Genomic DNA, 55,916 nt, shown 5'->3' with positions numbered 1-55,916 from the left:
TACCTTGGCACGCCGATCGGCAGATTCGAGCTGGTGCGCCTGTTCTCCTCGATCCTGCGCAAGGACGGAGATGATTATTTTCTGGTCACCCCGGTCGAGAAAGTGGGGATCACCGTCGATGACGCGCCTTTTGTGGCCGTCGATTTCGAATCCGAGGGCGAGGGCGAGTCGCAGGTTCTGACCTTCGAGACACATGTGGGCGACTTTGCCGCGGCAGGGCCGGACCACCCGATCCGGGTAGAGCGCGACCCCGAAACGGGCGAACCCTCACCCTATGTCCTGATCCGTGCCAACCTGGAGGCGTTGATCGACCGCAAAAGCTTTTACCGGCTGGTGGACTTGGGCGCGCATCACGACGGCTGGTTCGGGGTCTGGTCCTCTGGCCAGTTCTTTCCGATCATCCCCTCGTCCGAGCTGGGCTGAAGGCGGCCTCAGCTTTCGGGGGGACAGCGGACGGGCAGCGTGCTAGAGGCTGCCGCGAACCTCAGAGATCCCCGGAAACGGAACACAGCCGCCATGACCGACACCAAACGTATCGTCCTTTCCAGCGACCACGCCGCCATCGACCTGCGGCAGGCCATCGCCAAGCATATCGAGGCCAAGGGCTGGCAGGCGGTGGACATCGGGCCCGTCACGCCCGAAAGCACCCATTACCCTGAACACGGCGCCGCCGCGGCGCGCAAGGTCGCCTCGGGCGAGTGCGCCTTTGGCATCATTCTGTGCGGCACCGGGCAGGGCATCATGATGGCGGCGAACAAGGTGCCCGGCATCCGCTGCGGCGTCTGCGCCGACCCGTTTTCGGCCCGCATGATCCGTGCCCACAATGACGCGCAGATCCTGTCACTGGGCGCGCGTATCGTGGGTGAGGGGCTGGCGCTGGAGATCGTCGATGCCTTCCTTGAAACGGAGTTCGAAGGCGGGCGCCACGGCACCCGCGTGGACATGATCAAGGCATTGGAAACCTGAACCGCTCTGCCGGGCCGGGCGCTCAGTCGCCCAGCTTGGCGTGCACCTCGTCCAGGTCGATCTCGCCGATGGGCATCTTGTTGCCCGGGTTGTCGAAATCGTATTTGAACAGGTCGAAGTCCCGGCCATAGATCTCCTTGACCAGGTGCATCGACAGATCGTCGAAATAATCCTCGACCGGATGTGCACGTTTCGGGCCGTGGCCTTCGGATTCGTTGAACCGGGGGATGGTTGCCAGGTCGACCGGGTGGAGCGTCCGGATATGGTCCAGAACGTCCTGCATCCCCTCGTTGAACTTTTCCGTCCAGATGATGCGGTCATAGCGCCCGCCGTTCACGATGAAGGTGCCGACATGGCCTGACATGGCCGACCAGTGAATGTCGGGTTCCATCGGGCGGCGCCAGCGGATCGTGTCGCGCGCGAACAGCAGGAAACGGCGGAAGCTGCGCACCTGGTCGAATTCAAAGCCGTTTTCGGGATCGCCCACCTCGACCCCGTATTTCTGCATCAACAACGGCACCATGTTGCCGCGATAGCGTTTGCCGTTGCGCTGGATGCCGCAGATCTTGTCGAAAAAGCTGGACAGGACGCGGGTATAGGGGTTCCGCACACAGGTGAAGGCATAGGAGTTTCGCGTCTTCACGTTGGCGCTGATGATCGGCTGGCTGTGGTCCAGCGCCCATTTGTGCAGGCCCTCCTTGGCGTCGTGGATGTCGCCATCGAAGAACGCGCCGTGATCGGAATAGTAGAGGATCTGCCCGATCGTCGAGCAGGCGCATTTGGGCACGACGCGATACAGGACGCTCTCGCTCTCGGTCATCCAGGTGCCGGGAAACCCCATCAGTCTTGTCCCTTTGTCGCCTGCCGTGGCGGTTCCCAGCCGAAAATCCGCGCAAAGCAGGTTTATTCAACAGAAATTCATCTCTATCAACATAAACAATCGGGCGAAATTGGGGCGATTGGTTCTCTGGATGGCGAAAATTGCCTTCATCCTTTTGTGTCACAAGGATCCTGACGCCATCATCAAGCAGGCGCAGAGCCTGACTGCCGTGGGTGATTACATTTCCATCCATTTCGATGCCCGCGCCGGGGCGGATGCCTTTGCCCGCATCAAGACCGCGCTCAAGGACAATCCCAATGTGACCTTCGCCCGGAGGATCAAGTGCGGCTGGGGCGAATGGAGCCTGGTGCGCGCCACGCTGAACGCGGTCGAGGCGGCGGTGGATGCCTTTCCGCGCGCCACGCATTTCTACATGGTCTCGGGCGATTGCATGGCGATCAAGTCCGCCGAATACGCCCATGCCTTTCTGGACCGCCGCGAATGCGACTACATCGAGAGCTTTGACTATTTCCAGTCGGACTGGATCAAGACCGGCTGGAAGGAAGAGCGGCTGATCTACCGCCACTGGTTCAACGAACGCACCCAGAAGCGCCTGTTTTACGCGATGTTCGAGGCGCAGAAACGCCTTGGCCTGAAACGTCGCATCCCGGACGACATCGAGGTGATGATCGGCAGCCAGTGGTGGTGCCTGCGCCGCCGCACCATCGAATGGATCCTGGATTTCACGAAGAAACGCCGCGACGTGATGCGCTTTTTCGCCAGCACCTGGATTCCGGACGAGACCTTTTTTCAGACCCTCGTGCGCCATCTCGTGCCCGAGCACGAGATCGAAAGCCGCACGCTGACCTTCCTGCTGTTCACCGACTACGGGATGCCGGTGAATTTCTACAACGATCACTACGACCTGTTGCTGAGCCAGGATTATCTGTTCGCGCGCAAGATCAGCCCCGAGGCGACCGACCTGCGCCGCCGCCTGGGCGTGCTTTATGCCGCCGAAACGGCGCGGTTCCAGGTCTCGAACGAGGGGCGGTCGCTGTATCGCTTCCTGACCGAACGGGGGCGGACGGGCCGCCGGTTCGCGCCACGCTTTTGGGAAACCGAAAGCAGCCTGGGGCGCGAACGCGAACTGCTGATCGTGATCTGCAAGAAGTGGCATGTCGCCAAGCGGCTGACCGACCGCATCCGCCAGATGACAAACATTCCCTGCATCGAGTATCTGTTCAACGAGGACAGCTGTCCCCTGCCGGACCTCGGCGGCATCCAGTCCACCATGTCCAAGCGCCACCGCCACCGCCGGGCGCTGATGCGGATGCTCTACGATTATTACGAGACCGACCGGCTGGTGATCTGCATGGACCCGGCCAATCTCGACCTGCTGGAGGACTTTGGCCGCGACCGGGCGCAGACCCGGATGCTGGAGATCGAGTGTCAATTCTCGGACGACTACCTGACCGGCCACGCCATGCGCTCGGGCCTGGCCGGTGAGCGGACCCCGCCCGAGACTCTGGCGCGGCTGCTGCCGACGGTGCGCAACGATCTGCTGCACGAAAGCGACCGCATCCGCGACGCCAAGTTCGATTCCCACCTGCGCCTGCGCGAAACCGACCCGCGTGAGGCCCATGCCCGGGCGGTGGCGGGCTTTCTTTCAGTCCCCTTGAGTGTCGCGCAGGAGATCGTGGCGCAGGATCAACTCTTCGCGGATTGAGCCGCGCGCCTCAAGAAAGCGGTGGCGTTCCCCGCCGCAGGGGCTATGCCAAGGGCAAGATCCGCCCCCGATCCGGGGCAGGACATCCACCAGACACAGCCCCAGCAGCAACAGGACGCGCGGCATGGCCTATACCTACGATCCGAAAAACATCTTCGCCAAGATCCTGACCGGCGAGATCCCCAACAAGACGGTGCTGGAGACCGAGCATACGCTGGCCTTTCGCGACATCTATCCGCAGGCGCCGGTGCACGTGCTGGTGATCCCCAAGGGCGCCTACGTCTGCTACGACCATTTCGCGCAAGAGGCGTCGGACGCCGAGATCCTGGATTTCAACCGGGTGATCGGAGAAGTCTGCCGGATGGAAGGGCTGGAAGCTGGCGGCTACCGGCTGATTTCCAATGCGGGCCGCGACGGCGTGCAGGAAGTGCCGCATCTGCATGTTCACATCCTGGCCGGCCGCCCGCTGGGCCGGATGCTGGAAAAGGCATAAGCCAAAGGCGCGCCCTGCGGGCGCACAGGATGTCTCGCCCTGCGGCCTCCGGCCTCCGGGCTCGGGGCATGTGGGGAGCCGCCGCCTCTGGCACTTGTTTCGCAGACGGATGACGCTTGGCCGGAGTATTTTCCGGAGAGAAGAAGCGGCAGGGTTTCTTCTCTCTGAAAATACTCAAAAAAGATCCGGCGCGTTCAGGCCGCGTTGCTGCTGGTCAGGGCGAGGAAGACGTCCTCGAGGTCCGGCTCCTCGGTGCGGAGTTCGCGGATGCGGATGCCGGCTGATTGCACCGCGGCCAGCACCTCTTCGGCGCTGGTCTGGGTCGAGCGATAGGTGAGCGCGAGGCTGCCATCGGGGCGGGTCTCGGACTCGATCCCGGGGGCCTGGGGCAGCTGTGCCGGGGCCTCTTCCGGCTGGATCACCATCGTGCGCGCGTCGAGCCGGCCCAGCAGGTTGGACGTGCTGTCCTGCGCCACCAGCTGGCCGTGGTTGATGATGGCGATCTCATCACACATCTCTTCGGCCTCTTCGAGGTAGTGGGTTGTGAGGATGATGGTCATGCCACGCTCGCGGTTGAGCTTGCGGACGTTGTTCCAGAGCATCTGGCGCAACTCGATGTCGACCCCTGCCGTGGGTTCGTCCAGCACCAGCACCTGCGGCGAATGTACCAATGCCTTGGCCAGCAGCAGGCGGCGGCTCATGCCGCCGCTCAGCGTCCGGGCGTAGGCCTCGGCCTTGTCCGTGAGGCCGACCATTTCCAGGATCTCGTCGGTGCGGCGTTGCGATTTCGGCACGCCGTAAAGCCCCGCCTGCACGTCCAGTGCCCCGCGCGGGGTAAAGAACGGGTCGAGGTTGAGTTCCTGTGGCATGACACCGATGGCGGCGCGGCTTTGCCGCGGGTTTCGGTCCTGGTCCCAGCCCCAGATCTGCACCTTGCCCGCGGTCTTGATCACCAGACCGGCGAGGATGTTGATCAGCGTCGATTTGCCCGCGCCGTTCGGCCCCAGCAGGCCAAAGACCGAGCCTGCAGGCACCGCAAGATCGACGCCCTTCAGTGCCTGTTTGCCGCCCGCGTAGGTCTTGGTCAGGCCCTCGATGCGGATTGCGGCGTCATTCTGCCCCTTGTCCAACGGCTTGCTCCTATCTTCGGCTTTGGTCATAAGGCAAATAGGCCAGAGCATCGCGAAAGGGAACCAGATGACGACCCAAGCGCCCGAGACGAAGATTGTCGAGAGCTATCGCATCGCCTGTGACGGCGGCGAAGGGGCCCTGGGCCATCCCCGGGTCTGGTTGCAGATCCCGCTTGAGACCGGCTTTGTCGAATGCCCCTATTGCGACGCGAAATACGTGCACAAGGATTTCGAGGGCAAAGCCTGAACGCCACTGTGAGGCGCGTCACAGGCACTGTGCGCGGGTGATGATTGGGGCGGCGCGCGGCGCACCCTATGTTGTGGCAAACCCATGAGGAGTTTGCCATGACCTTCCGACCTGTCACCTCTCAATCCGCCGCGCAGCCCACGCTGGAGGGCGCCGGCGTGCACCTGCACCGCGTTTTCGGCTTTGGCGATACGTCAGAGAGCGATCCCTTCCTGTTGCTGGACGATTTCCGCAACGAAGACCCGGCGCATTATCTGAAAGGCTTTCCCTGGCATCCGCACCGGGGGATCGAGACCATCACCTATGTCCTTGAGGGCGAGGTGACGCATGGCGATTCGCTGGGCAACGAGGGCGTGCTTGGCGCCGGGTCGGTGCAGTGGATGACAGCCGGGTCCGGCATCCTGCATCAGGAAATGCCGCGCGGGAATGCCAGGGGCCAGATGCACGGCTTTCAGCTCTGGGCGAACCTGCCGTCGTCCTTGAAGATGACGGCGCCGCGTTACCAGGACATCCAGGGCGCGGACATCCCCGAGATCATCGAGGACGACGGGACGCGGGTGAAGGTTGTCACCGGGTCTTTCTGGGGCAAGCGCGGGCCCGTCGACGGGATCGCCGCCGATCCTCTGTACCTCGATGTGTCGGTGCCGCCGAACGTGACCAAGGTGCTGCCCATCGACACCCGGGCCAATGCCTTTGCCTATGTCTTTGCCGGGTCCGGACGCTTTGCCGAGGCGGCGGACCCTGTGGGCGTGCGCGTCGAAAAGGAATTCGGCGGGCAAGAGGTCAACATCCGCGACATGTCGGGCAACCGGACGCTGGTGCGCTTCGGGAATGGCGACGAGGTCAAGGTCAGCGCCGGTCCCGAGGGTGTCCGGTTCCTGCTGGTTGCGGGCAAGCCGATCCAGGAGCCTGTCGCCTGGCACGGGCCCATCGTGATGAACACCCAAGGAGAGCTGCGCAAGGCAATGCAGGATCTGCACAACGGCACCTTCATCAAGCCCGCCCATTGATCGAAACCCAGGGATGGCAGCCGCGCGGCTGTCATCCCTGGTCACGAGTTGCTTACCTGTCCATGTCAGGGTGTTTGCATTCAACCCTCGTGCGGATACCCTGACCTTATGACGGCACAACGGGACATCCCCATCGCCCTGCCGGACCGCGATGAGCGGGCCTATAGCCGGGCGGAACTGGCCAGCGACATGGCCGTGCACCTGGCCGCGCTGGTCATGGCCCTGGCGGCTGTGCCGGTGCTGATCACCCTGACAGCGATCTGGCGGGGGGATATGGCCGGGATCGTCGGCGTGTCGATCTATGGCGGCACGCTGATCGTGATGCTGACCGCCTCTTTGTTGTACAACCACGTCGGGCGTCCGCATCTGACGGAGCTGTTCCGGCGGCTGGACATGTCGGCCATCCACCTCAAGATCGCAGGCACCTATACGCCCTTCGCGCTGTTGTCGGGCACAGGATCGGGCCTGCTCGCCGCTGTCTGGAGCGCGGCGGCAGGGGCCGCGGCAGTGACGCTGTTCAAACGGCGTCTGCCCGCGGGGCTGGCGGTGCTGATGTGCCTGGCCACCGGCTGGGCCGTGGTGATCGGCGGTTGGGACCTGCTGGCGGCCCTGCCCCTGTCGGTCTGCGTGCTGATGGTGGTGGGGGGTGTGCTTTATTCCATCGGAACACCCTTCCTGATGGCCTCGCGCCTGCGGTTCCACAACACGATCTGGCATGGACTGGTGGTTGCGGCCTCCATCGTCTTTTTCGTGGCGGTCTTCCTGGCGGCCGCCGTACCGCATCCGGTGGTGGCGGCGCGCTAAAGCTGAAATCCGCCGCTGGCACCCCGCCGCGGTTCATGGCACATCATGCGTGACATGACCTGAGCGGGAGACGAGACATGGCCAGCACTTTCGGCAAGGGATGCCACCTGCATCTGATCGACGGTTCGGCCTATATCTTTCGGGCCTTCCACGCCTTGCCGCCCCTGACCCGCAAGAGCGACGGGTTGCCCATCGGCGCGGTCTCGGGCTTTTGCAACATGCTGCACCGCTACGTCGAAGGGAACACCGGCCCGGATGCGCCCACCCATGTGGCCGTCGTCTTTGACAAGGGCAGCCATACTTTCCGCAACGACCTCTACGACCAGTACAAGGCCAACCGCGAGGCCATGCCAGAGGACCTGCGCCCGCAGATCCCGCTGACCCGGCAGGCGACAGAGGCGTTCAACATCGCCTGCAAGGAAATCGAGGGGTTCGAGGCCGACGACATCATGGCAACCCTGGCCTGCCGCGCGCGCGAGGCGGGCGGGCGGGTCACGATCCTGTCGTCGGACAAGGACCTGATGCAGCTTGTCGGCGACGGCGTCGAAATGCTGGACCCGATGAAGAACAAGCTCATCGACCGTGAAGGCGTGATGGAGAAATTCGGCGTCCCGCCCGAACGGGTGGTGGACGTTCAGGCGCTGGCGGGGGATTCGGTCGACAACGTGCCCGGCGCGCCGGGCATCGGGATCAAGACGGCGGCCCTGCTGATCAACGAATACGGCTCGCTTGAGGAATTGCTCGACCGCGCCGAGGAGATCAAGCAGCCCAAGCGGCGCCAGACCCTGATCGAAAAGCGCGACCAGATCGAGCTTTCGAAAAAGCTGGTGCAGCTGGACGAGGGCATGGACCTGCCCTTTACGCTGGACGATCTCGAGGTGCGCGACCCGGAACCGGATGTGCTGCTGGGCTTCCTGACGGAAATGGAGTTTCGCACCCTGACCAAGCGCATCGCCGACGGCCTGGGGGTTGAGGCGCCGGTGATCCCCGATACCACGCCCGAGGGCGCCAATCCGCGTGACGAGGACCCGGACTGGCCCGCCATCGACCCGGAACGGTACGAAACCGTCGCGGACATGGAGGCACTGCAGAAATGGATCGACCGCGCGAATGAACGTGGCACCGTGGCCTTTGACACGGAAACCACGGGCCTGAACGAGATGACCTGCGATCTGGTCGGCATCTCGCTCTGCGTCGATCCCGGGCACGCCTGCTATATCCCGCTGACCCATCGCGGCGAAAGCGGAGAGGGGCTGTTCGAATCCAAGGAACTGACAGAGGGGCAGATCCCGCTGGATCAGGCCCTGGAGGCGCTGAAACCGCTGCTGGAGGACCCGGCGGTGATGAAGATCGGCCAGAACATGAAATACGACGCCAAGGTCATGGCGCGGTATGGCGTGCAGATCGCGCCGATCGACGACACGATGCTGATGTCCTACGCGATGAATGCCGGGCTGCACACGCACGGGATGGATGCGCTGGCCGAACGCTATCTCAGCCACACGCCGATCCCGATCAAGGAGATCATCGGCAGCGGCAAGAGCCAGATCACCTTTGACCATGTGCCCATCGACAAGGCCACGCGCTATGCCGCCGAGGACGCGGACATCACCCTGCGCCTCGCGAAGGTGTTCAAGCCGCAGCTGCACCGGGCCAAGGTCACGCGCGTTTACGAGGGGCTGGAACGCCCGATGGTGCCGGTGCTGGCGCAGATGGAGATGACCGGCATCAAGGTCGACCGCGAGGTGCTGCGCAACATGTCCAGCGCCTTTGCCCAGAAGATGGCCCAGCTCGAAGAGGAGATCCACGAGCTGGCGGGGGAAAAGTTCAACGTCGGCAGCCCTGCGCAATTGGGCGAAATCCTGTTCGACAAGATGAGCCTTGAGGGCGGCAAGCGCGGCAAGAACGGCAAATATTCCACCGGGGCGGATGTGCTGGAGGATCTGGCGACGGAATACGAACTGCCGCGCCGGGTGCTGGACTGGCGGCAGGTGTCCAAGCTGAAATCGACCTATACCGACGCTTTGCAGGAACACATCAACGCGGATACGGGGCGGGTGCACACCTCGTACAGCATCGCGGGTGCGAACACCGGGCGGCTGGCCTCGAACGATCCGAACCTGCAGAACATCCCCGTGAGGTCAGAGGAAGGGCGCCGCATCCGCACCGCCTTTATCGCGCCCGAGGGGCAGGTGCTGGTCAGCCTCGACTATTCCCAGATCGAACTGCGCATCCTCGCCCATATGGCCGACCTGCCGGCGCTGAAACAGGCCTTCCGCGACGGGCAGGACATTCACGCCATGACGGCCAGCGAGATGTTCAACGTGCCGCTGGACGAGATGACGCCGGATATCCGGCGGCAGGCAAAAGCGATCAACTTTGGCGTGATCTACGGGATCTCGGGCTTTGGTCTGGCGCGGAACCTGCGGATTCCGAGGTCCGAGGCGCAGGGGTTTATCGACCGCTACTTTGAACGGTTCCCCGGCATCAAGACCTACATGGACAACACGGTGGAATTCGCCAAGGAACACAAGCGGGTCGAGACGCTGTTCGGACGCCAGATCCACACGCCCGAGATCGGCGCCAAGGGGCCGCGCGCGGGCTTTGCCAAACGCGCCGCGATCAACGCGCCGATCCAGGGCACAGCCGCCGACATCATCCGGCGTGCGATGGTGCGGATGCCCGATGCCATCGCGGACCTGCCCGCGCGGATGCTGTTGCAGGTGCACGACGAACTGCTCTTCGAGGTCGAGAAGGGCGCTGTAGACGAGTTGATCGGCGTGGCGAAAGAGGTCATGGAAAGTGCCTGTGACCCGGTGGTGAAACTGGACGTGCCGCTGGTGGTGGACGCGGGGCAAGGCGCAAACTGGGCCGAGGCGCACTAAGGCCCACGCGCGTCGCGCGTTACTTCTGCGCGATCCAGCGCCCCTCGACGGCGCGCACGATCCCCTGCGCATCCACTGTCAGGTTGGACGTGCTCCCACTGTCTGTCTCGGCGGTCTGGTATTTGTCCTTTGCCGTCCGCCGGATGGTCAGGCGCAGAGGGGTCAGGCGCGGCTGGTCCAGGTCCAGGCTGGCAAGATCGACTTCGGCTTCGTCTCCGATACCAAGCGCGAGGCGCCGGATCGGCAGGGTCAGCGCGGCGGGGGTAAAGCCAAGATGGATATCCTTGGCTCCGGCGACCTCCGGGGCGGGTGCCCCGTTCAGCATCCAGTCGCCCTCTGCGTTGCGCTGAATGAAGATGCGGGACCGGGCACCGATGCGGACACGGCGCGTCGTCCCGTCGCCGCGGGCGCGAATGCGATACCGCAACGCGGTCCAGTCCGCATCGGTGGATGACCCGTCGATCAGAAAGCCGCCCTCGGCCTCTGCGAAACGGCATGCGTCATTTCCCGGCCCGTCCTGGCGGACCCACAAGACGGCATAGGCTCCTGCGATCATGGCTGTGCCTCCTCCTATCGACGCCAGTCTAGCACGTTGTCCCTGTCGTGGCGTCAGTCAGTCCAGCGATCCTTCGGGGGCCTGGATCAACCCTCTGCCGCAGTCGATGTAAGAGGCGCCGGGGCAAAGCGGGTCATAGGTGGCAGAGCGGATCAGGCGCGCCGCCAGCGTCTGCGCCGTCACGGTCTTGTTCTCGGCGCGCATCTTCTCGACCCAGAGCGCCGCGAGGCCCGCCGCATGCGCCAATGCCATCGACGTGCCGTTCAGCGGGCGCAACCCGCCGTCCGGCCCTGCCGAGATGATGCCCACACCCGGCGCCACCACGGCGGCGCCCGCGTTGGTGAAAGGCGCGGGGCAGAACCCATCTTCGCCCGGTCCGCAGGCGCCCACCGCCAGCACACCCGCCGCGGCAGCCGGGGCAACGGGGCCGGTCTCGAATTCATGCGCGATGGTGCGCAGCGAGTCGTTGCCCACGGCGCCCAGCATCAGCGGTACCTCTCCGCCGCCGATCATCTGCAACAGCATTTCGCAGATGCGCAGGTTGCCGCGATAGGCATGGACCGCCGCCGCCGTGGCCAGCGGCAGGGGGTAGCCTTCGTCGACCAGCGCCTCGATCTGGGCCGCGGTATCGAAGGCCAGCGCAAAGCCGACGATCTGTGCCTTTTCCCGCACGGCCCAGAGCAAGGCGTTCAGGAAATCCTCGGACTTGCCGCGCCCGTTGTCGGCCAGCACCTTGCCCACCAGCAAGTCGGCGATCCCCCGCGCCACGCCGATCCGCGTGCCGCCCAGGTCGCGGCCCAGCACGGTGCCGGCCATATGCGTGCCGTGTCCGTTGGCATCCGCGACACCGGTTCCGGCGAAGTCCCGTGCCGTCACCTCGACCCCGGCAAAGCAGGGGTGCCCGGCGTCGATCCCCGTGTCCAGCAGCGCCACCCGCACCCCGGCGCCGGTCATCGAGGTCCAGTCCGCGCCGGTGGCCCGCAGTCCCCAGCCCGGAACCATGTCGCAGGCGCGCAGCTCGTCCATCGGTTCGGGGGTCAGCAGGCGGGTCGGCATGGCGGGCTGGATGGTCAGCAGATCGCGGTCCCCGGCGGTCTTGCGCAGGTCGTCCGGCGTCAGCTCGGCCACCTCGATCTGCGGGTCGGCGGGGGCATCGGCATCCTCTGGCGCGATGTCGCGCACAAGGGGGACGCGCGGTCTGCGCCAGTTCCGGGTCTTGTCCCGCAAAAGGATGTATCGCGTCATGCACCGCGTCCCGGACAACTGACCCCTTGTGGATAAGGCTAACGGTCCGGGATGCGGGGAGGAACGGCACTTGCGTGAATGCCGCGTGAAATCGCCATGAAATAGACGGGCGCCCGCGGCAGATGGCCAGACAGGCGCCCGAATGGTCAGGCCGTGGTCAGATCAGGCCCTGTTGGCGGAACAGGTCCAGCAGGCTGGTTTCCGGGCGCGGACCCATGTGGCTGATGACCTCGCGCGCGGCGACACCGCCCATGCGGGCCGCCTTTTCCATATCCGCGCCGGTGGCCAGGCCATAGAGGAACCCGGCGGCAAACTGGTCGCCCGCGCCGGTGGCGTCCACGGGCACGATCTTTTCGACGCTCACGTCGATGCGGGTGCCTTCGTGCAGGACGGACACCCCGTCGCCCGACCGGGTGCAGACCACCAGCGGGCAGATCGCGCCCACGGCGCGCAGGTCCGCGTCCAGGTCGTCATTCTGGAACAGCGAGCGGATTTCGTCCTCGTTTCCGATGACAAAATCCATGTCGTGTTCGATCAGTTTCAGAAAGTCCGCGCGGTGACGCTCGACGCAGAAAGGATCGGAGATCGCGATGCCCGGCTTGCCACCCGCCGCCTTGCAGGCGCGCGCGGCCTTCAGGAAGGCCTCCTTCCCCTTGTCCTTGTCAAAGAGATAGCCTTCGAGGAACAGGATCTCGGCCTCGCCCGCCACGTCCTCGGACACGTCGTCCGGCCCCAGTTCAGCGGAGATGCCAAGGTAGGTGTTCATCGAGCGTTCGCCATCGGGCGAGACAAAGATCATCGACCGCGAACTGGGCAGTTCGCCGCCCTTGACTGGATCGTTGACGAAAGCGATGCCCTCGTTTTTCATCGCCGAGGCATAGAATTCGCCCAGGTCGTCATCCGCGACGCGCCCGATAAAGGCAGAGCGCGCGTCCAGGTTGCCCAGTCCGGCGATGGTATTGGCGACCGACCCGCCCGGGGTCTGCACGCGGTTGCCCATCGCACCATACAGTTGTTCGGCGCGCTCGCGCTCGATCAATTGCATGATGCCTTTCTCGATCCCCATATCGGCCAGAAAGGCATCGTCAGAGCGGGTGATCACGTCGACGACGGCATTGCCGATGCCGACGACCTGGTATTTCTTCATGTCGTCTTTTCCTCGAATGGACAGAGGTCGTTGATGAGGCAGGCCTTGCACTTGGGTTTGCGGGCGACACAGATGTACCGCCCGTGCAGGATCAGCCAGTGATGGGCGTGCTGCTGGAAGTCGACCGGGATGTTGTCCTCGATCGCGCGTTCCACGGCGACCACGTCCTTGCCGGGGCAGATGCCGGTCCGGTTTCCGACACGAAAGATATGCGTGTCCACCGCCTGCGCCGGGTACTGCCACCACATGTTCAGCACCACGTTGGCGGTCTTGCGACCGACACCGGGCAGGCTTTCCAGCGCGGCGCGGCTGTTCGGCACCTCGCCGCCGTAGTCCTCGACAAGGATCTTCGCCATCTTGATGACGTTCTTGGCCTTGTTGCGATACAGGCCGATGGTCTTGATGTGCTCGGTCACACCCTCTTCTCCCAGGGCCAGCATCTTTTCCGGCGTGTCGGCGACCTGGAACAGCTTTTCTGTGGCCTTGTTGACGCCCGCGTCCGTGGCCTGCGCCGAGAGGGCCACCGCCACCACCAGCGTATAGGCGTTGACGTGGTTCAGCTCGCCCTTCGGCTCGGGCTCGGACGCCTGGAACCGGGTAAAGATCTCGCGGATCGTGTGGTAATCGAGCTGCTTGGCCATGCGTTCCCCTATGCCCGCAACGCCATAGCGCTGCAAGACCCGGGGGCATGCGGGGCCGGGCGCCAGTCGTCTTTCAATGAAAACGGCCCGGAATTCTTGCAGAAGCCCGGGCCGTTCAGGATGTGCTTTATGCGTTCGGCGTCAGCCGCGGCACGTCAGGCCGCGTCGCGCAGGCCCAGACGGGCGCGCAGGGCGGCGGGCAGCAGCCGGGCCGAGGAAATGCGCGGCAGGTCCATCTCGGGAATGATGTGTTCGGCGCCATAGGTGGCCAGATAGTCGGCGTGGTTGTCCAGCTTGTGGCGCCCGGCGTAGTCGCAAAAGCTTTCCGACCCCGCGCCTTCGGCCAGCAGCACCTCGTGGCGGGCGGTTTCGACGTGGTAGACGGTGGTCCGGGCTGCCATCTCGGCCATCGGCACGAAGGTGATCGTCTCACCGTTGACCAGGGCGCTGGCGTTCACCAGGCAGCCGTCCAGCGCCATCGCATGGTCGCCGGTCAGCACGAGGTCACGTTTCGGCAGGCCATCCCCCAGGGCGCCGGCGGCGATCCGGACCAGCGCGAAACCGGCGTTGAAATGGCGGTCGATGGTCTGCTTGCCGACCCAGCGAACCGGCTCCAGCCGTCCGTCGGCGGTGCGCACCAAGTCACCGGGGGCCAGGTCCTGCACCTCGGCCTCGCCCGCCTCGGTGGCGATGCGGGTGCCTTCCGCGAAACAGTAGGAATAGGTTTCCTCGACCACGTCCGGGTTGAAATCGAAAGAGGCCGGAAAGGACGAGGGTTCCGGCAGGTAGTCCGGCACCAGGATGAAGACGTTGCCGCCAGCGGCGACCGGATAATCCCCGCCCGCCGTCATCACCGGGTACAGGTTCCCCTCGATCAGGATGTCGCCAATGTAGATTGCATTGGTGCCGGAAATGTCCTCACCGACCGTGAACTGGTTGTCGTCGACACCTTCGCCGCCGAAAGGTCCCAGGGCACCAAGATCGGTTGCCGTCCCGGGGCTGGGCTGGAAGTTGAAGTTGCCCGGGCCACCGTCAAAAACGTCATACTCGATACCTTTGGTGATGCTGAAAGGCATGGGCGCCGTCCCCGTCATTGTTTTGTCAATCAATATCGGAAGTAAGGAATTCTGCCCCGCAGTCAAATTTTTTTGGCCGCGCCTCGGCGCCCCTCGGCAAAGGTGTTGCCGGATTGCCTTTGCGCAATATTCGGATCGTGCGTCTTGCACGGGCGCGGTAAAACCGGCGCCAAGGAGACAGCCGATGCCCAAGGACGACGACCAGAGCTATCACTACAACGTCATGCGACGCGCCATCGAGGCGGTCGACCGGCTGGGCCCGCAGGCCACGCTGGACAACATCGCGCGCGAGGTCGGCATGAGCCCGGCGCATTTTCAGCGCCTGTTCAGCCAGTGGGCCGGGGTCTCTCCCAAGCGCTACCAGCAGTATCTGACGCTGGGCCACGCCAAGACCTTGCTGGCCAACCGCTTTACCACCTTGGAAACCGCCCATGCCACGGGCCTCTCGGGCGGCGGGCGCCTGCACGATCTCTTTCTGCGGTGGGAGGCGATGAGCCCCGGCGATTTCGCGCGTGCGGGGGCGGGCCTGACGATCTACTGGGGCTGGTTCGAAAGCCCCTTTGGCCCGGCGCTGGTCATGGGCACGGACAAGGGCATCTGCGGCATCGCCTTTTCCGCCGAGACGACAGAGGCCGAGGCGATGGAAGACATGCGGGCGCGCTGGCCAAGGGCGGAGTTCGTCGAGGATCCGATGCGCCTGCGGCCCTGGGCGCTGGCGGCCTTCGGTGTCAAGGCGGACGGGCCGGTGCCGCTGTACCTGATCGGCGCGCCGTTTCAGATCAAGGTCTGGGAGGCGCTGCTGCAGATCCCTTCGGGCCATGTCACCACCTATTCCGAGATCGCCGAGGCCATTGACCATCCCAAGGCAATGCGCGCTGTCGGCACGGCGGTGGGGCGCAACCCGATCAGCTACCTGATCCCCTGTCATCGCGCCCTGCGCAAATCCGGCGGACTGGGGGGGTATCATTGGGGTCTGCCGGTGAAACGGGCCATCCTTGCCTGGGAAGCGGCAAGATTGGAGGCTTGAGGCCTTAACAATCTGTAAAGAAAAGATGTTTCGCGCGCGAAACACGCTCGCCCCCGGGGCTATGCGCGGAGCCTTGCCGATTTTCACGGTGACAGGGCTGGGGTTTTGGCGGATGTTATTGCATATCGGCAGTGAAAGACCCCATTCCAGCGGGGCAAACCTGAAAAGAGGCTACACATGATCCGGGCGAAATCCGCGATTCTCATCTCCGCCGTGGCTGTCATTGGCCTGTCGGCCTGCACCACGGGGCCGAACGATCCCAACGCCAAGACCAAGACCGGCGCGCTGGTTGGCGCCGGTGTCGGGGCCGTGGCCGGCCGCCTGCTGGGCGGTGGCGACAAGGGTGAGCGCAACCGCGCCACCGCCGCCGGTGCGCTTGTGGGCGCCGCCGCCGGGGCCGCCATCGGCAACCAGCTCGACAAGCAAGAGGCCGAGCTGCGCCAGCAGATGGGCGACAACGTCACCATCCGCAACACCGGCGACCGGCTGATCGTGACCATGCCGCAGGACATCCTGTTCCCGACCGACAGCGCCAACCTGCGCCCGACGCTGGTCTCCGACCTGCGCGACGTGGGCCAGTCGCTGCTGGCCTACCCGAACACCACCGCTCAGGTGATCGGCCATACGGACAGCGACGGTGCCGCCGCCTACAACCTCGACCTGTCGCAGCGCCGCGCGCGCTCGGTGGCCAATGTGCTGATCTCCGAGGGCGTGCCCTCGTCGCGTATCTCGGTCATCGGCCGGGGTGAGGATCAGCCCGTTGCGTCGAACCTGACGCCCGAGGGCAAGGCCCAGAACCGCCGGGTCGAGATCGTGATCCTGCCCAACCGCTGACGCCGGGGCGATCATGCCCGGGGGTCTGCCCCGGTTTATCGACAGATCAAAGCGCCGCGCCTTGCCGCGGCGCTTTTTCTATGTAGGTCAGGGGGAGACAGACAGGAGAGCACCATGCCGGACCCCACCCTCGTCGGCCTGTGCGGCGCGCTGCGCGCCGACAGCAGCAACCGCAAACTGATGTTCGAGGCCGCCCGCCTTTTTACGCCCGACAGTTTCAGCGAGCTGGACCTGCGGTTCCCGCTGTTCGATCAGGACATCCAGGACGAGCAGGGCATTCCTGGCGCCGTGCAGGCCGCCGCCGATGCCATCGCGGGCGCGGAGGCGGTTCTGGTGGTGACGCCGGAATACAACAAGGGCCTCTCCGGGGTGCTCAAGAACGCGCTGGACTGGATCAGCCGGACCGAGGGCAATCCCTGGCAGGACAAACCCGTGGCGCTGATGTCGGCTGCGGCGGGCCGGGCCGGGGGCGAGCGCGCGCAGAACATGGCGCGGCTGTGCCTCAACCCCTTCCGCCCGCGCCTGCTGACCGGGCCAGAGGTGATGCTGGCGCAAAGCCGCAAACAGTTCGACGGGGACGGGCGGCTGACCGACGAACGCGCGCTGAAGCTGTTGACCGAGCAGATGCAGGAACTGCGCCGCGAGGTGGAGCGGATGCGCGGCTGAGGCGCCCCGCTCAGGCTGGATTCAGGCCGTATTCAGGCCGGATCGGACACCGGATTGGAAATCTCGATCAGGTTGCCGTCCGGATCGCGGATGTAAAGCGACCGGATCGGGCCGGTGGCGCCGGTGCGCGGCAATGGCCCCTCTTCGACGGCGACATCATGCGCGGCAAGATGCGCTTGCCATTCTGCCAGGGGCGTTTCGCTGAGAAAGCAGAGGTCTGCCGTGCCGGGGGCCGGCGTGCGCGCCTTGGGGTCGAACTCTTGCCCTGCCATGTGCAGGTTGATCTTTTGCCGACCGAATTTCAGCGCCCACCGGGTGCTGCCATCCGCGGGGCTAAACCGCTCTGCCTGCATCCCAAGCACGGTTTCGTAAAACCGCCGCGTGGCAGCGGGATCGGCGACGGTCAGCACGAGGTGGTCGAGCGACTGGACGGCAGGTGGCATGGCTGGAATAACCCCGGCAAAAATCAAGGAGCCTGACCCATGCAGACTGGCCCAGCGGCACAGCGCCGTCAAACCGACGTGATGGACCCGGACCGCGCCCGCGCGCTGCAGGCGGCGCTGGACCTGCCCGTGACCATCGACGCGGGCACGCCCCTGCCGGCCTTCTTTCACCAGATCTATTTCTGGGACGCGCAGCCGCCCGGCGTGCTGGGCCGGGACGGGCACCCGCGCGTCGGCACGGGCCTGATCCCGGACCTGGGCCTGCCGCGCCGGATGTGGGCCGGGGGCGCGCTGCAGTTCCACGCCGCGCTGCGCGCCGGGCAGATGGCGGAAAAGGTCTCTCGGGTGGTGGACGTGACCCGCAAGGACGGGCGCAGCGGGCCGCTGGGCTTTGTCACGCTGGCGCATGAGATCTGGCAGGGCGGACAGCTTTGCGTGACAGAGCGGCAGGACCTCGTCTATCGCGAGGATCCGGACCCGTCAGCGCCGCGCCCGCTGCCGCCGGAGGCCCCGACCGGTGAGGAGGCCAGCCGCGAGATCGGCTTTACCGAGACCTTGCTGTTCCGCTACTCGGCGCTGACCTTCAACGGGCATCGCATCCACTATGACGTGGAATATGCGCGCGCGGTCGAGGGCTATGGCGGGTTGGTGGTGCATGGGCCGCTGCTGGCGCAGGCCTTGTTGCTGTTCGCGCAAGAACACGCGCCGGTGCGCGGGTTTTCCTTTCGCGCGACGGCGCCCCTGATGCATGACGAACGCGCCACGCTGTGCCGCGACGGCACCGAGATGTGGGTGCGGGCCCCGGATGGGCGTCAGTGCATGCGCGCGTCCGTGGAGTATTGATGGGCCGGGGCACCGCCCCGACTGAAGCCGCTCAGCAGCCGGTACCGTGCAGGACGACGCGCACCGTCTTGACCAGCACGCGCAGGTCATTGGCCAGCGACAGCTGGGCCAGGTAGGCGGTGTCGAAACCGGCGCGCTGGGCGAACGAGCTTTCGTTGCGCACCGAGACCTGCCAGTAGCCGGTGATCCCCGGGCGCATCGCGTAATAGGCGGTGCCGGGATAGATCTCCTGTTGACACGGCATCATCGGGCGCGGCCCGACCAGCGACATGTCCCCGCGCAGGACGTTGAACAGCTGCGGCAGTTCGTCGATCGAGCTTTTGCGGATGATCTTGCCGATGGTGGTGATGCGCGGGTCGTGGCGCAGTTTCTGCGTCCGGTCCCATTCCGCGCGGGCGGCGGGGTTCTCGTCGAGGTAGGCGCTCAGCCGGGCGTCGGCATCGGGCACCATGCTGCGCAGCTTCCAGATGTTGAACAACCGTCCGTTCCGGCCCAGGCGTTTCTGCGAGTAGAAGGGCGAGTGCCCGTCGCGCGCGACGAGCAGCGCAAATATGCCGATGATCATCAGGACCGGAAGGGCGCTCAGCAGGACAAGCGTCACGTCGAGCATCCGTTTGAAGATATCGCGATAAAGGGTGGGACCGGTTTCGGCGCGGAGCGCCTCGTCGATCAATTTCTCAATTCTGGCCGTAGGCAGCGGCAGGCGCAGTTGTAAAGTCAAGATGACCTCCCTGAGTCATTCGTTGACGAGAGCACCGGAATTTGATCTGAATTTTTCGCTGTTTCAGGCATAGCTCCGCCTTGACACACAAATGCGTGTCCCCCCGGGCTGAGAGGCAAATAGCCCCTGCTATGTCATCGAATGGCGATGCGCCAAAGGCGCAGCAGACCTAACGCGATACTCCCAATGTGGAAGCACCAACCCCCAAGTGCCGTTTCTTTAAATTGTGACGAAAGTTTGTCCCAATCGTTCGACAGATTTCTTATGGCTCCACGCCGCAGTTCCGTCAATCTGCACGAAAGAGTGCAACCAAAAGATGAATAGGGATCTGACGGAGGAGTTTGAAATGCGGGGAAAAATCCTGTTGAGCGCTCAAAAATGCCGTGCAGTTCGAGGGTGTTTTTGGCGGCGTCAGGCAGCTTTGTTTCCCTTTGGTAAATCGACCGCGTTGAAACAATTTTTCTGTTTTTTGCGAGCCGATGTTTCCGGATCGGGAACAGTATCGGAAAATAAGGGAAACAGGGCGTATGCGTCGTTGCAATGGCGTCGCGCAAACTCAACGCGAGACTGGGCACTCCTTCTGGCGGAAACAATGCTGGTGACTTTCCGTGGCGGAATGCAAAGGGCTGTGCCTACCGATCCGGGTTTGGCGGGGCCGGACACATTCAACAATTATAGGGGGAGTTGCCAAGCTCACGGATTGTTACAAATATAGGAAAATCGCGAGAGTCCGGCCTTGATCCTGCCCGAATCGCACCTGGTGAATGCCATTGATTCGCCAAGATCCGCCAAAAACCTGTCGGATTTTCGCCTAATACGGGAAAAATGTGGCGCGACATCATATCTGACGAGAGTGGTGGCGCCAGGCCAGAGTTGAAAGCCCGCAAGGGCGCGGATATGTCGAGCCGGCAAGCGGATCGGGACGAAAGGGCGCAGTTTGACAAACCATCTCTACAAGGGCGACCTGCCGGATGACCTAGACCTTGGCCCGGTCGTGGCCATCGACTGCGAGACGATGGGGCTGAACCCGCACCGTGACCGCCTGTGTGTCGTGCAACTGTCGGGCGGCGACGGGAATGCCCATCTGGTGCAGATTGCCAAGGGACAGACGGAGGCGCCCAACCTTGCGCGGCTGCTGACCGATCCGCAGGTCCTGAAGCTGTTTCACTACGGCCGGTTCGACATCGCCGCGATGTACAATGCCTTTGGCGCTCTGGCGGCGCCGGTCTATTGCACCAAGATCGCCAGCCGCCTGGTGCGGACATATACCGACCGTCACGGCCTCAAGGCGCTGACGCAGGAGCTGCTCTCCGTCGACATCTCGAAACAGCAGCAGTCCAGCGACTGGGGGGCTGCAGACCTGACCGAGGCGCAGAAGGACTATGCCGCATCCGACGTGCTGCACCTGCACCGGCTGCGCGACGCGCTGAACGCGATGCTGGACCGCGAAGGGCGCACGGAGATTGCCCAGTCCTGTTTCGATTTCCTGCCGACCCGGGCGATCCTCGACCTGGAAGGCTGGCCTGAAACCGATATCTTTGCCCATGCCTAAGAGAGGATGAACATGCGCCGGGGAGACGGGCTTTACTCGCGGGTGATCGCCTGGCTGAAGATACTTCTTCCCCTGGTGGCGCTGGGAATGCTGTCGACGCTGTTTTTCCTGTCGCGCTCGACCGAGCCGCTGCGGGATGTGCCCTTTGCCGAGGCCCTGCAGCAGAACGTGGCGCGTGAACAGGTGAACGCGCCCTATTTCGCGGGAACCACCACCAAAGGCGATGTGTTGACCATGACCGCGCGCAGCGTGCGGCCCGAGGGCGACGGCCAGATCATCGCCGACGAGCTGGAGGCGCGGATGCGCCTGACCGACGGCAGCGAGTTACGGCTGGACGCCCTCGAGGCGACCCTGCGTGACAAGAACCAGCTGGCGCACCTGCAAGGCGGTGTGCGCATCGAAAGCTCGCAGGGCTATGTCCTGCACACAGAGGCTCTGATGTCGCGGTTGGACGAGATCGCGGCAGAAAGCATCGGCCCGGTCAGCGGCGAGGGGCCGTTGGGCCGTTTCGAGGCCGGTCATCTCAAGATCGGGCCCAGCGGGGAAGAAGGCGCGGTGCAAATGGTGTTTTCCGGCGGCGTGAAATTGGTATATCAACCGCCGAAAGAAGAAAGTTCTGTCGAATGATCCGTCACCTGATTGCCGTCATGCTTTTCCTCGCGCCTGTGGGCGCGGCTGCGCAAGGGGCCCAGGTGGCCTTTGGCGGAATGCAACAGGATACCCGCGCGCCCGTTGAGGTGACCGCCGACACGCTGCAAGTGAACCAGGCCGACGGGACCGCTCTTTATACCGGCAACGTGGTGATCGCCCAGGGGCAGATGCGGCTGGCGGCGCCGCGGGTGCTGGTGGTCTACTCGAACGAAGCGGGGCGGATCAGGCGGATGGAGGCCACGCGCGGTGTGACGCTGGTCAGCGGATCCGAGGCGGCCGAGGCGCAGCGCGCGGATTACGACATCGAGGCGGGGCAGGTTGTCATGACTGGCAACGTGCTGCTGACCCAGGGGCCAAGCGCGCTGACCGCCGAACGCATGGTCGTCAACCTCAGCGATGGGACTGCGCAGCTGTCGGGCCGGGTGCGCACCGTGTTGCAGCAGGCGCCCGACGGCGAAGGGCAGCCCTGAGATGGCCGGTCCTGACCTGAGCGTGACCGAGGGCGACAGCGGCCTGCGGGTAAACCACCTGCGCAAGAGCTATCGCAAGCGGGTCGTCATCCGCGATGTCAGCCTGCGGGTGGACCGGGGAGAGGTGGCCGCCCTGCTGGGGCCGAACGGGTCGGGCAAGACGACCTCCTTTTACGCCATCGCCGGTCTGGTGAACCCCGAGGGCGGGCAGGTTCTGATCGACGGGTATGACGCCACCTATCTTCCGATGTACCGTCGCGCACGGCTGGGCATCGGATACCTGCCGCAGGAAATGTCCATCTTTCGCGGCCTGAGCGTCGAGGACAATATCGGCGCGGTGCTGGACATCGCCGAACGCAACGCTCACCGCCGCCGCGAACGGCTGGAGGAGCTGTTGGGCGAATTTTCCATCGAGCACCTGCGCCGCGCCCCAGCGCTGGCGCTGTCGGGGGGGGAACGCAGGCGGGTGGAAATCGCCCGCTGCCTGGCGGCTAACCCCAAGTACCTGCTGCTGGACGAACCCTTTGCCGGGGTCGATCCGATCAGCGTCGGCGACATCCGCCACCTAGTTGCGGATCTGAAAACCCGGGGCATCGGCGTGCTGATCACCGACCACAACGTGCGCGAGACGCTGGAAATCGTGGATCGAGCCTATATCCTGCATGACGGCAAGGTCCTGATGTCCGGAACGCCGCAGGAAGTGGTGAAGAACGAAAACGTCAGACGTGTCTACCTGGGCGAGAACTTTCGCTTTGGTTGAAAATCGGGCTGTGCACCCTTGACACCAGCCGGGGACACATTGTCGCGATGTCCGGCGTGTTCTGCTTCCGGTTTCCATTGACAGACCCGCCGGTTTCCTCGTCAAATATGGGTATGGTGCTATCGATCACGGCATTGCGTGTTGGCGGGCTCCTCGGTTCCGAGGCGGTTCGCGTGCATTCCGCGATCCGGTACTACCTTCCCTGAACCTTGTGACGCCGTAACGGGGGCACGTCCTCCGTGCGGCGTACGGGTGCATAAGAAAAGGACAAATCATGCGCTATCAGATCACGGGAAAACACATCGATATCGGCGATGCGCTTCAGGTTCACGTCACCAACGAGCTGGGCGCCGTGCTGGACAAGTACGGCCAGCGCCCGACCGATGCGACTGTGGTTTTCTCAAAGGCGGCCCATGAATATGTCTGCGAAGCGATCGTTCACCTGTCGAGCGGGCTGAACGCTGCCGCCAAGGGACATGCGACGGAAATCTATGCAGCTTTCGAGGCCTGCGCGGAAAAAATGGACAAACAGCTCCGTCGCTACAAGCGCCGGTTGAAAGACCATCACAAGGACCGAGCCGAACCTGTTGAACATTTCGGGGCGGCCTCGTATATCCTCGCCACCGAAGCAGATTCGGGGGCCGAAGAGCCCGAAACGCTGCAACCGATCATCGTGGCGGAGATGCAAACCAAGATCCCGTCGCTCTCGGTTGGGGAGGCCGTGATGCAGATGGAACTGGCGGGCGCGCCGGTTCTGGTGTTTCGCAACGAAAAGAAGGATGGCGTGAACGTCGTGTATCGCCGGGATGATGGCAACATCGGCTGGATCGATCCGTAAGGGTCAGCCATCCGCCACCAGACCGCTTCCGTGCAGTGTTCGCACCCTAGTTACAGGCAGGGCCCATGAAGTTTGTCGATCTCATTTCGCCGACTGCTGTCAAAGTCGTTTCCTCGACCTCCAGCAAAAAGCGGTTGATGCATGACATCTCGGACCTCGCGGAGAGCGCCTATGGCGTCAATTCGCCTCGAATCCTCGAGGCGCTGATGGAACGCGAAGCCCTGGGGCCGACGGGTGTCGGCCGCGGGGTGGCCCTGCCCCATGCGCGGATCCCGGGCATCGACTCGGTGACCGGGGCCTTCATTCTGCTGGAAAAGCCCGTCGATTTCGACGCGGTGGACCGGCAGCCCGTGGACATCGTCTTCGCGATCTTCGCCCCCGAGGAAGCCGGGGTCGAACATCTCAAGGCGCTGGCGCTGGTCTCGCGCAGCCTCCGGGACCACGGGCTCTGCGCCAAGCTGCGCGCGAATCCGGTGCCGACCACGCTCTTCACCATCCTGACAGAGGCCGAGGCCTCCAAGGCCGCCTGAGGCTTTTGCGCGACAGAGGCGCGAGGTCAGGAAATCCCCCGTTGGCGCCGATGCGCGGGCGGGGTATCTCACCAACATTCATCACCCCGACAACAGAGGAGGGCCGCACATGACCGGATTTTTCGTCACCGTTTCCTCCCTGGATCGTTCGGGCCGCTGAGATCTCTCGCCTGCGGGCGGGCTGCAATCCTCCTTGGACGATCCGTTTCGCGGCCCTTCGCCGGGCCGCCTCTCATGATTTGAGAAAGACGGACCTATGGGCAATTCCCCCATCGCGGCACGCGCGCGTGTCTGCGAATTCTATTCTGACGGCGCCTGGATCGAAGGGCGCGCCGTCGATCAACTGAACGAAGTGGCCGGCTGGCCCGGCATGAGCGCCGTGGCCGGGTTTCCCGACCTGCATCCGGGTCGCTATGGCCCGGTCGGCGGCGCTTTCCTGGCGGACCGGATCTATCCGCAACTGATCGGGCCGGACATCGGCTGTGGCATGGCGCTGTACCGGCTGGACCTGCCGCGCCGCAAGCTGAAGCTGGACAAGGCCGCGCGGCGGCTGGAGGTGCTGGAACACGGGGCAGGGACCGAAGTGGCCCGCGCGGCACTGGCCGGAACATTGGCCGAGCGGCTGGGGTCGCATGGCCTTGGCACGCTGGGCGGCGGCAACCATTTCTGCGAGGTGCAGGTGGTGCAGGAGGTGCGCGATACCGCGCCGGGCCTTGCGCCGGGTGACCTTTGCCTGCTGGTGCATACCGGCTCTCGCGGGCATGGCGCCGGGATCTTCACCGGACTCGAGGACAGCTGGAAGGCAGGTTTCCTGCCCGACAGCGCGGCGGCAGAAAGCTATGTCACCCTGCACGGTGCGGCGCAGGCCTGGGCGCGGATCAACCGCGCGCTGCTGGCGCAGACGGCGGCAGAGGCACTGCGCTGTCAGGTGGAACTGATCTGTGACGCACCCCACAACCACCTGGAGGCGCGGCCCGACGGTTGGTTGCATCGCAAGGGCGCCGCGGCGCCGGACCGGGGTCTGGCCCCTCTGGCCGGGTCGCGCGACAGCCTGAGCTACCTGATGGCGGTGCCCGAGGGGCCGGCAGAGGCGCTGGGGTCCGTCTCACACGGGGCGGGGCGGCGCTATGACCGCGCCGCCATGCACGGTCGCATCCGCCGGGTGAAGTCCGAGTTGGAGGCGATGCGCCAGACCCGGTTCGGCGGGCGGGTGGTCTGTGCCGACCGCGACCTGCTGATCGAGGAGGCAGGCAGCGCCTACAAGGACGCGGGCGCGGTGCTGGGTGACCTGGAGGCCTTCGGCTTGGCGCGCGGGATGCTGTCGCTGGCGCCGCTTATCACCTTCAAGACCTGCAAGGGAGGTCGCTGATGGTGACGCTGTTGATCTCGAGCGGCAACGGCCCGGGCGAATGCCAACAGGCGGTTGGCCATGTGCTGACCCGCCTGAGGGACGAGGCCGAGGCGCGGGGCGTGACGCTGGACCTGGCCGGGCGCGCGGGGCGCGACGGGCCGGTCTCGGCCATCGCCGTGCTCACCGGGCCGGGGGCCGAGGCGCTGGCGGCGCGCTGGGAGGGGGGGGTGCTCTGGCGCTGTCCCAGTGCCCTGCGCCCGCGCCACAAGCGCAAAAACTGGTTGTGCAGGTGTTTCGCCTGCCGGCTGCGGCACGCGGGGCTGACATCGACCCGCGCGCGGTAGAGATGAGCGCCATCCGCGCCGGTGGCCCCGGTGGCCAGCACCAGAACAAGACTTCCAGCGCGATCCGCGCGCGCTGGGGCGCCTACGCGGTGGTGGTGCGCGATCAACGCTCGCAGCATCAGAACCGGCGGCTGGCGCTGGAACGGCTGCAGGCGCTGGCCGACGCGGATGCCGCCGAGGCCCATGCCGCGCGCGAGGGCCAGGCACATTGGCTGCATCACCAGCTGCAGCGGGGGGATCCGGCGCGCGTCTTCGAGGGGCCGGGGTTCCACGAGCGGTGAGGTCTTATGCCAGGCAGGCCCTCGTGTTTCTTTGGGCTGAAAATACCTCCGGGGGTCTGGGGGCAGAGCCCCCAGCCGGTCGCCCTGCCAAAGGCAGGGCGAAACCGCTCTCAGGCCCAGTCTTCGAAGCCGAACATGACATAGTCGCGCTGATAGGCCTCGCGGCCCAGCGCCTCGATCTGGTCGTCATAGATCTGTGCCAGGGAAAAGGGCGCGCGGTTGGGCACCGGGGCCGGATCGGGCGGGGCTTGGTGGCCCACCTGCAGCGCCAGTGCCGGCAGGTAGGCCTGCATCTCGTCCTCGCGCACGATCATGTCGGGCAGGGTGAATTCGGCCATGCCCTGCAGGCATTGCGCCTGCGTGGCCCAATGCCCGTCGACGCGCAGCGCCGTCTGGCCGTTGAGGTTGGCTTTGACCCAGGCCAGCCAGGCGGTAAAGGCCTCGCGATGGGCGTTCACGTCATAGTCCGGCCCCGGTTCACCCTCGGGTATGGGAAAACTGTGCGCCCGGCGCAGGGCCTTGCGGATGCCCTGGAACCCGCCCTTTTCCGTGGTCAGGATCTTTGAGCAAAAGGCGTCATGCGCCCGCGCCAGCGGATGCCGGATCACGGTAAAGCTGCGGTGTCCGGGGCGGTCGCGTTTCCAGGCCCGCAGGCTGCCTTGATTGAACTTTTCCACCAGCTTGCCCAGGCCCACGCCATCCAGCGCCGCCAGCCAGTCCCTGACCGCGCGTTCGGGGCCGGAGCGGATCGGCATATAGAGCAGGGGTGTTTCGGCGGCGGCGATGTAGCTGGGCACCACCGGCCCGCGCCGAGGTTCGAAATTCGGTGTCCGGGCGAGGTTGAAACGGTCGAGCCGGGCAAGGCTCTCGGCCATCTCCCCGTAGTTCTCGACCTTCTCGGCGGTGGGTTGCGGGTTCTGCCGTTTCAAAGCGGTGTTGAGGCTGTCCAGCTGCGCCGCCACGCCCAGCCACCTGGCCAATCCGTTCATTACGGCGACGTCCTGCAGATCCTCGTAGGCGACGTAGAATGCCGTCTGTCCAGTGGTCTGGAGGCTGTTCAGCAGGCTGACCTGGAAGTCCTGCAGCTCGGCCAGGTGGGCCTCGAATTCCTCGGCGTCGAAACGGGCCAGGGCGTCCTTGCGTCTCTTGACGTTGGTCAGTTTCCACTGGCCCGTGGCCTGGGCGATCTTCTTGGAGATATAGCTGTCGGCCGGGTTGCGCGTCAGCACGATCTTGGCCACGCGCGGGTCGGTCAGCAGAGGCTCCAGCACGCGGGGGTCGTGATCGTGGAAATAGCGGAACCCGCCCAGACCGTCGCTGCCGGTGCGGATGCGGTCCACCAGGGCCAGCGGGTCGCGGTCGCGGTCCTCTTGCGTGACGTCCAGGATGTCCTGGGCGTTGGGGTAGCCGATGAAATGCGGGTTGAAGGCCTCTCCGTGGCAGGTCAGCCCGTCAAAGGCGTTCAGGTTCGCCTCTAGGAAATTCGACCCTGTCCGCATCTCGGCGAAGATCACGAAACAGTCGAAAGGCTGGGGCATCGGGCGCTACTTCCTGACGAGATAGGGTTTGCGGGTCTTTCCCGGATGCGAGCGCGGCAGGGGATCGACCGGGAAATCGCCCATGAGATAAGGGTGCATTCCCTGGTTCTTGAGGTCTTGCAGGAATTGGCCAAAGCCATTGAGATCGACCAGGCGAGGGGCCTCGGCCAGGCGGCGGTTGCTCTTTTGCCCGATCTCGTCGATCAGCGTTTGCAAGGGTTCCATCGGGGCCTCGATGAAATCGGCCATCGTCCAGGTGCGGATGCGCGCCTTGACGTCGGGCTTGCGCAATTCGTCCAGCATCTTGGACTCGATCTTTTGCAGGCGCGCGGCCTCTGCCCGGATCCCGGCAAAATCGCCGCCGGACTGGAACAGGGGCACCGCCCAGGCGCCCGAAATCACGCTGATCTGGGCGTTGGGGTCACGCGCCATGTGCTAAAGGACCTTGGGCGTGTCGGCTGGCCCGTATTGGAAACACTGGCGCTCGCCGCGTGTGTTCCACAGCAGATTGGTCAGAAAGGCCTTGGGGTTGGCGTCCCGCAGTTGCGCATTGTCCGGCAGCGCCCCGGCGATAACGGTTTCGCCGCCGGCGAATTCTGCCCGTTGCGGTGCAAAGAGATGGCCATGCACCTGCGCGCCGGTGGCCTTGCCCAGCCAGCGCTCGAAGTCCTTGAAGAGCTCTGCGAACCCCTGGAAGACCGAGTATTTTCCGGCTGTCACGCCGTTTTCCCAGCCAGGGGTCGGGAACCGGCTTTGCATGTAGAGGCCGGGGCGGCCACGGGTCCGGCGATCGACCGCCTTGGCAAAGATACGGTCGATCTTGCCCGGGTTCGGGTCCTGCCTTTGCTGGCCGGTGTTCGGGTGGGCCAGGAACGACTGGTACAGGCGGTCCGCATGCGGCCAGATCTTGCGCGCGACGAAGCAGTCGGACCGGCGCAAAAGCTGCAGGTGATCGTCGTAGAAGATGTGCGGCTTGCCCTGGAAATCGAATTTCGACAGCGTCAGCGACCGGCTTTCGATCTGTGTCGAGTACATCCGCGCCAGCGTCTGGAAATAGCTTTCGTCGGGAATCCAGACACGGCGGAAATAGCGGTCATACCTTGGTCGCTGCGGGTCCTGCAGGATCGCGGTCAGGGTCTGGCGGGTCAGGCACCACCACTGGCTGCCCATATGCGGCACCAGCCCCTCGGGGATGCGACGGGCATAGCCCACGGTCCTTTGCAGATCGACGAACCTGTCGAAAAGATACCGCTGGTTGCGCCAGGAAAACGGGAATTGCAGCGTGAAACGCTCATGATCCAGCCCGCCGACCGTCCAGGGCACATCCGCGGTAGTCGCGCTTTCGATGAAATCGGTGCGCGGACGCTGGGCCAGGTAGGCCTGCAATTCGGTCACCGGCCGCAGTGGCAGGCAAGAGCCGGACGACAAGTAGACGTGCCGTACCTCGGGCCAGCTGTCCAGCATCAGCTGGGCCGCATCCTGGCTGGCGGCGACAAGGCCCCAGGTGCCCCATTCACAGCGGTGGCGTTTGCAGAACCGCACATCGGGCAGATCGGCCAGCGCCTTGCGGAAATTGTCAAACGCGGGTTTGCCGACCTTGGCATCTACGTGAATCACCACCGGGCACCCGCCCGAGGCCCAGTGCCGCGCCACCTGCTCGGCCCGGTCAAAGGCAGTGTGGACCAGCATGACGACACCGACGCTCATGCCCAGTTGCCCTTGGACATGAGGCCGAGGATCTCAAGCTGGCGCCAGTTGATGTAGCGTTCCGACCATTTGCACCAGAGGTCCGGGTTGTCCCGCACCCCTTCGGCATAGGCGATGTATTCGCGGCTGGCGCCGTAGTGCTCGCCGCGTGTCAGTTCCTCTTCGGCCTTTGCACCGAAGGTGGACAGGAATTTCGTGTGCAGCAGGATGCCGCTGGCCTTTTCGCCACCCCATTCGTCGTAGACCTGGTTCAGCCCGCGCGGCAGCAGGTTGTGGGTGGAGGAAACATAGGCATAGCGCCGGTCCCATTTCACCAGCGGGATCTTGTTCAGCGCGGGCGCCAGCGCGGGTTTGTCGGCAAAGAACATCCGCGCGCGCGGCCCGCCCTGTATCCAGAGATTGCCGAACCTGGGGTTCTTCTGGATCGCGTAATTGCCGGCATCGAACCAGTTGGCGATTTCCATCGGGTCCTGCCCGGACTGGTAGGGGTGCAGATCGATCCGGCCCTTGGGGTACATGTCCAGCAGCATGGCCGAGAACGACTTGATCGAAGAGGCATCCAGCCAGTCAGTCAGCGCGCGCAGGGGGCGCGTGTCGCAGAACGGGTAGAGAAAGAATTCATCCGGGTCGACGGTCAGCGCCCAGTGGCCATGCGCGTGTTTCAGCAGCAGCCAGTTGAGCCAGTCCATGCCGAAGCGCGCGCGCTTGTAGCTGGCGCGCGTGGTCCAGACAGAGACATCCGGTTGATCGGCAAGGTAATCCGCAGAGCCATCGGTGCTGTCGTTGTCGACGAAAAAGAAATGACTCACCCCCATCTCGCGGTAGTAGCGCAGGAAATAGGGAAGGCGGATGCCCTCGTTCCGCTGGGTCGAGAACAGCAGGATGTCCGAGGGGCGGATCTGATCGGTGCGGTTCGCCAGTGGACGCAGTTCACGGCGTTTGCGGACGGCGCGGATACGCCAGCGTTTCCGTTGCATCCTCAGCCGGTATGCTTGCCATGCGCCCAAAATGCGTGCCTCTTCAATCGCGCCGGACGGGCGCCCTGTCCTGGGCTGCTATCAGGTCAGGGTTAAGACCGTTTTGAAATGTGCCGCCCATGTCGGGGGCGCAAAACGCGGTGCCTGCTCCGCGCGGGTCCGTCCCGCCTGATGATCCGCTGCCATCCGGCTTATCTCTTTGCGCCAAAGATACTTGTCCGCAACATCTGCGTAAACGGGAATGTCGCCCAGAACCTCCCAGTAAATCGGGAGGTTGTTCAGCAGCAACGGTACGCCAAGCGCCGCCGCCTCGACCGGGGGCAGGCCATAGCCCTCGGCGAAGCTGGGAAAGAGCATCCCGGCGCTGCCCTGCAAAAGCGCGGCCACCTGCCCGTCATCCAGTCCGGGCAGCTCATGCACACGGGGCGGGCGGGCGTCGAGCCGGGCAAAGACCGCGTGGTTTTCCCATCCCCGGCTGCCGCAGATCAGCAGGTGCGCCTCCGGGATCTCCTCCCAGAGGTCCAGCAGCAGGGCGTGGTTCTTGCGGGGTTCGATGGTGCCAAGGGTGACGAAATAGGGCGCCTGCCAGGGACCATCCGGCGCTTGCGTCGGGGTCCTCAGGTCCAGCCCCAGCGGGGCCGAGATCGTTTGCGGCAGGCGCTCTGCCGGGAGGTGGCGTGCCAAGTCGGTCTCTGTCTGGTGCGAGTTGCAGACCAGCAGATCCGCCCGCGCGGCGCGGTTCAGGAAATGGCGAAAACGGTCGACCGTGCCGGGGCGCTGGTACTGCGGCACGTCCAGCGGGATGGTGTCATGGATAAACACCGTCACAGGGGCGTCGATACCTTGCAGTGCCGACAGGACACGATCCGTCAGGTTGGTGTGGCCGGTGTTCACATAGGTGAGGCCGCGTGGCAGATGGCGGCGCAGCATGGCGCCAAGGCGCAGCGGCAGGCAGCGTGCCACGCAAAGACGCCGCAGGTCCGATTCCGCCCGCATCCGTATTGGGTCCAGCCCGCGCTTGATCCGCGACAGCCGATCGGGGGCCCCCCAGTTCTGCGCCGCGATCCGGTCGCGCAGGGCCACACAGCCGCGCGTATCCAGCAGAACATAGCCCAGTGACGAGCGCACCAGCCCCCAGAGAGGCCCGTGCTGAAACAGATGGGTGAGATAGGCGAATTCCACGCGGTCGACGCCGGTCATGGGGCGGCCTGCCCGGCTGACAAGCCGGGTCAGGTCCAGCAGGCGTTCACGCGGAGTAATGGCCATGCTTATGCCAGCGCCAGGCGTCGGCGATCATCTGCGGCATGGTCGAGCGAAACGGCTCCCATCCCAGGTCCTCGCTGGCGCGGGTCGAGCCCGAGACCAGCTTTGTCGCATCTCCTGCGCGGCGCGGGCCATCGGTGCAGGGCACGGGCAGGTTGGTCACCTGGCCCGCCGCCGTGATCACCTCGCGCACGGAAAAGCCGCACCCGGTGCCCAGGTTGAAAACCCGGCTGCCCTTGCCGTCTCGCAGCCAGCGCAGGCCCAGCACATGCGCCTCGACCAGGTCCATGACATGGACATAGTCGCGGATGCAGGTGCCGTCGGGCGTGTCGTAATCCGTGCCATGCACGGTCAGCCCGGGGCGCTTGCCGTCCACCGCCTCCAGCATGACCGGGATCAGGTGCGTCTCGGGGCGGTGATGTTCACCCACCTCGCCCTCGGGGTCGGCGCCCGCCACGTTGAAATAGCGAAAGATCACCGATTTCAGCCCGTGCGAGGCCTCGAAGTCCCGCAGGATGTTTTCCACCGCGCGTTTTGACGCGCCATAGGCGTTCAGCGGCTCTTGCGGGGTGTTTTCGTCCAGCACGACATTGTCATGTTCGCCGTAGGTGGCGCAGGTCGAGGAAAAGACGAAGTCGAGGCAGCCCGCGGCGCAGGCGGCCTCGATCAGGGTCAGCGAGCCTTCGACGTTGTTGCGCCAGTAAAGGCCCGGTTTGGCCATTGCCTCGCCGACTTGGCTCAGGGCGGCGAAATGCATGACGGCGATGGGCTGCCACTTGGCGAAGACCTCGTCCAGGCGGGCGCGGTCGGAAAGGCTGCCCTGTTCGAAGGGGCCGAACTTGACCGCGTCCTTCCAGCCGGTGACGAGGTTGTCGTAGGTGACGGGCGTATAGCCCGCCGCCCTCAATGCCTTGCAGGCGTGGCTGCCGATATAGCCCGCCCCGCCCGTGACCAGGACCCGACTCACGGGGTTACTCCGCGGCTCTGCGGGTCACCGCCAGTTCGTCGAGATAGGCGCCCAGGTCATCCTTGAGATCGTCGCGCGCCAGGCCAAAGGCCACGGTCGCCTGCAGGAACCCGGCCTTCGATCCGCAGTCGAACCGCTGACCGTTGAAACGATAGCCATAGACGCCGCTGCTGTCGATTTCCTTGGCGATGGCGTCGGTCAGCTGGATTTCACCGCCGGCGCCGGTTTCGGGATTTTCCAGGTGCTTGAACACGTCCGGAGACAGGATGTAGCGCCCGATCACCGCCAGGTTGGACGGCGCGTCTTCGGCCTTGGGTTTCTCGACCATGCCCTGCACCTTGACCATGTGGCCCATGTCCTCGGAACAATCGAGCACGCCGTAGGCGCTGACCTTGTCGCGCGGTACTTCCATCGCGGCGACCATGCAGCCGCCGGTTTCCTGGTAGGCCTCGACCATCTGCTGGAGGCAGGGTTTGTCTGCGGCGATCACGTCGTCGGGCAGCATGACGGCAAAGGGTTCGTTCCCGACCAGCCGGCGGGCGCACCAGATGGCATGGCCCAGGCCAAGCGCCTTGTGCTGGCGGATATAGGCGATTTCGCCCGAGTCCATGTTGGTCGACAGCAGGATGTCCAGAAGCTTGTCCTTGCCCTTGCGGCGCAACTCGTCTTCCAGTTGGGGGGCGACGTCGAAGTAATCCTCCAGCGCGCCCTTGCCGCGCGAGGTGACAAAGATGAACTCTTCGATCCCGGCGGCGCGTGCCTCGTCGATGGCGTATTGGACCAGCGGACGGTCCACCAGAGTCATGATTTCTTTCGGAACGGATTTGGTGGCCGGCAGGAAGCGGGTGCCAAGCCCCGCCACGGGAAAGATCGCCTTGGTGACTTTCGTGTTCATTACAGTCTCCATATGTCCTTGCCTTGGGGCCGGTTGGGGCCTGCATATCCTAAGGCAGGGTAAAAACCTTGGTAAAGTTGTGTTCCCAATATGTCATGACGGCCCTTTCGGACCCACGATGGCGCATTAACCTCGCGGTTTCTGCACTCGCACAATCTCTGATGTGACGCGAGAAGAAAAGAGCCATGGACGGATCGCACGCCCCTCTCGCAGGCTTTGTCCAAAGAGACCGCCCGACTGCTGCCAGACGCCGTCAGGGGTAAAGCGGACACGGTGGCGGCGGGCCGTCGGAGAGAAGATGAACAGGCTGACGATGGCGCCGTTTTCCACCGCTTTCGCCGCCTCGGAGCGCAGGCGGCTGGCCTGCCAGGGACGACCGGACAGGTGGATGCGTGGCGCGTCCGGGCGGCCGGGAAAGGGCAGGAAGGGCTGATCCGCCGGGGGCAGCGGCGGGGTGTCGCCAAAGGCGCGGGTCGCGCCCTCTTTCGCGCCACGGCGCAGCCCGCGCATCAGCCGCGTCACGTCCGCAGGGTCCAGTGTCCCGCGCTGCATGAACCGCAACAGCCGCCGGCGTTGCGCCTGCGCAAACGCTTTCCACGCCTGTTTGCGCGCCTTTTCCGGGCAGTGTTTGCGCAAAAAGACCATCTTTGACGCGCCGATCTGGCTCAGGTCGCGCGGGCTGCGGTCGCGGGCGCGGCGGGGGCTTTCGGCGAACCCGTGATGCACCTGCGCCAGCGGCACCAGAGCGGTCAGATGCCCCTCGGCGGTCAGGCGCAGGTTCAGGTCGGTTTCGTCCAGGTAGAACCGAAAGGCCGGGTCAAAACCGCCCATCTCGGCCAGCACCGACCGGCGCACCGCCATGTTGGTGCCCTCGGTCTTGATGGCCTGGCCTTCGGGAGGGCTGGGCGCCACGGCGTCGTCGCCTGTCACGTCTAGGTCATGGGCGGTGCCAGTCCTGTCGACACTGCGTGCCCGCCACTGGAAGGAGATGCCGTTGCGCCCGATCACGTAGCCGCCGGTGCAGGCCAGGCGGTCGTCCGAAAAGGGCGCCACCAGGTGCCGCAGCCAGAGCGGTTCCGGCACCGCGTCATCATCGACAAAGGCGACAATTTCACCGCTTGCGGCGCCGATGCCCAGATTTCGGGCAGCGGAAATATTCGCCTCGTCGTAGCGGATCAGCTTGATCTGCAGTGCATCGGGGCGGCTAGCCACGGCCTCGGCGCCCTCGGGGCAGGCGACCACGATCACCTCGAAGGGCGCGTAGTCCAGTTGCGCCACGCCGGTCAGGCAACGCATCAGCGCCGCCGGGCGGTCCCGGCTGACGATGACGATGCTGACCGGCGGGGTCACGTTGCTTCAGGCCTCTTTCAGCTCCACCCCCGGAGCGTAGGCGATGAAGAAGGGGTTGGCGAAGCCTTCCTTGCCATAGGCCAGCGGCGTGTGGTCGTCGAAACGCACCACCCGGCCGCCTGCGCCGTGCAGGACGGCGTGACCGGCGGCGGTGTCCCATTCCATCGTGCGGCCCAGGCGCGGATAAAGATCGGCCTCGCCGGTGGCGACAAGGCAGAACTTCAGCGAGGAACCGGCGCTGGTCATGTCCTTGACGTCATACTTGGCGATGTAGTCGTCGGTGGCCTGGTCGCGGTGCGATTTCGACGCCACCACCATCAGCTTGGAATTGTCGGGGTCGGTGACGCTGATCGGATTGGTTTCCCCGGCGGTTTCCAGGTTGAAGGGGCCCGTCTCCTCGACCGATTTGCCGACGCTGTCGGTGTAGAACATGCGGCCCTTGGCGGGGGCATAGACGACGCCGCGCGTCGGCACGCCGTCCTCGACGAGGGCGATGTTCACGGTGAAATCGCCGCGGCGCTTGATGAATTCCTTGGTGCCGTCCAGCGGATCCACGATCAGGAAGGTCATGGCAGAGACGTCATGGCTGTCGGCCTGTTCCTCTGTCACCAGCGCCACGTCGGGAAAGGCCTCGCGCAGGCCCTCGGAAATCAGCGCGTCGGCGGCCTCGTCGGCCGCGGTGACGGGGCTGTTGTCGGACTTCACCATGACCTCGAAATCGTCGGAGTTGTAGATCTCCATGATCTTTTCGCCGGCCTGCAGGGCAAGGCGGCGCATCACGGTGGTCAGCTCGGAATAATTCATGACAAGGCTCCAGACCGCGCGGGCCTCGCGCGGATTTATTGATTTGAAAGCTTGCGGGCCTTATGCTGCCCGTAAACAAAAACGGCAAGTGTGCGGTCGATCACAAGGGCGCACCCGGAGCAGGCAAGATGTTTCAGGTTTCAAGACCCCGCTCCCGGCTGGGTTCCTTTATCTATATCCTTGAATTGATCTACCACAATTCCGTGCGCGCGGTGCGCAAGACGCATGGCAATGCCTTCATGGCGATCTTCATGAATATGCTGCAGACGATCATCTTCGTCCTGGCGTTCTATTTCATGTTCCAGATCCTCGGGATGCGCAGCGCGGCCCTGCGCGGCGATTTCCTTGTCTACATCATGACCGGTGTCTTTCTCTTCATGACGCATACCAAGACACTGGGCGCCGTCGCCGGGTCCGAGGGGCCGGCCAGCCCGATGATGCAGCATGCGCCGATGAATACGGCCATCGCCATCGTCTCGGCGATGATCTCTACGCTCTACATCCAGATCCTCTCGCTGATGGTGATTCTCTTCGTCTACGACGTGGCCTTCAATCCCGAGGTCATGCAGGAAATCCACGATCCGATCGGGTGCATGGCGATGATCCTGCTGTCCTGGTTCTCGGGCGGCGCGATCGGGCTGGTCTTTCTGGCGGCCAAGCCCTGGTTTCCGACCCCGGTCAGCATCATCTCGACCGTGTACCAGCGTGCCAACATGATCGCGAGCGGCAAGATGTTCGTGGCCAACACGCTGCCCAGCTCCATGCTGGTCATGTTCGACTGGAATCCCCTGTTCCACACCATCGACCAGTCCCGTGGGTATGCTTTCGTGGATTACAACCCCCGGAATTCCGACTGGGAATATGCGTTATATCTGAGTATCATTCTGGTGATGATTGGTCTTATGGGTGAGTTCTACACCCGCAAACACGCCTCGGCCTCGTGGAGCGCGCGCCGCTGACGGTCTCGCTCTTCCGGGCTTGGGCGCGGACATAAGGACGAGAAAGTAATGAAAAAATTTGCAGCCATTTTCATCTGCCTTGCAGGGGCGGCTTCCGCGCAGGATTTCCCGGCGCTCTACAACGTCACCGGAGTGGATGACGGCGACGTGCTGAACATGCGCACCCGCCCGACGGAAAACGGCACCGTGATCGGTGCGCTGGACCACGATGCCCGGCTGGTCGAAGTGATCGAGGAAGATGACGGCTGGGGCCGGGTCAACGTCACGGGCCTGTCCGGCTGGGTGCCGTTGGAGTCGATGGAGCGCCAGGAAGGCACCGAGCTGCCCGCCGGCTATCAGTTCAAGTGTTTCGGCACCGAACCGTTCTGGAGCGCGACCGTGACCCAGAACGACAAGCTGACCTTCACCCGTCCCGATGACGACGACAAGGTGTTCAGCGCATCGAACCTGACCGCCGCCACCAGCCGCGACCATCCTTTCGCCCTGCTGGGCGCCAAGATGGGCGAACATGTGACCCTTGTCATGAACCACGAGATCTGCACCGACGGCATGTCCGACTACAAGTTCGGCTATTCCGGTTCGGTGGTGATCGGCGGCTATGAAACGCAGGTCTACACCGGCTGCTGTTCGCTGGACATGGACTGAGGCAGGGGATGGCGATGCTGAGGGTACTGCTTGCACTGCTGGTCCTTGGCACCGCCGCCGCGGCCCAGGACGGTTATCCGCGCCTGCATGACGTCGTGGGCGTAGCCTCTGACGACGTGCTGAACCTGCGTGCCGGACCGGGCGCCGGGCACGACAAGGTCGGCGAGCTGACCTTTGACGCCCGCGCGGTCGAGGTGGTCCGCGCCGAAGGCGGCTGGGGCCTGGTGAACGCCGGAGAGGGGCCCGGCTGGGCCTCGCTGCGCTACCTTGCGCCGCGCGCGGACGGGGATCTGCCCAACGTTCGCCGCGTGACCTGCGGCGGGACGGAACCCTTCTGGGACGTCGAGGTCTTTGCCGGGCAGGATGCCACGATCCGGACGCCGATGACCTACGAGACCGGCGAGAGGTTTTCCGTCGGCCTGTTCCAGCGGGCCTATAACCCGCTGGAAAAATATGTCTTGCAGGGGACTGACGGCAGCCGCGACCTGGCCCTGGTCGTGGCCGGGGCCTATTGCGACAACGGCATGTCCGACAATGAATTCGGGCTGGACGCGACGCTGATCGTCACCGGGCCGCAGGGATACGTCTATTCCGGTTGTTGCGAGCTGTCCGAGTAGGGCGGGGCCAAGGCTTTTGAAAGAGCCTTTTGCACGTGGTTGCAACCACGTGCAAAAGCCGCTTCCAAGCGGCTTGCCCGCTCAGCTCACGACCCGTAGCGTCAGGTTGATCCGCCCGCCCTTGGGCAACAGCGTGGACGAGCCGAAACGGATCCGGTCCACCCCGTGATGGGCCAGCCGGGCGTCACCGCCCATCACGACCACGTCCCCGGATTTCAGCCAGATCGATGACGTCTTCCCGCCGCGTTCGACGTTGCCCATGCGGAACAGGCCCTCGTCCCCCAGGGAGACGGAGACCACCGGGCAGGAGAAATCCGCCTCGTCCTCATCCCGGTGCAGGCCCATGCGCGCACCCTCGCCGTACCAGTTGATGAGGCAGCATTCCGGAAGCCGCTCACAGCCCGAGACGCCGCGCCAGATCGCCAGCACCTCTTCCGGGATCGGTGGCCAGTCCATGCCGTCCGGGTGGTGCCGCTCATAGCGGTAACCCCTGGTGTCGCTGACCCAGCCAAAGGTGCCCGCCGCGCTCATCCGCACCGACATCGGCCCGCGCCGCGTGCGCGGTGTGAACAGCGGCGCCACGGCCAGAACTTCGCGCAGCCGGGCCACCAGGGCCTCCTGTGCCGGGCGGTCGAGAAAGCCGGGATGGATGACAAAGCCTTTTTGCGAGATCGGGTCGGTCATAAGGGTGTTGTCAAGGAATGCAGGCTAGATGCCAACCGATGTTAGCGAGAAAGCCGTGAAATGCCGTCATCAGGATGCTTGCAGGCCTTCATACCGCTCCTTATATGTCCTCCGAACGCCGGGCACGCCCCTTACAGCGTGCCCAGCGACCAACATACGGGGCTGGATGCCGTAACGGGTCCGTCGCCTCGTGACATCGCCTTGAGAATGAAAGGGATCGAAACATGGGTAAAGTGATCGGTATCGACCTCGGCACCACAAACTCCTGCGTGGCTATCATGGATGGCTCCCAGGCCCGCGTGATCGAAAACGCCGAAGGTGCACGCACCACCCCCTCCATTGTCGCCTTCACCGAAGATGAGCGACTGGTCGGCCAACCCGCCAAGCGGCAGGCCGTGACCAACCCGGAAAACACCGTCTTCGCGGTCAAGCGCCTGATCGGCCGCCGTGTCGGTGACCCCGAGGTTACCAAGGACAAGGACATTGTCCCCTACACGATCATCGATGGCGGCAATGGTGACGCCTGGGTTGAAACCCGTGGCGAGAAATACTCGCCCTCGCAGGTTTCGGCCTTCATCCTCGGCAAGATGAAGGAAACCGCCGAGAGCTATCTTGGCGAGGAAGTGACCCAGGCGGTCATCACCGTCCCGGCCTACTTCAACGACGCCCAGCGTCAGGCCACCAAGGACGCCGGCAAGATCGCCGGCCTCGAAGTGCTGCGCATCATCAACGAGCCGACGGCCGCCGCGCTGGCCTATGGTCTCGACAAGAAGGACGCGAAAACCATCGCGGTCTATGACCTTGGCGGCGGTACCTTCGACGTGACCATCCTGGAAATCGACGACGGCCTGTTCGAGGTCAAGTCGACCAACGGTGACACCTTCCTGGGCGGCGAAGACTTCGACATGCGGATCGTCAACTACCTGGCGGACGAGTTCAAGAAAGAGCACCAGGTCGACCTGACCAAGGACAAGATGGCCCTGCAGCGCCTGAAAGAGGCGGCGGAAAAGGCCAAGATCGAACTGTCCTCGGCCACCCAGACCGAGATCAACCAGCCGTTCATCTCGATGGGAGCCAACGGCCAGCCGCTTCACATGGTGATGAAGCTGACCCGCGCCAAGCTGGAAAGCCTCGTCGGCGACCTGATCAAGAACTCGATCAAGCCCTGCCAGGCCGCGCTCAAGGATGCCGGCATCTCCAAGGACGAGATCGATGAGGTCGTTCTGGTCGGCGGTCAGACCCGGATGCCGAAGGTCATGGAAGAAGTGACCAAGTTCTTCGGCAAGGAGCCGCACAAGGGTGTGAACCCGGACGAAGTGGTCGCCATGGGCGCCGCCATTCAGGCCGGTGTTCTGCAGGGCGACGTCAAGGACGTCGTGCTGCTGGACGTGACTCCGCTGTCGCTGGGTATCGAAACGCTGGGCGGGGTCTTTACCCGCCTGATCGACCGCAACACCACGATCCCGACCAAGAAGTCGCAGATCTTCTCCACCGCCGAGGACAACCAGTCGGCCGTGACGATCCGCGTCTTCCAGGGTGAGCGCGAGATGGCCTCGGACAACAAGATGCTGGGCCAGTTCAACCTCGAGGAAATCCCGCCGGCGCCGCGCGGCATGCCGCAGATCGAGGTGACCTTCGACATCGATGCCAACGGCATCGTCTCTGTCGGTGCCAAGGACAAGGGCACCAACAAGGAGCAGAAGATCACCATCCAGGCATCGGGCGGTCTGTCGGACGACGACATCGAGCGCATGGTCAAGGAAGCGGAAGAGAACGCCGACGCCGACAAGGCCCGCAAGGAGCTGGTCGAGGCCCGCAACCAGGCCGAAAGCCTCATCCACTCGACCGAGAAGTCGATCGAGGAGCATGGCGACAAGGTCGACCCCTCGACCGTCGAGGCGATCGAACTGGCCGTGGCCGCGCTCAAGGATGACCTCGAAAAGGACGATGTGCCTGCCGAAAAGCTGAAAAGCGGCATCCAGAACGTCACCGAGGCCGCGATGAAGCTGGGCGAGGCGATCTACAAGGCGCAGGCCGATGAGGGCGGCGATGCCCCCGAGGCCGCCGATGACGCCGCGGGTCCGGGCGACGACGACATCGTCGATGCGGATTTCGAGGATCTCGACGACAACAAGCGGGCCTGAGGCCAGCGCCCTCGGAACCAATCTGGGGCCGGTCCGGACACCGGGCCGGCCCCATGACGTTCCGCAACGAGGAGGACGACCATGTCCAAACGAGACTATTACGACGTACTCGGCCTCGCGCGCGGTGCCACGGCAGACGAGATCAAGAAAGCCTACCGCAAGAAGGCCAAGGAGCTGCACCCGGACCGCAACGCCGACAACCCGGAGGCCGAATCGCAGTTCAAGGAGGCCAACGAGGCCTATGACGTCCTGAAGGATGCCGACAAGAAGGCGGCCTATGACCGCTTCGGTCACGCGGCCTTCGAAGGCGGCATGGGCGGCGGCCCGCGTCCCGGCGGCGGCATGGGGGGCGGCAATGCCGATTTCGCCAGCGCCTTTTCCGACGTTTTCGACGATCTCTTCGGCGATTTCATGGGAGGCCGCCAGGGCGGGCGCCAGCGCGCCGCGCGCGGCGCCGACCTGCGCTACAACCTGCGCGTGACGCTGGAAGAGGCGTACAACGGTCTGCAAAAGACCATCAAGGTGCCGACTTCGATCCAATGTGACGAATGCCAGGGCTCCGGCGCCGAAGGCGGGGCGGAACCGACCACTTGCCCGACCTGTTCGGGCCTGGGCAAGGTGCGCGCGACGCAAGGGTTCTTTACGGTCGAACGGACCTGTCCGACCTGTTCGGGCCTGGGCCAGATCATCAAGAACCCCTGCAACTCCTGTGGCGGCGCAGGCCGGGTGCAAAAGGAACGCGCCCTGTCGGTGAATATCCCCGCGGGCGTCGAAACCGGCACGCGCATTCGCCTTGCAGGCGAAGGTGAGGCCGGGATGCGCGGTGGTCCTCCGGGCGACCTCTACATCTTCATCGAGGTCGAGCCGCACAAGATCTTCGAACGTGACGGCGCCGAATTGCATTGCCGCGTGCCGGTTGCCATGACCGTGGCGGCGCTGGGCGGCGACATCGAGGTGCCGACGATCGACGGTGGCCGCAGCCGGGTCAAGATCCCTTCGGGCAGCCAGTCTGGCCGCCAGATGCGCCTGCGTGGCAAGGGCATGCCCGCCCTGCGCGGCGGCGCAAGTGGCGACATGTTCATCGAACTGGCGGTGGAGACCCCGGTGAACCTGACCTCGAAGCAAAAGGAGCTCCTGCGCGAGTTCGAATCGCTGGCCGAGGACAACAACCCGGAATCGCACAGTTTCTTCACCTCGGTGAAGAATTTCTGGGATTCGATGAAGGGGTGATCTGACTCACCGCGCATCGCGCGGCGTAACCTCCAGTGGAGGTTACGGTCAGATCACGGGCGAAACCCTGGGCCGAGGGTGGAAAAGCCCGTTGGAACGGGCTTCACGCGATTTCGAAATCGCGTGCAAGGCGCTTTGAAGCGCCTTGACCCTCCCCCCTTGGATGACGCGTTAACTCTCTGTTCACCGAAGCGGGCCAGGATGTCGGACATGACCCGAGGCCCGCATTTCTCCGATTCCCAGGCTGCCCTCTTCGATCATGACGAGGCACTTGCCCGGCCCGGTCCGGGCGCGCAAAAGCTGCCGTCCTATATCCGGGACCACCGAGCGCGCCTGCGCGAACGGTTCCTGATCGGCGGCGCCGAGGCCCTGCCGGATTATGAGCTGATGGAGCTTGTGCTGTTCCGGGCTATTCCTAGGCGGGACGTCAAGCCTCTGGCGCGGCTGTTGCTGGAAACCTTCGGGGATTTCAACGGTGTCGTCTCGGCGCCCCTGCATCGCCTGAAAGAAGTCAACGGCGTCGGCGAAGCCGTCGTGACGGAACTCAAGATCGTCGAGGCGGCGGCGCATAGGCTGGCGCGCTCGCGGGTCCTGCGCAAACAGGTGGTCAGCAGTTGGGACGCGTTGATCGACTATTGCCAGACCACCATGTCCCATCGCGATACCGAACAGTTCCGCATCCTGTTTCTCGACCGCAAGAACGTTTTGATCGCCGACGAGCCGCAGGCGCGCGGCACGGTCGATCATGTGCCCGTCTACCCGCGCGAGGTGGTGAAACGGTCGCTGGAGCTTAACGCCTCGGCGCTGATCCTGGTACACAACCACCCGTCGGGCGACCCCACGCCCAGCCAGGCGGATATCGACATGACTGCGCAGATACAGGTGGCCGCCGATGCGCTGGGCATCACGCTGCACGATCACCTTGTGATCGGAAAATCGCGAGAGTTGAGCTTCCGCAGCGAAGGGTTGCTCTGACGCTGCGCGGGATCACCGGACCCAGACCTCGACGCGCCGGTTCACCTGGCGCCCCCAGGCGCTGTCGTCGCAGGCCATCGGCAGGGCCTCGCCAAAAGCGCGCGCGCTGATCTGCACGCGATCCAGGTCGGCCGTTTCCGCGGCAGCCTCCACCGCTGAGCGCACCGCCTCGGCCCGTCGTCGCGCGATGTCGAGATTGGCCGCGGCCGGTCCGACCCCGTCCGAGAACCCGACAAAGACCAGCTCCCGACCGTCGTGGCCGCCGGCCTCCAGCGCGCGGGCCAGCGCCAGGACGTTGGACCGCGACTGCGCATCCAGCTTGGTTGATCCGGTCTCGAACCGGAAGGTGGTCGTCAGGCGCCGCATCGGACCCAGCGTCGCCACCATGTCCTGCAAGGCCGACAGCCCCTCTGTGCCCTCCGCCACGGCGATGGCATTGGCCAGGCGGTCGCCCTGCAGGTCCAGCGCAACCTCCTCGGGGGCCTGGTCGATGAATCCGGCCTCGCGGATCGTGATCTGGGCCGACGACCCGTGCGCATAGACCAGGAAATCGCGGGCCAGCTTGGGCAGGCGGCGCGCGGGGATGTAAAGGAACATCGGCGCGGTCAGCGGGTAGTCCTCGGTCTTGATGCTGCGCCGCGCGGCCCGCAGGGTAAAGCCGCAAGCCCCCACCAGCGCCAAAGGACGGGTCACGCCCGTCTCGGCATAGCTGGCAAGCCCCAACCCGAAGGGATCGCCCGCCACGGCCCGGACAAGCGCGGTGTTGCTGTCGTGGCGCCGGGCGGCCTTGACCAGGTCAAGGCGCGCGGGGCGCAGCAGCCTGTCCTGCAGCCCCTGAACCATGCCCGATCCTTCGCCCCGCAGGTGCAGGGTAATCGGCGCATCCGGACCGCCGAGGTCGGCCCAGTTGGTGATTTGTCCGGAGAGTACATCGACCAGTTGCGAGATCGACAGCCGGTCAACCGGATTTCGGGGCGAGACGATTGGCACCGCCGCATCCAGCGCCAGCACGCGAGAGCGGTTCGGCGCCGTCAGGTCGCCCAGACCCGCCGCGCGGGCGCGCGCGGCCTCTTCGGGGCGGATCTCGCGCAGGGCCATGACGATGTCGGCCTCATCCGCCAGAAGGTCGGCAAAACCGCTGTCGGTGTTGGTAACGCGAAAGGTGAAACGCCCCAGGACACGCCCGCCCGGTTTGCGCAGGGCATAGACCGTTCCTTTGGCGGTTCCGATGCGCTCTGCCTGCAACCCGCTGCGGGCGGCAAAGCCTTCGACCAGGGCAGGCATCAGCCCGTGGCCGACACTGGCGGAGCCGGAAATCGTCACCTCTGCGACATAGTCGGTCAGGGAGGGACAGCCGACGCCGGTGCAGGTCACGCCCGAGCCATCCACGGTCAATTCGCCAAAGCGCGTCTCGATCCGGTAGAACTCGCCGTCGAACCCCAGCAGCGTGCCCGACAGGGCGATGCTGCCATCGCGCGATTTCAGCGTGATGTCCTGCGCCAGGGCGAAACCGGCCTGCATGAAAATGAAAAGTGCGGCGAATACCGCCGCACGACTGATCGACATGAAGTCCCCGTCACCCGCCTGTCATCTGGCGGCGATACTCAGGTCTTCGACAAGGTTTTTCAACACCAGAAAGTCGCCCAGGACCTCGCAGGAGGGCATCTGCAGCGTCAGGTCGCGGGCGCGCAGATCGCCGCCGTCGCGGATTTCCAGCGTCTGCGCCTCGACCTGGGTGTCGCAGTTGCCTGCCGTCACCTCGGCCTCGACCGAAAGCAGGATCTCTCCGCCGCGCTTGGCGGTCCCGGCGGGGAAGGAATAGACCTCGGCGACCAGCGCCTCGGGTGTGTCCGCGTGGCCCATACGGGTCAGGAAGCCGCCCTCGCCCTTGGCGGCGGCGGTCAGGTTGCCGGCATGGGCGGCCCAGATGTGCCCTTCGGTGAAATAGCCGGCCTCGAATTCGCGGGCATGCAGTTGCAGCCCGGCCTCGCCTTTCCATTGGACGACGACACGGTCGTAGAAAGGCAGAGAGCTGACGTCGGTGCGGGCCAGCGTGCCTTCGCCGCTGGCAAAGCTGGCGATGAAGACGGCCTTTTCTGCCAGCGCGGGCACCGAAACGGAAAGCGAACCGTCCGGCTGCATCACCTCGGTGAACATCATGCCCTGGTGGTGGATCGTCACCCGTTCGCTGGCGCGGCAGGGGGCGATCAGTTCCACGTCGACAAGCGCGCCCGCCGTCGGTGTCGCGGTCATCGTCATGTCGCAGGAAAACCCGGTTTCCGCGGGTGCCTGGGGCAGATCGGCCTCGGGGAGGTCGACCTCTGCCGCCGCCTTGACCACCACGGCTGTCTCGGGCAGCTGTGCCTCGGGCGGGCGGTCCACCGGGATCATCGGCAGGACAACCGCCGAAGAGGTCTGGGTGATCTCGGAGATTTCCAGCCTGGTCTCAGGTGCCTTGCCGCCGAACTGCGGCAGGGCAAAGCCGTATTGCATCACGTAGCCGGTTCCGAGCGCGCAAACCAGCGTCGCACCGCCGAGGAAATAGCTGGAAAGCCGGGCCATGATGAAGACTCCTGTCCTTTGTTCTCACCCTGCAGGATGAAAGGTAAACATGGCGCGCATTGGGCACGCAGGCGGAGTCATTGAGGCCTTAATCGGGCGGGCGGCCCGACAGGGGCCGCCACGCGGGGTCAGCTGAGCCGACCGTGGCAATGCTTGAACTTCTTGCCCGATCCGCAGGGGCAGGCGTCGTTGCGGCCCGGGTTGCCCCAGGTTTCGGGGTTGTTCTCGTCGAACCCCTCGGCCAGGGCTTCGGGCGCCGGGGCATCGCCCGCGGGAACGGCGGCAGAGGGCGCCGGGGCGGCGCTTGCGGCGGCGCGGTCCATCTGGCGCTGCATCTCTTCCTGCTGGCGGCGCATCTCGGCGATCATCGCCTGCTGTTCCTCTTCGGACATCGGGCGCACCTTGCTGAGCTGCTCGGTCACAGTCTCGCGCAGGCCGTCCAGCATGTTCTGGAACAGCTGGAAGGATTCGTTCTTGTATTCGTTCAGCGGGTCGCGCTGGGCATAGCCACGGAACCCCACGACCGAGCGCAGGTGTTCCAGCGTCAGCAGGTGTTCGCGCCACTTGCCGTCGATGGTCTGCAGCAGCACCTGCTTTTCGATCTGGCGCATGGTGTCCGGGCCAAAGGCCTCGGTCTTTTCGGCCATCATCTCGTCGCTGGCCTCTTCGAGCCGCTCGCGGATCACGTCCTGATCGACGCCGTCCTCGTCGGCCCAGCCGATGATCGGCAGGTCCATGCCCAGCTTTTCCAGCACGGCGGCGTACAAACCGGTCATGTCCCACTGGTCGGCATAGGCCTTGGGCGGGGCATAGACATCCACCAGTTCCTCGATCACCTCGTGACGCATGTCGGTGGTGATCTCGCTGACGTCCTGCGATTCCATGATCTCGCGGCGTTGGCTGAAGATCACCTTCCGCTGGTCGTTCATCACATCGTCGAACTTCAACAGCTGCTTGCGGATGTCGAAGTTGCGCCCCTCGACCTTGGCCTGCGCGCGTTCCAGCGACTTGTTCACCCAGGGGTGAACGATGGCCTCGCCTTCCTTCATGCCCAGGCCCGACAGCACCTTTTCCAGCCGCTCCGAGCCGAAGATGCGCATCAGGTCGTCTTCCAGGCTCAGGAAGAAGGACGACCGCCCCGGGTCACCCTGACGGCCCGAACGGCCCCGCAGCTGGTTATCGATGCGGCGCGATTCGTGGCGCTCGGTGGCCAGGACAAAAAGCCCGCCGGCCTCCTTGACGGCCTGTTCGTCGGCGTCGTGCTGTGCCTCGATCTCGGCGCGGATCTCGTCGGGGTGACGCTCGGGGTTGGCGGCGATGGCTTCCATTACCTGAAAGTCCACGTTGCCGCCCAGCTTGATGTCGGTGCCGCGCCCGGCCATGTTCGTGGCGATGGTGATCGCGCCCAGCTTGCCGGCGTCGGCGACGATCTGCGCCTCCTGCTCGTGCTGGCGCGCGTTCAGGACGTTGTGCGGCAGACCCGCCTGCTTGAGCATCATGCTCAGCATTTCGGATTTCTCGATCGAGGTGGTGCCGACAAGGACCGGCTGGCCCTTTTCATGCGCCTTGCGGATTTCCTCGACGATGGCGGCGTATTTCTCGGTGCCGGTGCGATAGACGGCGTCGTCCTCGTCGATCCGGGCAATCGGCAGGTTTGTGGGCACTTCGACCACGCCCAGGCCATAGATCTGGCCGAATTCCTCGGCCTCGGTCGAGGCGGTGCCGGTCATGCCCGACAGTTTCTCATACAGGCGGAAGTAGTTCTGGAAGGTCACGCTGGCCAGTGTCACGTTCTCGGGCTGGATCTCGCAGCCTTCCTTGGATTCGATCGCCTGGTGCAACCCGTCCGACAGGCGCCGCCCGGCCATCATCCGGCCGGTGAATTCGTCGATCAGCACGACCTCGCCGTCGCGGACGATGTAATCCTTGTCCCTGGTGAACAGCTTGTGCGCCCGAATCGCCTGGTTGACGTGATGCACGACGGTGGTGCTTTCCGGGTCGTAGAGGCTCCGGCCCTCTTCCAGCAGCTCATGCGCCTGCAACATCTGTTCCAGGTACTCGTTGCCCTCGTCGGTAAAGGTGACGTTCCTGGTCTTTTCGTCGACCGTGTAGTGATCCTCCGAGAGTTCGGGAATCAGCTTGTCGATGGCCTGGTACAGTTCGGACCGGTCGTCGGAGGGGCCCGAGATGATCAGCGGCGTCCGGGCCTCGTCGATCAGGATCGAGTCCACCTCGTCGACGATGGCATAATAGTGATCGCGCTGGAACATCTGGTCCAGCTCGGACTTCATGTTGTCGCGCAGGTAGTCAAAACCCAGCTCGTTGTTCGTCGCGTAGGTGATGTCGCAGGCATAGGCCTGTTTCTTTTCATCGTCGGGCTGGCGCGGGTAGACCACGCCGGTCGACATGCCCAAGGCGCCGTAGACGTTGCTCATCCATTCGGCGTCACGCTTGGCGAGATAGTCGTTGACGGTGACGATATGCACGCCCCGGCCCGTCAGCGCGTTGAGGTAGGCGGGGAAGGTCGCGACCAGCGTCTTGCCCTCACCGGTCTTCATTTCGGCGATGTTGCCCTGGTGCAGGAAGATCCCGCCCATCAGCTGCACGTCGAAGGCGCGCAGGCCCAGCGCCCGCTTGGCGGCCTCGCGGCAATTGGCAAAGGCCTCTGGCAGAAGGTCGTCCAGCTTTTCGCCGTTGGCGATGCGCTCCTTGAACTCCTGGGTCTTGGCGATCAGATCGGCGTCGTCGAGCTTCTCGAACTCCGGCTCCAGCGCGTTGATCTTTTCCACCAGCGGGCGTGTGGCCTTGATCTTACGGTCATTCGGGGTGCCGAATACCTTACGCGCGATTTTTCCAAGCATGGTCTGATGTACCTGTTTCCAGCGTCAAGTGCGGCATCTGCTTGCCCGCCTCGCACATGAGCCATATGACGGAACGAAAAGACCGGCCTCGCAGAGCCTTTCGGGCATGTAAGGGGACGGCTGTAGAGTGTCAACGCCGCCCAGGGACGCGGCACCGAATCAAGAGGAAGAACCGATGTCGAAAACCCTCATGAAACTGTCGGCTGCGGCGGTCGCCCTGACCCTTGCGCTGCCGGTCGCGGCGCAGGACGCCGACGCCGACAAGCCGGCCGAGATCACGATCGACACCGTTGTCGCCACCGTCAATGGCACGGACATCACCTTCGGTCACATGCTGATGGCGCGCGCCTCGCTGCCCGAGCGGTTCCAGCAGTCGCCGACCGACCAGCTCTGGGAAGGCCTGCTGGAACGGCTGATCCAGTATGAAACCCTGGCCCAGTCCGACAAGAGTGAGGAAACCTACCGCGTGCAGCTGGCGCTGGACAATGAAAAGCGCGAACTGCTGGCGGCCGAGGCGATGCAGGCCGTCGCCGACGGTGCCGTGACCGAAGAGGCCGTCGAGGCCGCCTACAAGGCCGACTATGTCGATGCCGACCTGGGCGTCGAATACAACGCCTCGCACATCCTGGTCGAGACCGAGGAAAAGGCCAAGGAACTGGTCCAGGAACTGGCCGACGGCGCCGATTTCGCGGAACTGGCGCGCGCCAACTCCACCGGCCCGACCGGTCCGAACGGCGGTTCGCTGGGTTGGTTCGGCAAGGGCCGCATGCTCAAGGCGTTTGAGGACGCGGTCGCCGAGATGGAGCCGGGCGCTGTCTCGGACCCGGTGCAGACGCGCTATGGCTGGCACGTCATCACCCTGAACGAGACCCGGACAATGGATGCCCCGGCGCTGGAAGAGGTCCGTCCCGCGATCGAGCAGAAGCTCAAGCAGGACGCGGTTCAGGCCTACATCGAAGCACAGGCCGAGGCAGGTGAGGTGACGCGGCTCGATTTCACGGAAATCGACACATCCGTCCTGAACAACCTCGGCCTGCTGTCGGAGTAAGCCCATGCCGCCCCGGTCTCCGCTTGCACCCGCAGACTTTCCCGCGCTCCCGGTCATCGGGGGCGCAAGGTTCGCCATCGCCGAGGCCGGGGTGCGCTACAAGGGCCGCCCGGACGTGATGCTGGCGCTGCTCGACCCCGGCAGCGTGGTGGCCGGGGTCTTTACCCGCTCGGCCACGCGGTCGGCCAACGTGCTGGATTGCCAGGCCAAGATCGGCGCGGACAGCGCCGAAGGCGCGGCCATCATCGTCAACTCGGGCAACTCCAACGCCTTTACCGGCAAGGCCGGTGAGGGTTCTGTCGCCGCCATTTGCGAGGCCGTGGCGACAGGCACCGGCCTGCCCGCGTCGCGCGTCTTTACCTCGTCCACCGGCGTGATCGGTGAACGTCTGCCGCATGATCGCATCACCGCCAAGCTGGACGAGCTGCACGGCGCCCTGTCGTCCGACGGCATGGCCGATGCCGCCCGCGCCATCATGACCACCGACACCTTCCCCAAGGCGGCGACGGCGGAAATCGACGTCGATGGCAAACCGGTGCGGATTGCCGGGATCGCCAAGGGGTCGGGCATGATCGCGCCCGACATGGCGACGATGCTGGTCTACATCTTCACCGACGCGCGCATCGGCCGGGCAGATCTGCAGGGGCTGGTGTCGGAACTCAACGCCAAGACCTTCAACAACATCACCGTGGACAGCGACACCTCGACCTCGGACACGCTGCTGGTGGCGGCGACCGGGGCGTCGGGGGTCGATGTGACCTGGAACGCCGACTTCACCCAGGCGCTCTACAACGTGATGCTGGACCTGGCGCACCAGGTTGTCCGCGACGGTGAGGGGGCGACGAAATTCGTCACCGTGCATGTCTCCGGCGCGGCCTCGGATGCCGATGCCCGCGCCCATGCCCTGTCCATCGCCAATTCGCCGCTGGTCAAGACCGCGCTCGCCGGTGAGGATCCGAACTGGGGCCGCATCGTGATGGCCGTGGGCAAGAGCGGCGCCGCCGCCGATCGGGACAAGCTGACAATCCGCTTTGGCGACATCCTGGTCGCCAGCGAAGGCTGGGTCGCCGAAAGCTACCGCGAAGAGGATGGCGCCACCTATTTCAAGGGGCAGGAAATCGACATCAACGTCGATATCGGCCTCGGCGCCGGGCAGGCCACCGTCTGGACTTGCGACCTGACCCACGGCTACATCCAGATCAACGCGGACTACCGGTCCTGACCTTTCCGTCGCGGCCCTTGGTTTCTTTGGGCTGAAAATACCTCCGGGGAGCGCGAGGGGCTGGCCCCTCGCTCCCTCCCTCGCCAGCCAGAACAGGCCCCGTCATGAAGATCATTCTCGTCTCCGCTGTCGCCCTGATCGACGCTGACGGTCGCGTCCTGCTGGCCCAGCGACCCAAGGGCAAGAGCATGGCCGGCCTCTGGGAGTTTCCCGGTGGCAAGGTCGAACCGGGCGAAACGCCCGAGGCTGCGCTGATTCGCGAACTGCACGAGGAACTGGGGATCGAAACCTGGTCCAGTTGCCTTGCACCGCTGACCTTCGCCTCGCACAGCTATGACGATTTCCACCTGCTGATGCCGCTCTTTGCCTGCCGCAAATGGGGCGGGATTCCGCAGTCGAACGAAGGTCAGGCGCTGAAATGGGTGCGCAAGCAGGATCTGCGCGACTACCCGATGCCGCCTGCCGATGTGCCCCTGATCCCGATTCTGAGGGATTGGCTTTAGGCAAGCCCTGCTGACCTTTTTCCGGACAGACGGCGCGGGCAACAGCCCGGTTGCCCGCGCTTTCAGCGCGAGTGCCCGTAATTTGGGCGTCATATCGTGGATGATAGACGAAGGGATTATGGAATTGTTAACGGCCCCGGTGTAATTTTGGCAAAATTGTGACAACCGGAGGAGTGTCATGCTCAAGACAATCGTGATCGGCAGTTGTGTGTCCGTTCAGGGCCTGCTGGAAAAGACCCTTCCCGACGGGCGCATCTCGGTCCGTGTCGGCCAGCAAATCTATACCGGTCGCCCTGCCTGACATCACCGGGGACGGCGGGAACGGCCCCCGGTTTTCATCCAGTTGACATGAAAAGACCCCCGATCCGGGGGTCTTTTTGTGTTTGCGGTTTAGCTCGAGGGGCCGGATCAGTCCAGCGACCGCTCGATTTCCTGGCGCTCGAAGATCTCGATGACATCGTCGGGACGAATGTCGTCGTAGTTCTCGAACGCCATGCCGCATTCCTGGCCGGATTGCACTTCGGCAACCTCGTCCTTGAAACGCTTGAGCGTTTTCAGCGTGCCTTCGTGGATCACCACGTCGTCACGCAGCAGGCGCACACCGGCGGACCGGCGGGCAACGCCCTCGGTGACGAGACAGCCCGCCACCTTGCCGACGTTGGAGACCTTGAAGACCTCCTTGATCTTGGCATAGCCGATGAAGTTCTCGCGGACCTCGTTCGACAGCAGGCCCGAGGCCGCCGCCTTCACGTCGTCCACGAGGTCGTAGATCACCGAGTAGTAGCGGATCTCCACGCCCTTCTGGTTGGCGGCGTTACGGGCGGGCGCATTGGCACGCACGTTAAAGCCGATCACCGGACAGCCAGAGGCCTCTGCAAGGCCGACGTCCGTTTCGGTGATGGCACCCACGCCATAGTGGATGACCCGCACGCGGACCTCGTCGTTGCCGACCTTTTCCAGGGCCTGCACGATGGCCTCGGACGAGCCCTGCACGTCCGCCTTGACGATGACCGGCAGCTCGCTGACGTTCTCGTCTTCCTTGGCCTTCTGCAGCAGCTGGTCCAGCGTGGTGGCGGCACCCGCCGCGGCACGCTTTTCCTTGGCCAGGTTGGCGCGGTACTCGGCGATTTCACGCGCCTGCGCCTCGGTCTCGGTCACGTTCAGCACGTCGCCCGCTTCGGGTGTGCCGTTCAGGCCCAGAACCTCGACAGGCACCGAGGGACCGGCTTCCTTGACGCGGTCGCCCTTGTCGTTGATCAGCGCGCGGACCTTGCCGTACTGCTCGCCGACGACAAAGACGTCGCCTTGGCGCAGTGTCCCGTTCTGCACCAGAACGGTGGCCACGGGACCGCGGCCCACGTCCAGCTGTGCTTCGATCACGGCCCCTTCGGCGGCCCGGTTCGGGTTCGCCTTCAGTTCCAGGATCTCGGCCTGCAGCGCAATGGCTTCCAGCAGTTCGTCCAGGCCCTGGCCGGTATGGGCCGAAACCTCGACGTCCTGCACGTCACCGGACAGTTCCTCGACGATCACCTCGTGCTGCAGCAGGTCGGTGCGCACCTTGGTCGGGTTGGCCGATGGCTTGTCGACCTTGTTGATCGCCACGATCATCGGGACACCGGCCGCCTTGGCGTGGTTGATGGCCTCGACGGTCTGCGGCATCACCGCGTCATCCGCGGCCACGACCAGAACGACGATATCCGTCACCTGTGCCCCGCGCGAACGCATCGAGGTAAAGGCCGCGTGGCCCGGCGTGTCGAGGAAGCTCAGCACGGCACCGCTGTCGGTTGTCACCTGGTAGGCGCCGATGTGCTGGGTGATCCCGCCCGCTTCGCCAGCAGTCACCTTGGCATCCCGGATCGCGTCCAGAAGCGAGGTCTTGCCGTGGTCGACGTGGCCCATGATCGTGATGACAGGGGGACGCGACTGCAGGTCTTCGGGCTTGTCCTCGACCTCCTTGATGACGTCCTCGACATCGGCATCGGACACGCGCTGCACGCGGTGGCCGAATTCCTCGATGATCAGTTCCGCGGTGTCGGCGTCGATCGACTGGTTCTGAGTCGCCATGATGCCGCTGTTCATCAGCGCCTTGACGACGTCGCCCACCCGTTCGGCCATCCGGTTGGCCAGTTCGGCCACCGTGATCGCCTCGGGCAGTTTGACGTCGCGCGTCACCTTCTCGCGGGACTGCTGGCCGCCCATCGCCTTCTGGCGGGCGCGTTCCTGTTTCCGCTTCATCGCGGCCAGGGATTTCTGCCGGCCGCCTTCGCCACCGGAGAGTGCCTGGTTCAGGGTCAGCTTGCCCGAACGGCGGCCACCGTCGCCACCACGGCCACGACCACCGCGACCACCCTTCTGGTCCTCGCGGTCGTTGGGCGCGGCGCGGCGCGGCGCGTCGTCCTTCTTGGGCTTGGCGCGGGCCTGGTCGTCGGCCTTGGGCGCAGGCTGAGCGGCGGCGACGGCGGCGGCCTTGGCCGCGTCTTCCGCCTCGCGCTTCTTGCGCTCTTCTTCCTCGGCCTTGCGCTTCAGCGCTTCCTCGGCTTCGCGCTGTTCGCGCTCTTTCTGTTCCTTTTCGGCGCGGAGGCGCTCACGCTCTTCGGCGCGGGCCTTTTCCTCGGCTTCGCGCTTGGCGGCTTCCTCGACCTCGCGGGCCTTTGCGGCCTGCAGTGCCTTCAGGCGGCGTTCCATTTCAGCGTCAGAGATGCCGGCCGGGCGCTTGCCACCCGATCCGCCGACCTGGCCGCCTTTGCCGCCGCCCGCACCGCCACCGGCGCCGGGTTTCGGTACGACGACCCGCTTACGCTTGGTCTCCACCACGACGTTCTTTGTGCGCCCGTGGCTGAAGCTCTGCTTCACACTGCCCGATCGGGCTCCGCCACGTACACCCAATGTCTTTTTGCCGTCGTTATCGCTCATAAAGCTTCTTCATCCTTTCCGGTGGCCCCTGCCACCGCGATCCGCGTCGTTCAGGACGCGTACACCCTTCAAGCGCTGGGCTTCCTCTACAATACGCGGCACGAGTCCGCCAGAGCCAAGCGCGGCATGTATCACAGTTTGTCGGCCAAAGGCCATGCCCAGTTCATCCGCCGTCAGCCAGCCGATATAATCGCCGCCATATGGCGTCGACAGTTTCGACTTGCCCCGACCCGAGCCGTCTTCCGCCTGGATCAGCACCGAGGCCTCTTCCATCTGCAACCAGGACTTGACCTTCTCGTAGCCCGAGATGGCCTGTCCCGACTTCCGCGCCAGCGAGATCAGGTCGATGACCCGCTTCGCCAACATCTGTTCGATCAGATCGGACAGCCCGTCGGGGAGTTTCACAGGCTGTTTCATCGCCCGTGAAAAAAGCCCCTTTGCGGCTGCCTTGTCGATCGCCGCCCGGTTGGCCGATACATATACGCCCCGTCCCGGCAATTTACCAGCCAGATCCGGCACGATGCGTCCGTCCGGGCCCAGGACAAACCGGATCAGCCCGTCCCGGGGCTGCACGTCGCCTGTGGCGATGCACTTACGCTCCGGTCCGTCGTCGTGGTTCTTGGCCTGTCCGCCCCTGGTCATGCCGGTTTTACGCCTCCTGCTCGTCGGTGTCGGCCTCGCCTTCGGCCAGCTCTTCCTCGCCGTCGTCTTCCGACGCTTCCAGCTCGGTCGGATCAACCCAGCCAAGCAGGACGCGCGCGGTCATGACCATGTTCTGCGCCTCTTCGAGATCGACCTCGAACTTCTCCAGCAGACCGTCGTCCTTGACCCGCTGGCCGTCCACGGTCGTCCAGCCGCCGGCCAGTTCCCAGTCGGCGCAGGTGGCAAAGTCTTCCAGCGTCTTGATGCCGTCCTCGGCCAGCGCCTCGACCATCTGCGGGGTCAGCCCCTCGAAGTTCACCAGGCTGTCGTCCACGCCCAGTTCGCGGGCATGTTCCAGTGCCTTGCGGGCCTGCTCTTCCAGAACGTCGCGGGCACGGGCCTGCAATTCGTTGGCGGTGTCCTCGTCGACGCCGTCGATCACCAGTAGTTCGTCCAGTTCGACATAGGCCACCTCTTCGAGGTTGGTGAAGCCTTCGGAGACCAGAAGCTGGGCAAAGAACTCATCCAGGTCCAGCGTGTCCATGAACAGCTTGGTGCGTTCCTCGAACTCGGCTTGGCGCCGCTTCGATTCTTCCTCTTCGGTCATGATGTCGATATCGAGCCCGGTCAGTTGCGAGGCGAGGCGAACGTTCTGACCGCGCCGGCCGATGGCAAGGCTCAACTGCTCGTCCGGAACCACCACTTCGATGCGCTCGGCCTCTTCATCCAGGACCACCTTGCTCACCTCTGCGGGCTGCAATGCGTTCACAAGGAAGGTCGGCATGTCCTCGTTCCACGGGATGATGTCGATCTTTTCGCCTTGCAGCTCGTTCACGACGGCCTGAACGCGGCTGCCGCGCATGCCGACGCAGGCGCCGACCGGGTCGATGCCGCTGTCGTAGGACACGACGCCGATCTTGGCGCGGCTGCCCGGGTCGCGGGCGACGGCCTTGATCTCGATGATGCCGTCATAGATTTCCGGCACTTCCATCTTGAACAGCTCGGCCATGAACTGCGGGTCGGTGCGGGACAGGAAGATCTGCGGTCCGCGCGTCTCACGCCGCACATCCTTGATGTAGCAGCGGATACGGTCGCCGGGGCGATACGATTCGCGGCCGATTTTCTCGTTGCGGCGCAGGATCGCCTCGCCACGGCCCACGTCGACGATGACGTTGCCGTATTCCTCGCGCTTGACGACACCATTGATGATGGTGCCGGCGCGATCCTCGAATTCGGCGAACTGACGGTCACGCTCGGCTTCGCGGACCTTCTGCAGGATCACCTGCTTGGCCGACTGTGCCGCGATCCGACCCAGTTCCACCGGCGGAACCTCTTCGGAGTAGGTGTCGCCAA

Annotated in this window: 54 protein-coding genes and 1 pseudogene (2 of these 55 running past the window's edge); 31 read left to right on the top strand and 24 right to left on the bottom strand. The window is 64.6% G+C overall.

Translation table 11 applies throughout. The features are described from left to right. Positions 1–423 carry the 3' portion of a DUF1285 domain-containing protein gene (locus tag KZZ07_RS01085; RefSeq protein ID WP_219511008.1) on the top strand. The gene continues 156 nt to the left of window position 1, outside the view, so 423 of the gene's 579 nt are visible here — the last part of the coding sequence; its start codon lies beyond the left edge, outside the window; the stop codon is at positions 421–423. A gap of 93 nt (positions 424–516) precedes the next feature. Beyond that, positions 517–966: a ribose 5-phosphate isomerase B gene (gene rpiB / locus KZZ07_RS01080; protein WP_219510998.1), complete on the top strand. Its 450-nt coding sequence runs from the start codon at positions 517–519 to the stop codon at positions 964–966. Between the two features lie 22 nt (positions 967–988). Here the strand turns inward: rpiB and KZZ07_RS01075 are convergent, their stop codons facing one another. Then, positions 989–1,807, bottom strand: a complete 819-nt coding sequence (locus tag KZZ07_RS01075; protein WP_219510996.1) for a sulfotransferase family protein — start codon at positions 1,805–1,807, stop codon at positions 989–991. 130 nt (positions 1,808–1,937) lie between these two features. Here KZZ07_RS01075 and KZZ07_RS01070 point away from each other — a divergent pair, with 130 nt between their 5' ends. Together KZZ07_RS01070 and KZZ07_RS01065 are read left to right on the top strand one after the other, a co-directional pair. Next, positions 1,938–3,512, top strand: coding sequence for a DUF5928 domain-containing protein (locus KZZ07_RS01070; RefSeq protein WP_219510992.1), 1,575 nt, complete (start codon positions 1,938–1,940; stop codon positions 3,510–3,512). Between the two features lie 124 nt (positions 3,513–3,636). Beyond that, the gene (locus tag KZZ07_RS01065) at positions 3,637–4,005 is read left to right on the top strand and encodes a histidine triad nucleotide-binding protein (RefSeq protein WP_219510983.1); all 369 of its coding nucleotides are present in this window, start codon (positions 3,637–3,639) and stop codon (positions 4,003–4,005) included. 194 nt (positions 4,006–4,199) lie between these two features. Here the strand turns inward: KZZ07_RS01065 and KZZ07_RS01060 are convergent, their stop codons facing one another. Next, the gene (locus tag KZZ07_RS01060) at positions 4,200–5,135 is read right to left on the bottom strand and encodes an ABC transporter ATP-binding protein (protein ID WP_255564092.1); all 936 of its coding nucleotides are present in this window, start codon (positions 5,133–5,135) and stop codon (positions 4,200–4,202) included. Between the two features lie 67 nt (positions 5,136–5,202). Here KZZ07_RS01060 and KZZ07_RS01055 point away from each other — a divergent pair, with 67 nt between their 5' ends. The 4 genes from KZZ07_RS01055 to polA all read left to right on the top strand — a co-directional run bounded on the left by KZZ07_RS01055 (position 5,203) and on the right by polA (position 10,081). Continuing rightward, entirely contained in the window at positions 5,203–5,382 is a 180-nt protein-coding gene (locus KZZ07_RS01055; RefSeq protein WP_219510978.1) for a zinc-finger domain-containing protein, read from the top strand. A gap of 98 nt (positions 5,383–5,480) precedes the next feature. Further along, positions 5,481–6,392 (top strand): pirin family protein, encoded by a 912-nt coding sequence (locus KZZ07_RS01050; RefSeq protein ID WP_219510976.1) that lies wholly within the window; start codon positions 5,481–5,483, stop codon positions 6,390–6,392. Between the two features lie 108 nt (positions 6,393–6,500). Continuing rightward, entirely contained in the window at positions 6,501–7,196 is a 696-nt protein-coding gene (trhA, locus tag KZZ07_RS01045) for a PAQR family membrane homeostasis protein TrhA (protein WP_219510973.1), read from the top strand. Positions 7,197–7,273: 77 nt separating this feature from the next. Continuing rightward, positions 7,274–10,081, top strand: a complete 2,808-nt coding sequence (polA, locus tag KZZ07_RS01040; protein ID WP_219510955.1) for a DNA polymerase I — start codon at positions 7,274–7,276, stop codon at positions 10,079–10,081. 19 nt (positions 10,082–10,100) lie between these two features. Here polA and KZZ07_RS01035 read toward each other — a convergent pair whose 3' ends face one another. The 5 genes from KZZ07_RS01035 to KZZ07_RS01015 all read right to left on the bottom strand — a co-directional run bounded on the left by KZZ07_RS01035 (position 10,101) and on the right by KZZ07_RS01015 (position 14,746). Next, on the bottom strand, positions 10,101–10,637 hold the full coding sequence (locus tag KZZ07_RS01035) for a putative glycolipid-binding domain-containing protein (protein WP_219510922.1): 537 nt from the start codon (positions 10,635–10,637) through the stop codon (positions 10,101–10,103). A 57-nt stretch (positions 10,638–10,694) separates the two neighbouring features. After that, positions 10,695–11,882 (bottom strand): S8 family serine peptidase, encoded by a 1,188-nt coding sequence (locus KZZ07_RS01030; protein WP_219510897.1) that lies wholly within the window; start codon positions 11,880–11,882, stop codon positions 10,695–10,697. A gap of 157 nt (positions 11,883–12,039) precedes the next feature. Then, positions 12,040–13,029, bottom strand: a complete 990-nt coding sequence (locus KZZ07_RS01025) for an adenosine kinase (RefSeq protein WP_219510893.1) — start codon at positions 13,027–13,029, stop codon at positions 12,040–12,042. Further along, complete coding sequence (gene nth / locus KZZ07_RS01020) at positions 13,026–13,670, bottom strand: endonuclease III (RefSeq protein ID WP_219510890.1); 645 nt, start codon at positions 13,668–13,670, stop codon at positions 13,026–13,028. The genes KZZ07_RS01025 and nth overlap by 4 nt, the downstream gene beginning before the upstream one ends. 155 nt (positions 13,671–13,825) lie before the next feature. Beyond that, entirely contained in the window at positions 13,826–14,746 is a 921-nt protein-coding gene (locus tag KZZ07_RS01015) for a Hint domain-containing protein (protein ID WP_219510887.1), read from the bottom strand. 184 nt (positions 14,747–14,930) lie between these two features. Here KZZ07_RS01015 and KZZ07_RS01010 point away from each other — a divergent pair, with 184 nt between their 5' ends. The 3 genes from KZZ07_RS01010 to KZZ07_RS01000 all read left to right on the top strand — a co-directional run bounded on the left by KZZ07_RS01010 (position 14,931) and on the right by KZZ07_RS01000 (position 17,273). Further along, a complete protein-coding gene (locus tag KZZ07_RS01010) occupies positions 14,931–15,773 on the top strand; it encodes a methylated-DNA--[protein]-cysteine S-methyltransferase (protein ID WP_219510884.1) in 843 nt (280 codons plus the stop codon). Positions 15,774–15,950: 177 nt separating this feature from the next. Then, a complete protein-coding gene (locus tag KZZ07_RS01005) occupies positions 15,951–16,607 on the top strand; it encodes a YiaD family glycine zipper/OmpA-like lipoprotein (protein WP_219510881.1) in 657 nt (218 codons plus the stop codon). A 114-nt stretch (positions 16,608–16,721) separates the two neighbouring features. Continuing rightward, on the top strand, positions 16,722–17,273 hold the full coding sequence (locus KZZ07_RS01000; RefSeq protein WP_219510878.1) for an NADPH-dependent FMN reductase: 552 nt from the start codon (positions 16,722–16,724) through the stop codon (positions 17,271–17,273). A gap of 32 nt (positions 17,274–17,305) precedes the next feature. Here KZZ07_RS01000 and KZZ07_RS00995 read toward each other — a convergent pair whose 3' ends face one another. Continuing rightward, positions 17,306–17,716: a VOC family protein gene (locus tag KZZ07_RS00995; RefSeq protein ID WP_219510848.1), complete on the bottom strand. Its 411-nt coding sequence runs from the start codon at positions 17,714–17,716 to the stop codon at positions 17,306–17,308. 39 nt (positions 17,717–17,755) lie between these two features. On the opposite strand from KZZ07_RS00995, the gene KZZ07_RS00990 reads away from it, so the two are divergent. Next, positions 17,756–18,559, top strand: coding sequence for an HTD2 family dehydratase (locus KZZ07_RS00990; protein ID WP_219510845.1), 804 nt, complete (start codon positions 17,756–17,758; stop codon positions 18,557–18,559). A gap of 31 nt (positions 18,560–18,590) precedes the next feature. On the opposite strand, the gene KZZ07_RS00985 is transcribed toward KZZ07_RS00990, so the two are convergent. Further along, positions 18,591–19,280 carry a sugar transferase gene (locus KZZ07_RS00985; protein WP_219510842.1) on the bottom strand — a complete coding sequence of 230 codons (690 nt, stop codon included), beginning with the start codon at positions 19,278–19,280 and terminating at the stop codon, positions 18,591–18,593. Positions 19,281–20,217: 937 nt separating this feature from the next. Between KZZ07_RS00985 and KZZ07_RS00980 the strand changes: the two genes are divergently transcribed. The 9 genes from KZZ07_RS00980 (at position 20,218) to KZZ07_RS27565 (ending at position 26,057) form a co-directional block, all read left to right on the top strand. Continuing rightward, entirely contained in the window at positions 20,218–20,832 is a 615-nt protein-coding gene (locus KZZ07_RS00980; protein WP_219510822.1) for a ribonuclease D, read from the top strand. A gap of 12 nt (positions 20,833–20,844) precedes the next feature. Then, positions 20,845–21,459 carry a hypothetical protein gene (locus tag KZZ07_RS00975; protein ID WP_219510819.1) on the top strand — a complete coding sequence of 205 codons (615 nt, stop codon included), beginning with the start codon at positions 20,845–20,847 and terminating at the stop codon, positions 21,457–21,459. Further along, positions 21,456–21,953: an LptA/OstA family protein gene (locus KZZ07_RS00970; protein ID WP_219510816.1), complete on the top strand. Its 498-nt coding sequence runs from the start codon at positions 21,456–21,458 to the stop codon at positions 21,951–21,953. The genes KZZ07_RS00975 and KZZ07_RS00970 overlap by 4 nt, the downstream gene beginning before the upstream one ends. A gap of 1 nt (position 21,954) precedes the next feature. Beyond that, positions 21,955–22,713 (top strand): LPS export ABC transporter ATP-binding protein, encoded by a 759-nt coding sequence (gene lptB, locus KZZ07_RS00965; protein ID WP_219510813.1) that lies wholly within the window; start codon positions 21,955–21,957, stop codon positions 22,711–22,713. A gap of 274 nt (positions 22,714–22,987) precedes the next feature. Next, the gene (hpf, locus tag KZZ07_RS00960) at positions 22,988–23,551 is read left to right on the top strand and encodes a ribosome hibernation-promoting factor, HPF/YfiA family (RefSeq protein ID WP_219510797.1); all 564 of its coding nucleotides are present in this window, start codon (positions 22,988–22,990) and stop codon (positions 23,549–23,551) included. Between the two features lie 65 nt (positions 23,552–23,616). Further along, positions 23,617–24,081, top strand: a complete 465-nt coding sequence (locus tag KZZ07_RS00955) for a PTS sugar transporter subunit IIA (RefSeq protein WP_219510767.1) — start codon at positions 23,617–23,619, stop codon at positions 24,079–24,081. 256 nt (positions 24,082–24,337) lie between these two features. Then, positions 24,338–25,450 (top strand): RNA ligase RtcB family protein, encoded by a 1,113-nt coding sequence (locus tag KZZ07_RS00950; RefSeq protein WP_219510750.1) that lies wholly within the window; start codon positions 24,338–24,340, stop codon positions 25,448–25,450. Further along, complete coding sequence (locus tag KZZ07_RS27570; protein WP_255564091.1) at positions 25,450–25,776, top strand: hypothetical protein; 327 nt, start codon at positions 25,450–25,452, stop codon at positions 25,774–25,776. Before KZZ07_RS00950 ends, KZZ07_RS27570 begins: the two co-directional genes overlap by 1 nt. A gap of 2 nt (positions 25,777–25,778) precedes the next feature. Continuing rightward, positions 25,779–26,057 (top strand): peptide chain release factor-like protein, encoded by a 279-nt coding sequence (locus KZZ07_RS27565; RefSeq protein ID WP_255564090.1) that lies wholly within the window; start codon positions 25,779–25,781, stop codon positions 26,055–26,057. A gap of 110 nt (positions 26,058–26,167) precedes the next feature. Here KZZ07_RS27565 and KZZ07_RS00940 read toward each other — a convergent pair whose 3' ends face one another. The 8 genes and pseudogenes from KZZ07_RS00940 to cysQ form a co-directional block, all read right to left on the bottom strand. Then, the gene (locus KZZ07_RS00940) at positions 26,168–27,595 is read right to left on the bottom strand and encodes a sulfotransferase family 2 domain-containing protein (protein WP_219510732.1); all 1,428 of its coding nucleotides are present in this window, start codon (positions 27,593–27,595) and stop codon (positions 26,168–26,170) included. A 6-nt stretch (positions 27,596–27,601) separates the two neighbouring features. Next, positions 27,602–29,302, bottom strand: a pseudogene (locus KZZ07_RS00935) (DUF5927 domain-containing protein). Then, complete coding sequence (locus KZZ07_RS00930; protein WP_219510730.1) at positions 29,299–30,279, bottom strand: glycosyltransferase family 2 protein; 981 nt, start codon at positions 30,277–30,279, stop codon at positions 29,299–29,301. The pseudogene KZZ07_RS00935 and the gene KZZ07_RS00930 overlap by 4 nt, the downstream one beginning before the upstream one ends. 81 nt (positions 30,280–30,360) lie before the next feature. Then, positions 30,361–31,545, bottom strand: coding sequence for a glycosyltransferase family 4 protein (locus KZZ07_RS00925; protein WP_219510727.1), 1,185 nt, complete (start codon positions 31,543–31,545; stop codon positions 30,361–30,363). Next, the gene (galE, locus tag KZZ07_RS00920; protein ID WP_219510725.1) at positions 31,526–32,509 is read right to left on the bottom strand and encodes a UDP-glucose 4-epimerase GalE; all 984 of its coding nucleotides are present in this window, start codon (positions 32,507–32,509) and stop codon (positions 31,526–31,528) included. Before galE ends, KZZ07_RS00925 begins: the two co-directional genes overlap by 20 nt. 4 nt (positions 32,510–32,513) lie before the next feature. Next, positions 32,514–33,404, bottom strand: a complete 891-nt coding sequence (gene galU, locus KZZ07_RS00915; protein WP_219510700.1) for a UTP--glucose-1-phosphate uridylyltransferase GalU — start codon at positions 33,402–33,404, stop codon at positions 32,514–32,516. A 126-nt stretch (positions 33,405–33,530) separates the two neighbouring features. Next, positions 33,531–34,754: a glycosyltransferase family 2 protein gene (locus KZZ07_RS00910; RefSeq protein WP_219510687.1), complete on the bottom strand. Its 1,224-nt coding sequence runs from the start codon at positions 34,752–34,754 to the stop codon at positions 33,531–33,533. 6 nt (positions 34,755–34,760) lie between these two features. Beyond that, positions 34,761–35,558 carry a 3'(2'),5'-bisphosphate nucleotidase CysQ gene (gene cysQ, locus KZZ07_RS00905; protein WP_219510667.1) on the bottom strand — a complete coding sequence of 266 codons (798 nt, stop codon included), beginning with the start codon at positions 35,556–35,558 and terminating at the stop codon, positions 34,761–34,763. Between the two features lie 128 nt (positions 35,559–35,686). On the opposite strand from cysQ, the gene KZZ07_RS00900 reads away from it, so the two are divergent. Genes KZZ07_RS00900 through KZZ07_RS00890 form a run of 3 tightly spaced genes read left to right on the top strand, consistent with a single transcriptional unit; the run spans position 35,687 to position 37,779 of the window. Beyond that, a complete protein-coding gene (locus KZZ07_RS00900; protein ID WP_219510657.1) occupies positions 35,687–36,517 on the top strand; it encodes an ABC transporter permease in 831 nt (276 codons plus the stop codon). Between the two features lie 48 nt (positions 36,518–36,565). Continuing rightward, positions 36,566–37,162 (top strand): COG3650 family protein, encoded by a 597-nt coding sequence (locus tag KZZ07_RS00895; RefSeq protein WP_219510655.1) that lies wholly within the window; start codon positions 36,566–36,568, stop codon positions 37,160–37,162. Between the two features lie 14 nt (positions 37,163–37,176). Continuing rightward, a complete protein-coding gene (locus KZZ07_RS00890; RefSeq protein ID WP_219510652.1) occupies positions 37,177–37,779 on the top strand; it encodes an SH3 domain-containing protein in 603 nt (200 codons plus the stop codon). An 81-nt stretch (positions 37,780–37,860) separates the two neighbouring features. Here the strand turns inward: KZZ07_RS00890 and KZZ07_RS00885 are convergent, their stop codons facing one another. Beyond that, positions 37,861–38,463 carry an alpha-ketoglutarate-dependent dioxygenase AlkB family protein gene (locus KZZ07_RS00885; protein ID WP_219510643.1) on the bottom strand — a complete coding sequence of 201 codons (603 nt, stop codon included), beginning with the start codon at positions 38,461–38,463 and terminating at the stop codon, positions 37,861–37,863. 224 nt (positions 38,464–38,687) lie between these two features. On the opposite strand from KZZ07_RS00885, the gene dnaK reads away from it, so the two are divergent. From dnaK to radC, 3 genes are all read left to right on the top strand, one after another. Continuing rightward, on the top strand, positions 38,688–40,607 hold the full coding sequence (gene dnaK, locus KZZ07_RS00880) for a molecular chaperone DnaK (RefSeq protein ID WP_219510640.1): 1,920 nt from the start codon (positions 38,688–38,690) through the stop codon (positions 40,605–40,607). 81 nt (positions 40,608–40,688) lie between these two features. Then, a complete protein-coding gene (dnaJ, locus tag KZZ07_RS00875) occupies positions 40,689–41,837 on the top strand; it encodes a molecular chaperone DnaJ (RefSeq protein ID WP_219510629.1) in 1,149 nt (382 codons plus the stop codon). Positions 41,838–42,047: 210 nt separating this feature from the next. Further along, positions 42,048–42,812 carry a RadC family protein gene (gene radC / locus KZZ07_RS00870; protein ID WP_219510626.1) on the top strand — a complete coding sequence of 255 codons (765 nt, stop codon included), beginning with the start codon at positions 42,048–42,050 and terminating at the stop codon, positions 42,810–42,812. Positions 42,813–42,824: 12 nt separating this feature from the next. On the opposite strand, the gene KZZ07_RS00865 is transcribed toward radC, so the two are convergent. From KZZ07_RS00865 to secA, 3 genes are all read right to left on the bottom strand, one after another. Next, positions 42,825–44,378, bottom strand: coding sequence for a substrate-binding domain-containing protein (locus KZZ07_RS00865; RefSeq protein ID WP_219510624.1), 1,554 nt, complete (start codon positions 44,376–44,378; stop codon positions 42,825–42,827). A 21-nt stretch (positions 44,379–44,399) separates the two neighbouring features. Then, positions 44,400–45,374, bottom strand: a complete 975-nt coding sequence (locus KZZ07_RS00860) for a translocase (protein ID WP_219510622.1) — start codon at positions 45,372–45,374, stop codon at positions 44,400–44,402. 128 nt (positions 45,375–45,502) lie between these two features. Next, entirely contained in the window at positions 45,503–48,235 is a 2,733-nt protein-coding gene (gene secA / locus KZZ07_RS00855; RefSeq protein WP_219510620.1) for a preprotein translocase subunit SecA, read from the bottom strand. A gap of 175 nt (positions 48,236–48,410) precedes the next feature. Here secA and KZZ07_RS00850 point away from each other — a divergent pair, with 175 nt between their 5' ends. From KZZ07_RS00850 to KZZ07_RS27560, 4 genes are all read left to right on the top strand, one after another. Next, positions 48,411–49,283: a peptidylprolyl isomerase gene (locus tag KZZ07_RS00850; RefSeq protein WP_219510603.1), complete on the top strand. Its 873-nt coding sequence runs from the start codon at positions 48,411–48,413 to the stop codon at positions 49,281–49,283. Positions 49,284–49,287: 4 nt separating this feature from the next. Further along, complete coding sequence (gene argJ / locus KZZ07_RS00845) at positions 49,288–50,505, top strand: bifunctional glutamate N-acetyltransferase/amino-acid acetyltransferase ArgJ (RefSeq protein WP_219510601.1); 1,218 nt, start codon at positions 49,288–49,290, stop codon at positions 50,503–50,505. 104 nt (positions 50,506–50,609) lie between these two features. Then, entirely contained in the window at positions 50,610–51,008 is a 399-nt protein-coding gene (mutT, locus tag KZZ07_RS00840; RefSeq protein WP_219510592.1) for an 8-oxo-dGTP diphosphatase MutT, read from the top strand. 178 nt (positions 51,009–51,186) lie between these two features. Beyond that, a complete protein-coding gene (locus KZZ07_RS27560) occupies positions 51,187–51,309 on the top strand; it encodes a hypothetical protein (RefSeq protein ID WP_255564089.1) in 123 nt (40 codons plus the stop codon). Between the two features lie 107 nt (positions 51,310–51,416). On the opposite strand, the gene infB is transcribed toward KZZ07_RS27560, so the two are convergent. The 3 genes in view from infB to nusA are tightly spaced (at most 9 nt apart) and all read right to left on the bottom strand, a layout consistent with a single transcriptional unit that may run on beyond the window. After that, positions 51,417–53,921, bottom strand: a complete 2,505-nt coding sequence (gene infB, locus KZZ07_RS00835) for a translation initiation factor IF-2 (RefSeq protein WP_219510590.1) — start codon at positions 53,919–53,921, stop codon at positions 51,417–51,419. Positions 53,922–53,930: 9 nt separating this feature from the next. Next, positions 53,931–54,563, bottom strand: coding sequence for an RNA-binding protein (locus KZZ07_RS00830; protein WP_219510588.1), 633 nt, complete (start codon positions 54,561–54,563; stop codon positions 53,931–53,933). 7 nt (positions 54,564–54,570) lie between these two features. After that, positions 54,571–55,916, bottom strand: partial view of a transcription termination factor NusA gene (gene nusA / locus KZZ07_RS00825; RefSeq protein WP_219510586.1) — the 3' portion only. 289 nt of this gene lie beyond the right edge of the window; only the last 1,346 of its 1,635 coding nucleotides appear in the window; its start codon lies beyond the right edge, outside the window; the stop codon is at positions 54,571–54,573.

It is taken from the genome of Mameliella sp. CS4, from assembly GCF_019392335.1.
GTDB lineage: Bacteria > Pseudomonadota > Alphaproteobacteria > Rhodobacterales > Rhodobacteraceae > Antarctobacter.
The sequence above is the reverse complement of the archived record's forward strand: the minus strand, read 5'-3'. Positions and strand labels throughout refer to the sequence as shown.

Coding starts and splice junctions, on each gene's coding strand:
- KZZ07_RS01005 (WP_219510881.1), top strand. CDS start 15,951: ATGATCCGGGCGAAATCCGCGATTCTCATCTCCGCCGTGGCTGTCATT.
- KZZ07_RS27570 (WP_255564091.1), top strand. CDS start 25,450: ATGGTGACGCTGTTGATCTCGAGCGGCAACGGCCCGGGCGAATGCCAA.
- KZZ07_RS01010 (WP_219510884.1), top strand. CDS start 14,931: ATGCCCAAGGACGACGACCAGAGCTATCACTACAACGTCATGCGACGC.
- KZZ07_RS00970 (WP_219510816.1), top strand. CDS start 21,456: ATGATCCGTCACCTGATTGCCGTCATGCTTTTCCTCGCGCCTGTGGGC.
- infB (WP_219510590.1), bottom strand. CDS start 53,921: ATGAGCGATAACGACGGCAAAAAGACATTGGGTGTACGTGGCGGAGCC.
- KZZ07_RS00895 (WP_219510655.1), top strand. CDS start 36,566: ATGAAAAAATTTGCAGCCATTTTCATCTGCCTTGCAGGGGCGGCTTCC.
- KZZ07_RS00950 (WP_219510750.1), top strand. CDS start 24,338: ATGGGCAATTCCCCCATCGCGGCACGCGCGCGTGTCTGCGAATTCTAT.
- KZZ07_RS00990 (WP_219510845.1), top strand. CDS start 17,756: ATGCAGACTGGCCCAGCGGCACAGCGCCGTCAAACCGACGTGATGGAC.
- KZZ07_RS00925 (WP_219510727.1), bottom strand. CDS start 31,545: ATGGCCATTACTCCGCGTGAACGCCTGCTGGACCTGACCCGGCTTGTC.
- KZZ07_RS00930 (WP_219510730.1), bottom strand. CDS start 30,279: ATGCAACGGAAACGCTGGCGTATCCGCGCCGTCCGCAAACGCCGTGAA.
- cysQ (WP_219510667.1), bottom strand. CDS start 35,558: ATGAATTATTCCGAGCTGACCACCGTGATGCGCCGCCTTGCCCTGCAG.
- KZZ07_RS27565 (WP_255564090.1), top strand. CDS start 25,779: ATGAGCGCCATCCGCGCCGGTGGCCCCGGTGGCCAGCACCAGAACAAG.
- KZZ07_RS00995 (WP_219510848.1), bottom strand. CDS start 17,716: ATGCCACCTGCCGTCCAGTCGCTCGACCACCTCGTGCTGACCGTCGCC.
- KZZ07_RS01050 (WP_219510976.1), top strand. CDS start 5,481: ATGACCTTCCGACCTGTCACCTCTCAATCCGCCGCGCAGCCCACGCTG.
- KZZ07_RS00830 (WP_219510588.1), bottom strand. CDS start 54,563: ATGACCAGGGGCGGACAGGCCAAGAACCACGACGACGGACCGGAGCGT.
- KZZ07_RS01065 (WP_219510983.1), top strand. CDS start 3,637: ATGGCCTATACCTACGATCCGAAAAACATCTTCGCCAAGATCCTGACC.
- KZZ07_RS00850 (WP_219510603.1), top strand. CDS start 48,411: ATGTCGAAAACCCTCATGAAACTGTCGGCTGCGGCGGTCGCCCTGACC.
- radC (WP_219510626.1), top strand. CDS start 42,048: ATGACCCGAGGCCCGCATTTCTCCGATTCCCAGGCTGCCCTCTTCGAT.
- KZZ07_RS00975 (WP_219510819.1), top strand. CDS start 20,845: ATGCGCCGGGGAGACGGGCTTTACTCGCGGGTGATCGCCTGGCTGAAG.
- KZZ07_RS00860 (WP_219510622.1), bottom strand. CDS start 45,374: ATGGCCCGGCTTTCCAGCTATTTCCTCGGCGGTGCGACGCTGGTTTGC.
- KZZ07_RS00900 (WP_219510657.1), top strand. CDS start 35,687: ATGTTTCAGGTTTCAAGACCCCGCTCCCGGCTGGGTTCCTTTATCTAT.
- dnaK (WP_219510640.1), top strand. CDS start 38,688: ATGGGTAAAGTGATCGGTATCGACCTCGGCACCACAAACTCCTGCGTG.
- KZZ07_RS01000 (WP_219510878.1), top strand. CDS start 16,722: ATGCCGGACCCCACCCTCGTCGGCCTGTGCGGCGCGCTGCGCGCCGAC.
- hpf (WP_219510797.1), top strand. CDS start 22,988: ATGCGCTATCAGATCACGGGAAAACACATCGATATCGGCGATGCGCTT.
- trhA (WP_219510973.1), top strand. CDS start 6,501: ATGACGGCACAACGGGACATCCCCATCGCCCTGCCGGACCGCGATGAG.
- KZZ07_RS01070 (WP_219510992.1), top strand. CDS start 1,938: ATGGCGAAAATTGCCTTCATCCTTTTGTGTCACAAGGATCCTGACGCC.
- KZZ07_RS00865 (WP_219510624.1), bottom strand. CDS start 44,378: ATGTCGATCAGTCGTGCGGCGGTATTCGCCGCACTTTTCATTTTCATG.
- KZZ07_RS01055 (WP_219510978.1), top strand. CDS start 5,203: ATGACGACCCAAGCGCCCGAGACGAAGATTGTCGAGAGCTATCGCATC.
- KZZ07_RS01025 (WP_219510893.1), bottom strand. CDS start 13,029: ATGAAGAAATACCAGGTCGTCGGCATCGGCAATGCCGTCGTCGACGTG.
- KZZ07_RS00890 (WP_219510652.1), top strand. CDS start 37,177: ATGCTGAGGGTACTGCTTGCACTGCTGGTCCTTGGCACCGCCGCCGCG.
- KZZ07_RS27560 (WP_255564089.1), top strand. CDS start 51,187: ATGCTCAAGACAATCGTGATCGGCAGTTGTGTGTCCGTTCAGGGCCTG.
- mutT (WP_219510592.1), top strand. CDS start 50,610: ATGAAGATCATTCTCGTCTCCGCTGTCGCCCTGATCGACGCTGACGGT.
- KZZ07_RS00940 (WP_219510732.1), bottom strand. CDS start 27,595: ATGCCCCAGCCTTTCGACTGTTTCGTGATCTTCGCCGAGATGCGGACA.
- rpiB (WP_219510998.1), top strand. CDS start 517: ATGACCGACACCAAACGTATCGTCCTTTCCAGCGACCACGCCGCCATC.
- KZZ07_RS01035 (WP_219510922.1), bottom strand. CDS start 10,637: ATGATCGCAGGAGCCTATGCCGTCTTGTGGGTCCGCCAGGACGGGCCG.
- KZZ07_RS01075 (WP_219510996.1), bottom strand. CDS start 1,807: ATGGGGTTTCCCGGCACCTGGATGACCGAGAGCGAGAGCGTCCTGTAT.
- nth (WP_219510890.1), bottom strand. CDS start 13,670: ATGGCCAAGCAGCTCGATTACCACACGATCCGCGAGATCTTTACCCGG.
- lptB (WP_219510813.1), top strand. CDS start 21,955: ATGGCCGGTCCTGACCTGAGCGTGACCGAGGGCGACAGCGGCCTGCGG.
- galU (WP_219510700.1), bottom strand. CDS start 33,404: ATGAACACGAAAGTCACCAAGGCGATCTTTCCCGTGGCGGGGCTTGGC.
- KZZ07_RS01030 (WP_219510897.1), bottom strand. CDS start 11,882: ATGACGCGATACATCCTTTTGCGGGACAAGACCCGGAACTGGCGCAGA.
- KZZ07_RS00955 (WP_219510767.1), top strand. CDS start 23,617: ATGAAGTTTGTCGATCTCATTTCGCCGACTGCTGTCAAAGTCGTTTCC.
- KZZ07_RS01015 (WP_219510887.1), bottom strand. CDS start 14,746: ATGCCTTTCAGCATCACCAAAGGTATCGAGTATGACGTTTTTGACGGT.
- dnaJ (WP_219510629.1), top strand. CDS start 40,689: ATGTCCAAACGAGACTATTACGACGTACTCGGCCTCGCGCGCGGTGCC.
- argJ (WP_219510601.1), top strand. CDS start 49,288: ATGCCGCCCCGGTCTCCGCTTGCACCCGCAGACTTTCCCGCGCTCCCG.
- secA (WP_219510620.1), bottom strand. CDS start 48,235: ATGCTTGGAAAAATCGCGCGTAAGGTATTCGGCACCCCGAATGACCGT.
- polA (WP_219510955.1), top strand. CDS start 7,274: ATGGCCAGCACTTTCGGCAAGGGATGCCACCTGCATCTGATCGACGGT.
- KZZ07_RS00885 (WP_219510643.1), bottom strand. CDS start 38,463: ATGACCGACCCGATCTCGCAAAAAGGCTTTGTCATCCATCCCGGCTTT.